The organism is Methylobacterium radiodurans (assembly GCF_003173735.1).
GTDB lineage: Bacteria > Pseudomonadota > Alphaproteobacteria > Rhizobiales > Beijerinckiaceae > Methylobacterium > Methylobacterium radiodurans.
Genome location: NZ_CP029551.1, coordinates 3,952,282 through 4,005,242, shown reverse-complemented (window position 1 = coordinate 4,005,242; position 52,961 = coordinate 3,952,282). Strand labels below are relative to the sequence as shown.

Here is a 52,961-nt window from a genome sequence, read left to right as displayed (position 1 = left end):
GCCGACGGCCCGATGCCGCAGACCCGCGAGCACATCCTGCTCGCCCGCCAGGTCGGCGTGCCGGCGCTGGTGGTGTTCCTCAACAAGGTCGACATGGTCGATGACGAGGAGCTCCTCGAGCTCGTCGAGCTGGAGGTGCGCGAGCTCCTCTCGAAGTACGACTTCCCCGGCGACGACATCCCGATCACCAAGGGCTCGGCCCTGATGGCGCTCGAGGACAAGGAGCCCAAGATCGGCCGCGACGCCGTGCTCAAGCTGATGGAGACGGTCGACGCCTACATCCCGCAGCCGGAGCGCCCGATCGACCTGCCGTTCCTGATGCCGATCGAGGACGTGTTCTCGATCTCGGGCCGCGGCACGGTGGTGACGGGTCGCGTCGAGCGCGGCATCGTGAAGGTGGGTGAGACGGTCGAGATCGTCGGCATCCGGGCGACCACGACGACGACGGTGACGGGCGTCGAGATGTTCCGCAAGCTGCTCGACCAGGGCCAGGCGGGCGACAACGTGGGCGTGCTGCTGCGCGGCACGAAGCGCGAGGACGTGGAGCGCGGCCAGGTCGTGTGCAAGCCGGGTTCGGTGAAGCCGCACACCAAGTTCAAGGCCGAGGCCTACATCCTGACGAAGGAGGAGGGCGGGCGCCACACGCCGTTCTTCACCAACTACCGGCCGCAATTCTACTTCCGCACCACCGACGTGACGGGCGTGTGCACCCTGCCGGAGGGCACCGAGATGGTGATGCCGGGCGACAACGTGACCATGGACGTCGCGCTGATCGTGCCGGTCGCCATGGAGGAGAAGCTGCGCTTCGCCATCCGCGAGGGCGGCCGCACCGTCGGCGCCGGCGTCGTCGCCGCCATCACCGAGTAAGCGAGAGCGCAATCCACAGAGGGAACGTGGCGGGGCGGGCCCTCGGCCCGCCCTTCCCCGTATCCCACTGAAGGCTTCAGGTCATGAACGGTCAGAACATCCGTATCCGCCTCAAGGCGTTCGATCACCGCATCCTGGATGCGTCGACCCGCGAGATCGTCTCCACCGCCAAGCGCACCGGCGCTCAGATCCGCGGCCCGATCCCGCTGCCGACCCACATCGAGCGGTTCACCGTCAACCGCTCGCCCCACATCGACAAGAAGTCGCGCGAGCAGTTCGAGATGCGCACCCACAAGCGCGTCCTCGATATCGTCGATCCGACCCCCCAGACCGTGGACGCGCTCATGAAGCTCGACCTCGCCGCTGGCGTGGACGTGGAGATCAAGCTCTGAGCCCCCGGGCTTAGGGCTTCACTGTCATCGCGCGAGGGAGAGACCTATGCGCTCAGGCGTCATCGCACAGAAGGTCGGCATGACCCGGGTCTTCACGGAGGCCGGCGAGCATGTGCCGGTTACCGTGCTCAAGATCGATCAATGCCAGGTGGTCGCGCACCGCACCACCGAGAAGGACGGCTACGTCGCGCTGCAGGTCGGCGTCGGCAAGGCCAAGGTAAAGAACGTCTCCGCCGCCGAGCGCGGCCGCTTCGCGGTCGCCAAGGTGGAGCCGAAGAAGAAGCTCGCCGAGTTCCGCGTCACCGAGGACGCGCTGATCCCGGTCGGTGCCGAGATCACCGCGGACCACTTCATCCCCGGCCAGTTCGTGGATGTCACCGGCACCACCACCGGTAAGGGCTTCGCGGGCGGCATGAAGCGCTGGAACTTCGGCGGTCTGCGCGCCACGCACGGCGTGTCGATCTCGCACCGCTCGATCGGTTCGACCGGCGGCCGTCAGGATCCGGGCAAGACCTTCAAGAACAAGAAGATGCCGGGTCACCTCGGCGTCGAGCGGGTCACCACGCAGAACCTGCGCGTCGTACGCACGGATCCCGAGCGTGGCCTGATCCTGGTCGAGGGCGCCGTCCCGGGCGTCGCCGGCGGCTGGATCCAGATCCGCGATTCGGTGAAGCGCAAGGCGCCCGCCGACCTGCCGCTGCCGGGCAAGTTCCGTGAGAACGGCTCCGCCCAGGCTCCCGAAGCCGCTCCCGCCGAGGAGAACGCGTGATGAAGCTTGATATCACCACGCTCGACGGTGCCGGAGCCGGCTCGGTCGAGTTGAACGACGACATCTTCGGCCTCGAGCCCCGCGCCGACCTGCTGCAGCGTATGGTGCGCTACCAGCTGGCCAAGCGCCGGGCCGGCACCCACGCCGTGCAGAACCGCTCGGACGTGAACCGGACCCGCAAGAAGGCCTACAAGCAGAAGGGCACCGGCAACGCCCGCCACGGCGCGGCCAGCGCCCCGCAGTTCCGCGGCGGCGGCCGGGCCTTCGGCCCGGTGGTGCGCGACCACGCCCACGACCTTCCCAAGAAGGTCCGGGCGCTCGCTCTGCGCCACGCCCTCTCGGCCAAGGCCAAGGCCTCGACGCTCATCGTCGTCGACGACATCAAGATCGACGACCACAAGACCAAGGGTCTGGTCGAGCGCTTCGGCAAGCTCGGTCTCGCCAACGCGCTGATCATCGGCGGTGCCGAGGTCGACGTGAACTTCGGCCGGGCCGCCCGCGCCATCCCGCAGATCGACGTGCTGCCGGTCCAGGGCATCAACGTCTACGACATCCTGCGCCGCGACACCCTCGTTCTGACGAAGGCGGCTGTCGACGCCCTCGAGGAGCGCTTCAAATGAGTCTCGATCCGCGCCACTACGACGTGATCGTCTCCCCGGTCATCACCGAGAAGGCGACGAACCTCACCGAGCAGAACAAGGTCGTCTTCCGGGTCGCTCCGAAGGCCACCAAGCCGCAGATCAAGGAAGCGGTGGAGAAGCTGTTCGACGTCAAGGTCACGGCGGTGAACACCCTCGTGACCAAGGGCAAGCAGAAATTCTTCCGCGGGCAGCGCGGACAGCGTTCGGACGTGAAGAAGGCGATCGTTACCCTCGCCGAGGGTGACTCGATCGACGTCACGACCGGGCTCTGAGGACGGGTTAAGGACCAAACCGATGGCCTTGAAGACATTCAAACCGGTCACGCCGAGCCTGCGCCAGCTCGTGCTGGTCGACCGCCGTGAGCTCTACAAGGGCAAGCCGGTGAAGGCGCTGACGGTCGGCAAGATCTCGACCGGCGGCCGCAACAACCTCGGCCGCGTGACCGTCCGCTTCCGCGGCGGCGGTCACAAGCGGTCGCTCCGCCTGGTCGATTTCAAGCGGCGCGAGCAGCTCAACGTGACGGCGACGGTCGAGCGGATCGAGTACGATCCGAACCGCACCGCCTTCATCGCGCTGATCAGCTTCCCCGACGGCAAGCAGAGCTACATCCTGGCTCCGCAGCGCCTCTCGGCGGGCGACAAGGTGGTGGCCGGCGAGAGCGTCGACATCAAGCCGGGCAATGCCGGCCCGATCGGCAACATGCCGGTGGGCACGATCGTGCACAACGTCGAGCTGAAGATCGGCAAGGGCGGCGCGATCGCGCGGTCTGCCGGCAACTACGCGCAGATCGTCGGGCGCGACCAGGGCTACGTGACCCTGCGTCTCAACTCCGGCGAGCAGCGCCTGGTCCACGGCCAATGCTTCGCCAGCGTCGGCGCGGTCTCGAACCCGGACCACATGAACATCTCGCTCGGCAAGGCCGGGCGCAACCGGTGGCTCGGCAAGCGCCCGCACAACCGCGGCGTGGCGATGAACCCGGTCGACCACCCGCACGGCGGCGGCGAGGGTCGCACCTCGGGCGGCCGTAACCCGGTCACGCCGTGGGGCGTGCCGACGAAGGGGAAGAAGACCCGTTCCAACAAGCGGACCGACGTCTTCATCCTGTCCAGCCGCCACAACCGCAAGAAGTAACCGCCATGGCACGTTCGATCTGGAAGGGGCCGTTCGTCGACGGCTACCTCTTCAAGAAGGCCGAGGCGGCTCGGGGCTCGAGCCGCAACGAGGTCATCAAGATCTGGAGCCGCCGCTCCACGATCCTCCCGCAGTTCGTCGGGCTCACCTTCGGTGTGCACAACGGGCAGAAGCACATCCCGGTCTACGTCACCGAGGAGATGGTCGGGCACAAGTTCGGCGAGTTCTCGCCGACCCGCACCTTCCCGGGCCACGCGGCCGACAAGAAGGCGAAGAGGCGCTGAGATGGGCAAGCAGGCCACCCCCCGCGCGCTCCCCGAGAACGAGGCGAAGGCGGTCGCGCGGATGATCCGCGTCTCCCCGCAGAAGCTCAACCTCGTGGCGCAGCTGATCCGCGGCAAGAAGGTGGAGTCGGCGCTGGCCGACCTCCAGTTCTCGCGCAAGCGCATCGCGACCGACGTCAAGAAGTGCCTCGAGAGCGCCATCGCCAACGCCGAGAACAACCACAACCTCGACGTGGACGACCTGATCGTCTCCGAGGCCTATGTGGGCAAGGCGCTGGTTCTCAAGCGCTTCCACGCCCGCGCCCGCGGCCGCGGCGCGCGCATCCTGAAGCCCTTCTCGAACCTCACCATCGTGGTTCGGGAAGTCCGGGCCGAAGCGGCCTGAGGAGGATCTGATGGGTCAGAAAGTCAACCCGATCGGTCTCCGGCTCGGCATCAACCGGACCTGGGACTCCCGCTGGTTCGCTCAGAAGGGCGAGTACGCCAAGCTCATGCACGAGGACGTCGCGATCCGCGCCGCCCTCATGAAGCAGCTCAAGCAGGCCGCGGTCTCCAAGATCGTGATCGAGCGCCCGCACCGGAAGTGCCGCGTCACCATCCACTCGGGCCGTCCGGGCGTGGTGATCGGCAAGAAGGGCGCGGACATCGAGAAGCTGCGCAAGCTCGTCGGCACGATGACCAAGGCCGACGTGACCATCAACATCGTCGAGGTGCGCAAGCCCGAGATCGACGCCACGCTCGTGGCCGACTCGATCGCCCAGCAGCTCGAGCGCCGCGTCGCCTTCCGTCGCGCCATGAAGCGTGCTGTGCAGTCGGCGATGCGTCTGGGTGCCGAGGGCATCCGCATCACCTGCTCGGGCCGCCTCGGCGGCGCCGAGATCGCGCGCACCGAGTGGTACCGCGAGGGCCGCGTTCCCCTGCACACCCTGCGGGCGGACGTGGACTACGGTACCGCCACGGCGTTCACCACCTACGGGACCTGCGGCATCAAGGTCTGGGTGTTCAAGGGCGAGATCCTCGAGCACGACCCGATGGCCCAGGACAAGAAGGCTCAGGAAGAGGGTGGTCGTTCCGGCGGCCGTCGTGAGCGTGACGGCGAAGGCCGCGGCGATCGGGGTGATCGCGGCGACCGCGGCCGTCGCGAGCCGGCCCACGCGTGAGCCGCCTGAGCGAGTAGAGAGGCTGCCATGCTGCAACCCAAGAAGACGAAGTTCCGCAAGCAGTTCAAGGGCCGCATCCACGGTGCGGCCAAGGGCGGCTTCGACCTGAACTTCGGGACCTTCGGCCTGAAGGCCATGGAGCCGGAGCGGGTCACCGCCCGGCAGATCGAGGCGGCCCGCCGCGCGATCACCCGCGAGATGAAGCGTCAGGGCCGCGTGTGGATCCGGGTGTTCCCGGACCTGCCCGTGACCTCGAAGCCGACCGAGGTCCGCATGGGCTCCGGTAAGGGCGCCCCGGACTACTGGGCCGCGCGCGTTCATCCCGGCCGCATCATGTTCGAGGTCGACGGCGTCGCCGAGGACATCGCCCGCGAGGCGCTCCGCCTCGGGGCCGCCAAGCTGTCGGTGCGCACGCGCATCGTCACCCGCATCGCCGACTAAGGGAGGGATCCGTGAAGTCGTCCAACCGACTGTCTGATCTGAAGGCCCTGTCGGCGGATCAGCTCAACGACGAGTTGCTCAACCTGAAGAAGGAGCAGTTCAACCTGCGCTTCCAGGGTGCCACGGGCCAGCTCGAGAACGTCGCCCGCGTCCGTGAGGTCCGCCGCGATATCGCCCGCGTGCGCACGCTCCAGCGTCAGAAGACGCTCGAGACCGCCAAGGGCTGAGGAGGGACTTATGCCGAAGCGCGTATTGCAGGGCGTCGTCGTCAGCGACAAGGGCGAGAAGACCATCGTCGTGAAGGTGGAGCGCCGCTTCACCCACCCGGTGATGAAGAAGACCGTCCGCCGCTCGAAGAACTACCACGCCCACGACGAGGCCAACACGGCCCATGTCGGCCAGACGGTGTTCATCGAGGAGTGCCGCCCCTACTCGAAGACCAAGACCTGGAAGCTGGTCGAGGACCAGGGTGCTGCGGTCGCCACCGCCGAAGCCTGACTTCGTCTCAGACCTTCCGACCTGCGAGAGGCGGGCGCCCCCGGGCGCCCGCCTCTCGCGCGTTTTGGGATGCGCCCTCAGGCGGACAGCGCCGCGCGACGCGGCCGGTGCCCGGTGAACACCTCGTCCAGGGTCGTCAGGCTGGAGGCCGCGCCGATCGCGTGGCCCCGCTCGGCGAGCCAGGCCTCGGCGGTCGCCCGGCCGAGATCGCGCAGCGCGCAGAGCGTCGACCAGCGCGTGTCGTACTTGTCGACGGAGCCGGAGGCGAGCTCGGCCGGCGCCTGCAGCAGGTGGATGTTGATGTCGAGGATCGGCCGCAGGCGCGGGGAGGGGGAGGCGGCCATCCGCACGGCGGATTGCAGGTCGGTCAGCGTCTTCAACTCGCGCATCAGGCCGGCGTTGAAGCTGATGTCGCTGGCCCGCTTCACCACCTCCTCGGGCCGCTCGCCGACCGCGTCGGTGACGAAGGGCGTGAGCTGGACCACGATGAGGTCGGTCGCGCCGTGGCCCCCGAAGACCAGCGGGTCGAGGGCCGGGTTGGCGACGTAGCCCCCGTCCCAGTAGCGCCGCCCGTCGATCTCGACGGCCGAGAACAGCTCCGGCAGGCAGCACGAGGCCATCAGCGCGTCCTCGTCGATCGCCTCGCCCGTGAAGAGGCGCGCCGCCCCCGTGAGCACGTCCGTCGCGGAGACGTAGAGCGGGATCGCGCGCGGCGCTGTCAGCGCCGCGAAATCCACGCTCTCCGCCACCGCCTCCCGCCACGCGCGCATCTCCCGGAAGGCCGGGAAGTAGCGGGTCACCTGACCGCCGTAGAGCCGGGTGAAGGCGAGGGCTTGGTCCACCCAGGGCTCGACCCAGGCGTCCACCCACGGCTCGAACCACGGCCCCATCCAGGAGGCGGCACCGGGCGGAAGGCTACCCGCCCAGTCCCAGGCCCGCAGGGGCGAGCGGTCGGCGGTCGCGCGCCAGAGGCGTTCCAGCGCCGTGCGCGCCCCGTCGTCGCTGCCGCTGGCGAGGCCGGAGACCAGGGCGGCCCCGTTGAGGGCGCCCGCGCTCGCCCCGCTCACCGCCGAGATCCAGATATGCTCCTCCAGGAGCCGGTCGATGACGCCCCAGCCGTAGGCGCCGTAGGCGCCGCCGCCCTGAAGACCAAGTGCGATCCGTGGCTTCATCCAATCTCCGTCTCCGTCCGCCACATATCCGCCCGCCGAACACCAGGCCGCCACGCATCCGCCCGCCGGCCCGCGCGTCAACAGCCAAGCAATTGGGGCGTTCCCGGTCAGCGATCTCCGCAGGCCCGCGGGCCGGCCGGCAAGATCCGCGCCGACGTCCGCGAAGCAGCGCCAGTCCACCTTCGTGCTTGTACTCTTGAGAGAACCGGTGTATCGGACCGGCCTTCGCGACAGTTTACGGGGTGCTCGCACCCCTCGTACGCGGTGACCGCGCCGGCCCCCGGGCCGATAGCGCGGTCTCTCTTATGAGCCGGGGACGTCATGTCCCCATCAGGCGTCGTCCGCCGGGCAATACCGCCCGCGTGCGGAAACCCGCCTGAAACCAGGAAAGGTCACTCCCGTGATCCAGATGCAGACGAATCTGGACGTCGCCGACAACTCGGGTGCACGCCGCGTGATGTGCATCAAGGTGCTCGGCGGGTCGAAGCGCAAGTACGCGGGCGTCGGCGACGTGATCGTCGTCTCCGTCAAGGAGGCGATCCCGCGCGGTCGCGTGAAGAAGGGCGACGTCATGAAGGCGGTCGTCGTGCGCACGGCCAAGGACGTGAAGCGCGCCGACGGCTCGGTCATCCGCTTCGACAAGAACGCCGCCGTTCTGATCAACAATCAGAAGGAGCCGATCGGCACCCGCATCTTCGGGCCCGTGCCGCGCGAGCTGCGCGCGCGCAACCACATGAAGATCATCTCGCTCGCTCCTGAGGTGCTGTGATGGCCGCCAAGATCAAGAAGGGCGACACGGTCGTCGTCCTCACCGGCCGCGACAAGGGTCGCTCCGGCGAGGTGATCCAGGTCCTGCCGAAGGAGGACAAGGCCCTCGTTCGCGGCATCAACTTGGTGAAGAAGCACCAGAAGCAGACGCAGAACCAGGAAGGCGGGATCATCTCCAAGGAGGCCGCCATCCAGCTCTCCAACATCGCGGTGGCTGACGCCAACGGCAAGCCGACCCGCGTGGGTTTCCGCATCCTCGAGGACGGCCGCAAGGTCCGGTTCGCCAAGAGCACGGGGGATCAGATCGATGGCTGAGGCCGACAAGAACGCTTACACCCCCCGTCTGCGCAAGCACTACGACGAGGTGGTCCGCCAGAAGCTCATCGAGCAGTTCGGCTACAAGAACCCCATGCAGGTGCCGCAGATCGAGAAGATCGTCATCAACATGGGCGTCGGCGAGTCCACCGCCGACTCGAAGAAGGCCACGGTCGCCGCGGGCGATCTGGCGCTCATCGCCGGCCAGAAGCCGGTGATCACCCGGGCCCGGAAGGCCATCGCGACCTTCAAGGTCCGCGAGGGCATGCCGATCGGCTGCAAGGTGACCCTGCGCAAGCAGCGCATGTACGAGTTCATGGACCGCCTGATCACCATCGCGCTGCCGCGCGTGCGTGACTTCCGCGGCCTGAACCCGCGCTCGTTCGACGGTCGCGGCAACTACGCCCTGGGTCTCAAGGAGCACCTCGTGTTCCCGGAGATCTCCTACGACAAGGCGGAGCAGATGTGGGGCATGGACATCGTCGTGGCGACCTCCGCCAAGACCGATGAAGAGGCCAAGGCCCTGCTCGCCGCCTTCAAGTTCCCGTTCCGGCAGTGAGGCCAGGCGCCTCAGACGCGGACACCGGAGAGAACAGACATGGCTAAGAAGAGCTCAGTCGAGAAGAACAACCGCCGCAAGGCCCTGGTCGCGCGCTTCGCCGAGAAGCGCAAGGCCCTCCTTGCCATCGCCAATAACGAGAGCCTCGAGATGGAGGAGCGCTTCGAGGCGCGCCTCAAGCTCGCGGAGCTGCCGCGCAACTCGTCGGCCGTGCGCATCCGCAACCGTTGCGAGATGACCGGACGCCCGCGCGCCGTCTACCGCAAGATGGGCATCTCGCGCGTGGCGCTGCGCGAGCTCGGCAACCGGGGCCTGATCCCGGGTCTCGTCAAGTCGAGCTGGTAAGGAGGCATACCCATGGTCAACGATCCCGTGGGCGATATGCTCACCCGCATCCGCAACGGCCAGCAGCGCCGTCGCAACGTCGTGCAGACCCCCGGCTCGCGCCTGCGCGCCTCGGTGCTCGACGTCCTGAAGTCCGAGGGCTACATCCGCGACTACGCGGTGTCGGACCTCGGCAACGGCCGCACCGAGTTCGCGATCGAGCTGAAGTACTACGACGGCAAGCCCGTCATCCGCTCGATCCAGCGCGTGTCGAAGCCCGGCCGCCGGGTCTACTCGTCGGTCGGCGAGCTGCCGCGCGTCGCCGACGGCCTCGGCGTCACCATCGTGTCCACCCCGCAGGGCGTCATGGCCGACCACGTTGCGCGCGAGCGCAACGTCGGCGGCGAGGTGCTCTGCAAGGTGTTCTGATCCGGCGAGAGAGGAGAGGCAGATGTCTCGCGTAGGCAAGAAGCCCGTCCCCGTCCCGTCCGGCGTGACGGCGACGGTCGACGGTCAGACCGTGAAGATGAAGGGGTCGAAGGGCGAGCTGCAGTTCGTCGTTCCGTCCCTGGTGGACGTGGAGTTCAAGGACGGCGCGGTCTCCGTGCAGCCCAAGAACCAGTCGAAGGAAGCCCGCTCGCTGTGGGGCACCTCGCGCGCCCAGGTGGCGAACCTCGTCGAGGGTGTCTCGAAGGGCTTCGAGAAGAAGCTGGAGATCACGGGCGTGGGCTACCGCGCCGCGATGGCCGGCAAGGCGCTCAAGCTGTCGCTCGGCTACAGCCACGACATCGAGTACGAGATCCCGGCCGGCATCACCATCGTGACGCCCAAGCCCACGGAGATCGTGGTCTCGGGCATCGATCGGCAGCGCGTCGGCCAGGTGGCCGCCGAGATCCGCGATTACCGCGGCCCCGAGCCCTACAAGGGCAAGGGCGTCAAGTACGCTGGCGAGTTCATCTTCCGCAAGGAAGGCAAGAAGAAGTAAGGAGGGCTTAAGATGTCGAACAAGCTTATCGCCCTCCAGCGGCGCAAGATCCGCGTCCGGAAGGCCCTGCGGGCCGCCGCCAACGGCCGTCCGCGGCTCTCGGTGTTCCGCTCGTCGAAGCAGATCTACGTCCAGGTCATCGACGATGCCCAGGGCAAGACCCTCGCCGCCGCCTCGTCGATCGACAAGGCGCTCAAGGGCGATCTGAAGACCGGCGCCGACGTCGCCGCCGCCACCGCCGTGGGCAAGCTCGTCGCCGAGCGCGCCAAGGCGGCCGGCGTCACCAAGGTGATCTTCGACCGCTCGGGCTACATCTACCACGGCCGCGTCAAGGCCCTGGCGGATGCTGCCCGCGAGGGCGGCCTGGAGTTCTGAGCCAGCCGCGCGATCGAGCTGCCGGACCCACGTCCGGCGGCTCGCCAGCGCGACTGCGCGCCGCCGCTGATGCGGCGGACGCTCCATCGCAAATGGAGCACCAAAGATGAGATTCGGCGGAGGGGAGCGGCACGCCGCTCCTCGATGACTTCGATCAAGCGAGCGGGCCCGCCGCCCGCGCCAGTGCGATGAACGGGTAGCAGAATGGCACGTGAACGTGAGGGCGGGGGCCGCGGCCGCCGCGAGGATCGCGAGGAGCGCGACAGCGAGTTCGTGGACAAGCTCGTCCACATCAACCGCGTCGCCAAGGTGGTGAAGGGCGGCCGTCGCTTCGGCTTCGCGGCCCTCGTCGTCGTCGGCGATCAGAAGGGCCGGGTCGGTTTCGGCCACGGCAAGGCGCGCGAGGTGCCCGAGGCCATCCGCAAGGCGACGGAAGCCGCCAAGCGCGGCCTGATCCGCGTCAGCTTGCGCGAGGGCCGGACCCTGCACCACGACGTCAACGGCCGTCACGGCGCCGGCAAGGTGATCCTCCGCGCGGCCCCGCAGGGCACCGGCATCATCGCGGGCGGCCCGATGCGCGCCGTCTTCGAGACGCTCGGCATGCAGGACGTGGTGGCCAAGAGCCTCGGCTCCTCGAACCCCTACAACCTCGTGCGCGCCACCTTCGAGGCGCTCAAGAACGAGGACAGCCCGCGCTCCGTCGCGGCCCGCCGCGGTCTCAAGGTGTCGGCCCTCCAGAGCCGCCGCCGCGATGCCGATCCGAACGATCAGTCCGAAGCGGCTGTGGCGTAAGGAGAGGTTGGCATGGCTGACAAGACCATCCGCGTCGAGCAGATCGGTTCGCCGATCCGCCGCGAGGCCTCCCAGCGCGCGACGCTGGTCGGCCTGAAGCTCAACAAGCTGCATCGGGTCGCCGAGCTGGAAGACACTCCGGCCGTGCGCGGCATGATCCGCAAGGTCGCGCACCTCGTGCGCGTCCTCGACGGCGCTGCGTGAGGAGGGCGCCACGATGAAACTCAACGAGATCCGCGACAACGAAGGCGCAACCAAGAACCGGATGCGCGTCGGCCGGGGCATCGGCTCCGGCAAGGGCAAGACCGCGGGACGCGGCGTGAAGGGTCAGAAGGCCCGCACCGGCGTGTCCATCAAGGGCTTCGAGGGCGGCCAGATGCCGCTGCATCGTCGCCTGCCGAAGCGCGGCTTCACCAACATCCACGCCCACGACCTGAACGAGGTGAACCTCGGCCGGGTGCAGGAGGCGGTGGATGCGGGCCGGCTCGACGCCTCGGCGCCCGTCACCGTCGAGGCGCTGGTCGCCGCCGGCATCCTCTCCCGTCCCCGCGACGGCGTGAAGCTGCTGGGCGTCGGCGAGCTGACCACGAAGCTCAGCTTCGAGGTCACCCGCGCGTCGAAGTCGGCGATCGAGGCCGTCGAGAAGGCCGGCGGCAGCGTCACCGTCGCCTACGCGGCTGGCGTCGCCCACCGCGGCACGGCATCCGCCGAGGCCTGAGGACTTCGGTCAAGATCGGTGCAACGCGTTGCACCGATCCGGCGAAGCGCTTAAGTCCAAGCCACCGAGCGGCGGCCCGTGCGACCTCGCACCGGCCGCCGTTCCTCGTTTCACCCGGACTTTTTCGTCCGGCGACAGGTCCCAGGATAGACCGCCATGGCCTCAGCCGCCGAGCAGCTTGCCGCCAACCTCAATTTCGGGGCGATCGCGAAGGCCGATGAGCTGAAGAAGCGCATCTGGTTCACGCTCGGCGCCCTCGTGGTGTTCCGGCTGGGCACGTACATCCCGATCCCCGGCATCGACCCGGAGCAGTTCGCCAGGAACTTCCAGCAGCAGGCGGGCGGCGTGCTCGGCCTGTTCAACATGTTCTCGGGCGGCGCCGTCGAGCGCATGGCGATCTTCGCCCTCAACATCATGCCCTACATCTCGGCCTCGATCATCATCCAGCTCCTCACCTCGGTGATCCCGAGCCTGGAGACGCTGAAGAAGGAGGGCGAGTCGGGCCGCAAGGTCATCAACCAGTACACCCGCTACCTCACGGTGGTGCTGGCGCTGGTCCAGTCCTGGGGCATCGCGGTCGGCCTGCAGAGTTCCTCCGCGGCGATCGATCCGGGCCCGTTCTTCCTGGCCTCGACCGTGATCACGCTGACCGGCGGCACGCTGTTCCTGATGTGGATCGGCGAGCAGATCACCTCGCGCGGCATCGGCAACGGGTCCTCGCTCATCATCTTCGCGGGCATCGTGGCCCACCTGCCGGTGGCGATCGCGGGCGCGCTGGAACTGAGCCGCACGGGCGCCATGTCGCTCGCCACGCTGCTCGGCTCGGCCGTCGGCGCCGTCGCGCTGATCTACTTCATCGTGTTCATGGAGCGCGCTCAGCGCCGGGTGCTGATCAACTACCCGAAGCGCCAGGTCGGCAACCGCATGTACGAGGGCCAGACCTCGTTCCTGCCGCTCAAGCTCAACACCTCGGGCGTGATCCCGCCGATCTTCGCCTCCTCGCTGCTGCTGCTGCCCGCGACGGTTGCGAGCTTCTCGGCGAACCAGGGCTCGTCGGGCTTCCTCGGGACGCTGACGACGCTGCTCGGCCACGGCCAGCCGGTCTACATGGCGCTCTACGCCGCCCTGATCATCTTCTTCACGTTCTTCTACACGGCCGTCGTCTTCAACCCGCAGGAGACGGCCGACAACCTGAAGAAGCATGGCGGCTTCATCCCGGGAATCCGGCCTGGCGAGCGGACCGCGGCCTTCATCGACAAGGTGCTCACCCGCATCACGGTGATCGGCGCGCTCTACCTCACCTTCGTCTGCCTCGCGCCGGAAATCCTGGCGATGGCGCTCTCCTCGCAGAGCCTCGCCTTCGGCGGCACCTCGCTCCTCATCGTGGTCTCGGTGACCATGGACACGGTGGCCCAGATCCACGGGCACCTGATGGCGCACCAGTACGAGGGCCTCGTGAAGAAGGCGAAGCTGCGCGGCGCCTCGACCACCCAGCGCCGACGCTGAGCCGAAGGGGCGTCGAGCCAAGGGACAAGGCGGGGAGAATGCACGCCCCCCGCCTTTGGTCCGGCTCCCCGCCGCGGTAGAACCCGGCTACAAACCCACCACCCAAGGCGATGCCGGGGAGGCTTCGCCATCGCCCCGGAAGCCGCTGCCAGAGCGGACAAGGACGAGGACCAAGCCATGCGCATCATTCTGCTCGGACCGCCCGGCGCGGGGAAGGGCACCCAGTCCGAGCGGATCGTGGCACGCTTCGGCATCCCGCAGCTCTCGACCGGCGACATGCTGCGCGCGGCGGTGGCCGCGGGCACGCCGGTCGGCCTGGAGGCCAAGGCCGTGATGGAGGCGGGCGGCCTCGTCTCCGACAAGATCGTCGTCGGCATCGTGGCTGACCGCATCGAGGAGCCGGACGCGCGGCGCGGCTTCATCCTCGACGGCTTCCCGCGGACCGTCGAGCAGGCCAAGTCGCTGGACGCGATGCTCGCCCAAAAGGGCATCGCGCTCTCGACGGTGGTCGAGCTGAAGGTGGACGAGGACGCGCTGGTCGGCCGCATCGCCAACCGCGCCGCCGAGACCGCCGCCCGGGGTCTGCCGGTGCGCAAGGACGACACCCCGGAGGTGTTCAAGTCGCGGCTGGAAGCCTACCGCGCCCAGACGGCGCCGCTCTCCGATTACTACGCCCAGGCCGGCAAGCTCGAGACGCTCGACGGCATGCAGCCCATCGACAGCGTGACGGGCGAGTTGATGAGGATCCTGGAGCCTCACGCCGAGACCGCCGGGGCCTAAGCGGAAGCCACGCCGCACGGCCGTCGGACGAGCCGCCATCCCGGGCCGCGCGCGGCCTCGGGATGGGCGGGCGGCCAACGCGTCCCGGGCGGACCTGGCAAAGCCGGAATCTGGCCAAGCCGGATATTCCTACCTAGTGTCGCGGTGCACGACGCGGCGGGGAGGCGGACGGACCGATGGCTTCCGGATCAGGAATGCGGGCAGGTCCGCTCTCGGGCACGCCGGCACCGCGCGTCGCGTCCGTCACCTTCGACACCCGGCTCGAGGGTCTGACCTGGCTGGCGCTGAAGGGCTTCCTGCTCTCGCTGGTGACCTTCGGCATCTACCGGTTCTGGTACGTCACGAACCTGCGCCGCTTCTTCTGGAGCCGCACCGCGCTCAACGGCTCGCCGGCCGAGTATACCGGCACCGGCAAGGAGCTATTCCTCGGCTTCCTCGTAGCGCTCGCGATCTTGGTGCCGATCTACCTCGGCCTGTTCGCGCTCTCGCTCGTCGCGCCCGCGCTCGCCCCCTTCTCGGTGGTGATCTCCTTCGTCTTCCTGTTCCTGCTCGGTCAGTTCGCGATCTTCCGCGGACGCCGCTACCGGGCGATGCGAACCCTGTGGCGCGGCATCCGCCTGGGCCAGGACGGCTCGGGCCTCGCCTACGCGGCGCGCGCCGGCGGCTGGTGGCTGCTCACGCTCTGGACGTTCGGGCTGACGGTCCCGTTCATGCGGGCAAGTCTGGAGCGCTACCGCATCAATCACACCCTGGTCGGCTCCAGCCGGATGACCTCGACCGCGCGGGGGCGCAGCGTGTTCGGGCCCTGGCTGCTGCTCTACGCGGTCGGGCTGGGGCCGCTGATCGGCCTCGGCCTCGCCCTCCTGGTCGCGGCGGATTTCTCGGTGCCCGCCGACCTCCTGGTGCCGAAGCCCGGCGGCAAAGCGGGCGAGACGGTGTTCAACCCCGCTTATGCGGGCTCGACCATCGGCCTCCTCGCGCAGGCGTTCGGCTACGTCGCCGTGTTCTGCGTACCCGCGGCCCTGCTGCTGATCCCCTACTACCGCGCCCGCGAGACCCGGGCCTTCACGAACGCGGTCGGCCTCGGCCCGACCCGCCTCGTCTCGTCCTTGCGGGCACGCCAGTACTACTGGCCCTACATCGTCTACATGCTGTCGGTGCTGGGCTTCCTGCTCGTGCTCGGCGCTCTCGGGGCGCTGCTGGTCCTCGCCGGCCAGGGTGCGGGCGGAATCAGCGCGCTCCACGGGCTCATCGTCCTCGCCTACCTCGTCGGCGCGCCGCTTCTCGCCGTGCTCCACGTCCGGGTGGTGCAAGCGAGGCTCTGGTCGGCGGTCGCGACGAGCACGGCGGTGACCGATCCGGACGCGCTCGACGCCGTCCTCGCCTCGGCGCGCGGCGCCGGCAGCGGGCTCCAGGAGGGCCTCGCCGACGCGCTCGACGTCGGCGGCGCGCTCCAGATCGGCATCTGAGGCTTGGCCGCCGATCCTATCCCGCGGGACACGTCCCCGGTCGAGGCCGAGGGGCGCTACTTCGACGGGCAGAGCGCGCGGCCCCACCCGGTCCGCCTGCGCCTCGACGACCGCTTCCGCGTTGCGGGACGCGATGTCGCCCGGGACTGGAACCTGCTCGACTTGCGCGCGGCCGATGCCCTGCCGCCGCTGACGCGGGTCGGCCCGGCAGGCGGGCCGGAGCGGGTCGAGTTCTCGGACGCCGCGCTCGCCCAGGCGCTCGCCGCGCGCTGCCCGGACCTCCGCCGCCGGGAGGAGGCGGAGGGCACCCTACGCCTCGTGCTCTGGTCGGTCGCGGCCGGGATCTCGGTGCTGCTCGTGGCCGTGTTCGGCGTGCCACGGGTCGCGGGCCTGCTCGCGCCGCTGGTGCCGGACAGCGCCGAGGCGCGGCTCGGCGCCGTGGTGGAGCCGCAGGTCCTGCGCTTCCTCGGCAGCCCACCGGCCTGCACCGAGCCGGCCGGACGCATGGCCCTCGACGGGCTGGTCGCCCGGCTGGTCGCGGCCGGCAAGGCCGAGGGCCCGCTACCCGCCGACCTCGCGGTGAGCGTGCGCCGTCACCGCGTGGCCAACGCCCTCGCGCTGCCGGGCGCCAGGGTGATCCTGCTCTCGGACCTGATCGCGCGGGCGCGCTCGGCGGACGAGGTTGCGGCGGTGCTGGCGCACGAGCTCGGCCATGTCGGCGCCCGCGATCCGACCCGCGCGCTGATCCGCGCCTCGGCCTCCTCGTTCCTGCTGAGCCTCGTCCTCGGGGACCTCACCGGCTCCACCATCATCGTCGCACTGGGCGACGCGGTGCTGTCGGCCGGCTACAGCCGCGAGGCGGAGCGGACGGCCGACGCCTACGCGGTCGACCTGATGGCCCGCGCGGGCGGCAACGGCGCGGCTCTGGCCGACATCCTCGAGCGCATCGCCGCGGACAAGAATGACGGCAAGGGGGGCAAGGAAGATGCGAAGGGCGCGGGAACCGACTTGCTGCGCAGTCACCCCTTCACCCGCGAGCGCGCCGCCGCGATCCGGGCGCGGGCCGGCCCCGACGCGCCCGGCCGCCGGATCCTGCCGGAGGAGGCGTGGGCGCAGCTCAAGGCCATCTGCGGGCCGGCGCCCGCGCGGCCGTCGCCGGAGCGCTGACGCGGCCGGATCAGCGCTCCCGGCGCGGAATCGAATCCTCGTCCTGGCGGACGAGGCCCGCGGCGAAGCGCCGGGCGTTGGCGACGTAGTGCTCGGCGAGACGCCGCAGGTCGGCGGCATCGTCGAGGGTGCGGACGGTTCGCGCCGGCATGCCGACGATCAGGCTGCCGTCCGGAAACTCCGCGCCCTCCTTCACGAGGGCGTTGGCCCCGACGATGCAGCCGCGGCCGATCCGCGCCCCGTTGAGCACGGTCGCGCCCATACCGATCAGCGTGTCGTCGCCGATGGTGCAGCCGTGCACGATCGCCCGATGCCCGACCGTCACGCCCGCACCGATCGTGAGAGGGAATCCGGGATCGGAGTGCAGCACCGCCCCGTCCTGGATGTTGGTGCCGGCCCCGATCCGCATCGGCTCGTTGTCGCCGCGCAGCACCGCGCCGAACCAGACGCTCGCGCCCGCGCCGAGATGCACCTGCCCGATCACGTGCGCGCCCGGCGCGACCCAGACGCTGTCGTCGGCGAGGACAGGAGCATGACCGTCGAGGGCGTAGAGGGACATCGGGTTCGTCTCGGGTGCTTTTCGGGGAGCGCGGATGGCCGCGCGGGCCAGCATCTCACGGGCCGCGCGCCTCGTCACGAGCGGGGCGGACACGGGCCCGTCTACAGCCCAGGTCCCTTGGCGGCCCCCCAGATCCGGCCCGGCTTGCCGTTGCCCGTCCCCTGCAGCACCACGACCCAGGCATCGGCGTCGCCGCGGCCCGCCGGCAGCGGTACCTCGTAATGGGCCGGCTGGCCGCTCCAGGGCCCGACCCGCTGCATGCCGCGCACGACGTTGAGGTAGGTCGCGGTGCGGCCCCGGTTCTCTCCTCGCTCGATCGCCACCGGGCGGCGGCGCAGGACCGAGAGGAGCCAGACCTCGCCGCGCTGGGCACCGGGTCCGACATCGATCACGATGCGGTCGCCGCGCTCCTCGCCGCGCACCGGCACCGGCAGGCCGCCGGGCTGGGCCGCCTCGCGGGCCAGGGCGTGCTCCATCTCGGCCCGGTCGGAGGCCACCACGGAGGCGGCGCCGTTGACGATGGCCTGCGGCGTGAAGACCTGCCGGATGCCCCGCACCCCCGCATAGGCGTGCTGACGCTCGGTGAAGGGCTTCTGCGCCAGCGTGTCCTTCCAGCCGAGATAGTCCCAGTAGGTCACCGGCAGGGTCAGGGCGAGGATACCCGGCCGCCCGGTGAGGTCGCGGAAGACCGGATCGGCGCCCCGGCAGGCGGCGCAGCCCTGGCTGGTGAACAGCTCGACCACCGCCCGCAACGGCTCGGCTCGGACGGTTTCGGCACGGGCAGGGTCCGCGCGGGCAAGCTCGGCGTGCGCCGGACCGGTGCCGGGCTGCGCCAGGGCGAGGAGCGCCGCGCCGAGCGGCGCGGCGTATCGGGGAGCCGGGAGCATCATCGCATCACAGCGCACGCGGTCGCGCCTTGGGAAATCACGTTGGCTTGACCCGCATCGCCCGGAGCACGTGGCCTTATCACGTGAGCTTGAGGGCCCGCGCGCGCGCCTGCGCGGCGGGCAGCATCGCCGGGCGCCAGCGCCGGTGCATCCAGAGCCACTGCCCGGGATTCTCACGCACCCAGCTCTCCACCACCGCCGTCATCGCCTGCATGGCACCCGGCACGTCGACGACGCCGTTGGCGTCGCGGGGCAGGTCGAGGGGCGGGGTGAGTTCGAGCCGGTAGCGGCCGCCCGGCAGCCGTACAACCCGCGCACCGTGGACCGGGCACTCGTAGTTCCGGGCGAGCTTGGCGAGAAGCGGATTGGCGAGGCAGGCTTGGCCGAAGAAGTCCACCACCACCCCGCGGGTGAAGTGCTGGTCGATGAGTTGGCCGAGATGGCCGCCGCGCTCCACCACGCCCTGCATCGCGAAGGCGGCGCCGGGGCCGGAGGCGGCCAGGCCCCCCATGGTCTTCTGCCGGACCGCGCTCACCAGCCGGGCCGCCGCCGGGTTGTTCGGCGCCCGGAACACGGCGGTCGCCTCCAGGTCGAACTTCGCCGCGGCGATGGCCGGCAGTTCCCAGTTGCCGAGATGGGCCGAGAAGATCAGGCCCGGCTTGCCGTCGTCACGCAGGGCGTAGAAGTGCTCAAGCCCCACCACCTCCATGCGCTGGGTCGCGGGATCGGCCGGATCGTAGTCAAACAGCGTGTCGAGATGGGCGTACTCGGCCCCCGTGCGGCCTAGATTCTCCCAGGCTTGGCGGGCGATCGCCCGGCGCTCCGCCTCCGTGCGGTCCGGGTAGGCGGCCTGGAGATTGGCCAGCATGGTCCGGTGCGCGGGCAGGAGCGGGCCGATCCGGCGCAGGAGCGCCGCCCCCCAGGCGCCGGCCCGCTCAGGGCCGAGCCCGCGGGCGAGCCGGAACAGGGCCGCGATCAGGGGCAGCATCGCGTAGCCCGCGAGCCGCGGGAAGGAGCGCTTCAGGACGAGGGCGAGACGCAGCAAGCGGTTCGGGCTCCGGCGGCGGATGGCGCAGGGCAGCGCACGGGATGCCGCGATCTGCGCCTTAGATCATTTCCGCGTGAGCAGGGGAAGATTCACAGGCTCACCAGGATCTTGCCGAAGACCTGGCGGGATTCGAGCCGCTCCAGCCCGGCCGCGAAGTCGCCGAGCGGGTAGACCGTGTCGATCACCGGTGTGATGCCGGCCGCCATCTTGTCGAGCGACTGCCGAATGTTCTCGATGCGGCAGCCGAAGGATCCCGTGATGCGGTACTGTTGCTGGAACAGCTGCATCAGGTTCATCGTCGTCGAGACGCCCGAGGTCGAGCCGCAGGTGACGAGCCGCCCGCCGCGCTTCAGGCAGAGCAGCGAGCCGTTCCAGGTGTCCGGCCCGACATGCTCGAACACCACGTCGACGCCCTTCCGCTTCGTCAGCCGCCGCACCTCGCCCTCGAAGCGCTCCTCCCGGTAGTTGATGACGTGGTCGGCGCCGAGTTCGGCCGCCATCGCACCCTTGCGGTCGTCGCCCACCGTGGTGAACACGGTGCACTGGAGCGCCTTGGCCATCTTGATCGCGCTGGTGCCGATCCCCGAGCCGCCCGCATGGACGAGGATGCTCTCGCCGGGTTCGAGCTTGGCGTTGTCGAACAGCATGTGCTGCACGGTGCCGAAGGCGATGCCCGCGCAGGCCGCGTCGGTGAAGCTCACGCCGTCGGGCGCCTTAACCACGAGCCGGGCCGGCATCGTCACGAACTCGCTGGCGAAGCCGTCGATGTGGAAGCCGTAGACGCCGCCGACATCCTCGCAGAGGTTGTCGCGGCCCTGTTCGCAGGCGCGGCAGTGACCGCAGGTCTTGGCGCCGTAGAGGGCGACGGAATCGCCCTCGCGCAGGCCGGTGACGCCCGCGCCGACCGCGGCGATCTCGCCCGCGGCCTCGGCGCCCACCGTCAGCGGGAGCCGGCGCTTGGCGAAGGCCATGCCGCGAAAACCCCAGACGTCGATGAAGTTGAGGCCGACCGCGCGGATCCGCACCCGCACCTCGCCGGGCCCGGGAGCGGGCGCATCCGCCACGTCGGTCAGGCGCAGGTCGCGGTCGCCGAAGAGTTGCAGGGCTCGCATCGATCGTTTCCGGGGGCGCGGACGGCCCGATAGGGTGGTACGGCCCCTCCTGAAGGGGGGTGCGTCGGCGCCTTAGGGACAGCCTATGTCCCGATCAAGGCACGCCTATTCCGGCGCGAGGTAGCGCCGCCGCGCCCAGCCGAGCGTGCGGCCGTCCTTGACCCGGCACCACGTGGTGCGGCTCGGCGTCTCGTTGGTGCAGCCGAAGACCAGCACCCGGCCGCGGATCTCGCCGACGAGTTCGGCCGAGGGGTCCGGCTCGGCCCGGACGCTCAGGGCCTCGCCGCGGGGCAGGCCGTCGACCCGGTAGGTCTGGGGCTCGGCCGCCGCGGGGGCGGCGAGGGTGCCGGCGAGCGCGGCGAGGAGGAGGGGGCGCATCGGGTGTCGTCTCAGGCGCGGTGCACGCCCATCATGGCGGTGAGGCCGCCGTCGACCGGCAGGACGGCGCCCGTGATGTAGCCGGCCGCGTCCTCCATCAGGAAGCGCACCAGCGCGGCCACCTCCGCCGGGTCGGCGAAGCGGCCGGCCGGGATCTGACGCTCCATCGTGGCGCGATGGGCCGCGTAGGGGGCCATCATTCGCGTATCGACGAAGCCCGGGGCGATCACGTTGACGGTGACGCCGCGCTTGGCCGACTCGATCGCCAGCGTGCGGCAATAGGCGATCAGCGCGCCCTTGGTGGCGGCGTAGGCCGCGTTGCCGGCATTCGCCCGCAGGGCCGCGACCGAGCCGATCGCCACGATCCGGCCCGTCCGCGCCCGGATCATGCCGCGGGTCAGCGCCTTGGCGAGCCGGGTCAGCGAGGTGAAGTTCACCTGCATGGCCGCCTCCAGCCTGTCCTGATCGAGCATCAGCGCGAGCGCGTCCGCCGACTGGCCGGCATTGTGGACGAGGCCGTAATAGACCCGCTCCTCTGCGCCCGCGCAGAAGGCGTCGAGCGCGGCCCGGTCGCCCAGATCGAGGGCGTGAGCCTCGAAAACACCGTCCGGATGGGCGGCGCGCAGCTCCGCCAGCAGCGCCTCGGCCTCGGAGGCAGAGGCCCGATAGGTGAAGTCGACCGCGTGGCCGGCCTGCGCCAGCGCCCGCACGATCGCGGCGCCGAGGCCCGCGGCGCCGCCCGTGACGAGGACGCGCTTGATCCCGGTGCTCATGCGGGCTCGGCCCCGAGGATCAGGCAGGTGTTCTGGCCGCCGAAGCCGAAGGAGTTCGACAGGACGCGGGAGACGGCGACGTCCCGGGCCTGTCCCACGATGTCGAGCGGGATCGCCGGATCGGGCAACGCGTGGTTGATGGTCGGCGGGATGCGCCCGTGCCGGATGGTGAGGAGCGAGAAAGCCGCCTCGATTGCCCCGGCCGCGGTCAGCGTGTGGCCGATCATCGACTTGTTGGACGTGACCGGCACCTGTCCCACCCGCTCGCCCAGCACGGCGGCGAGGCCGAGCGCCTCCATCTTGTCGTTCTCGGGCGTCGAGGTGCCGTGGGCGTTGACCGTGTCGATGTCCTGCGCCTCCAGGCCCGCATCCTCCAGGCTCGCCCGGATCGCCGCGACGATCGGCGCGCCGTCCGGGCTGGAGCGGGTGCGGTGGAAGCCGTCGCCCTTCTCGCCGCAGCCGAGCACGTAGCCCAGGATGGTGGCACCGCGCGCCACCGCCGCCTCCGCGTCCTCCAACACCAGGGCGGCGGCGCCCTCGCCCATGACGAAGCCGTCGCGGTTCTTCGAGAAGGGTTTGGAGGCGCCTTCGGGCGGGTCGTTCTGGGTCGAGAGCGCCGAGAGCAGCGAGAAGCGGATCAGCGATTCCGGGTTCACCGAACCGTCGGTGCCGATGCAGAGCGCGGCCTGGGTCTCGCCGCGCCGGATCGCCTCGACGCCGAGCTGGATCGCGGTGGCGCCCGACGAGCAGGCGGTCGAGAGCGAGATCGGCGAGCCCTTGGTGCCGAAGCGCTCGGCGATGCGCTCGGCCACGGTGCCGAAGATGAAGAGGTCGTGCCAGGGATCGAAGCGGCGGCTGGCGGCGGCCGTCTGGAGCCCCGCGTAGCTGACCTCGCCGTTCTGGCCGGAGGCCTCGGCGAGCGCCTGCCGCTGCGGCCACTCCATCTCGACCGGCGGCACGGCGATGAACAGGGCACCGGGGAAGTCGCCCCGCCGGCCGATGCCGGCCTGCGCCACCGCCTCCTCGGCGGCCTCGGCGGCGAAGCGCTCGGACAGCAGCGGGGCGACGAGCGGCTCGGTGTCGAGGAAGTCGACGGTGCCGGCGATGCGGGTGCGCAGGGTGTCGGTGGGGAAGCGCCGGATCGCGTGGATCCCCGAGCGCCCGGCGGTGAGCGCCGCCCAGTTGTCAGCCTGTCCCTGGCCGAGGGAGGTGACGAGGCCGATGCCGGTGACGGCGACGCGGGCCCGGCCCTTACCGTCCCGAAAGACTCTGGCGTCGCGGTTCGAATGCGCAGTCATGGCGGCCGTCTTACACGATCGGGTCGGGGAGGGGAGGGATTTCGGAGACCGCGCCCCTCACCGCCCGGTCCGCACCCGCGTCCAGAGCCGGGTGATGAAGCGCTGGGTGCGGTCGTCCCAGGCAGTGTTGACGGAGAGGCGCTGCATCGTCGCCTCGTCCGGGTAGATGCCAGGGTTGTTGAGGATCTCCGGCTTCACCAGGGCCTTGGCCGGCAGCACGCCGCTGGCGTAGGAGACGAAGTTGCTGTTGGCGGCCGCCACGTCGGCGCGCAGCATGTAGTCGATGAAGGCGTGGGCCTCGGCTACGTGCGGCGCGTCCTTCGGGATCGCGAAGGCGTCGAACCACATGATCGAGCCCTCCTTCGGGACGACGTAGCCGATCTCGACGCCGTTCTTGGCCTCGTCCGCGCGCTTCTTGGCCTGCATCACGTCGCCCGAGTAGCCGACCGCGACGCAGAGATCGCCGTTGGCGAGCGCCTGGATGTACTCGGAGGAGTGGAATTTCCGCACCGTGCCGCGGACCTTGTAGAGCGCGTCCGTGACCTGGGTCATGTCGTCCCAGCGCTTGGTGTCGCTCTTCAGCCCGTAGAAGGGCAGCATCGCCGGGATCAGATCCTCGGGGCTGTCGAGCATCATGATCCCGCACTCCTTCAGCTTGTTGGCCGAGGTCGGGTTGAGCACGGTGCTCCACGAGTTGAGGACGGCGTTGGCGCCGAGGCGCTCACGCACGGCGCCCAGATTGTAGCCGATTCCGGTCGTGCCCCACATGTAGTCGACGGCGTACGCGTTGCCGGGGTCGTAGGCCGCGAGCCGGCCCGCGATCTCGGGCCAGACGTTGCCGAGGTTCTTCAGCCGCGCCTTGTCGAGGGGGCGGAAGGCGCCGGCCCGGATCAGCCGCTGCAGGAAGGGCCCGGAGGGCACCACCACGTCGTAGCCGGAGCGGCCGGCGAGCAGCTTCGTCTCCAGGATCTCGTTGTTGTCGTAGGTGTCGTACACAACCTTGATCCCGGTCTCCCGGGTGAAGGCCTCCAGCACCTTCGGGTCGATGTAGTCCGACCAGTTGTAGATGTTGACGACGCGCTCCTCCGCCCGGGCCCCGCCCAAGAGACCCACCATGGGGCCCACCATGAGGCCGAACGCGGCGAGTGCCGCGCCCAGCAGGGCGCGGCGGAGGAGGCCGCCGCTCACCGGGAGCGCGCCGCGACGACGACGATCTCGACGAGATATTCGGGTCCCGCGAGCTTCGCCTCGACGGTGGCGCGGGCCGGCGGGTTCTCCTTCGAGACCCAGGCGTCCCAGGCGGCGTTCATCTCGGCGAAGGTCGCGATGTCGGCGAGGTAGACGGTGGCCGAGAGGATGCGCTCCTTGTCGCTGCCGGCCGCTTGCAGCAGGCGGTCGATCTGCCCGAGAATCTGCTGGGTCTGCGCGGTGACGCCGGTGCCCACCGTGTCGGCCGCGACCTGCCCGGCGAGATAGACCGTGTCTCCGTAAGCCACCGCCTGCGCCATGCGCTTGCCCGGCTCGATCCGCTCGATCGTCATGTCCATCCTCGATCACGGCGCGGCGCATGCCACGCCCAGGGCGCCGGTTCTGCGGTGCCGCGGCGGCCCCGTAAAGGCCGAGCGGGCGGCCCCACGAAGGTTCCGCGCGAAATTTCTCTCCGCCCAAGCTTTCCGCGGCAACCTGCCGCCCCGCTGGCGCGTTCAGTGGGCATTCGCAGTTCACGCGCAGGGGTTTGGCATGGGTATTCTCTGGACCATCATCATCGGCTTCCTGGCCGGCGTCATCGCCAAGTTCATCATGCCGGGCGACAACGAGCCGTCGGGCTTCATCCTCACCACGATCCTCGGCATCGTCGGCGCCTTCGTGGCGACCTTCATCGGTCAGGCGGTGGGCTGGTATGGCCCGAACCAGGGCGCGGGCTTCATCGGCGCCATCGTGGGCGCGGTTGTCGTGCTCGCCATCTACGGCTTCTTCGCCAGCCGCAGCCGCACCACCACGCTCTGACATCCACGCCCGGCATCGCCGAGCGGATACGCGAAGGGCGCCCCACGGGGCGCCCTTTTCTCGTTCCGGAGAAACGTCGTTCCGGCGCCTCGCGGATCCCGGCGCCGGGATCCGCGGGGACGGCAGCGTCAGAGGCGCTGCGAGGCGGCCTTCATGGCGCAGTGGCCGGTGGCGCCGCGGAGCGCGAGACCGACGCCGACCATCAGGGCAGCGAGGCTGAGAAGCTTGTTCGGGCGCGGCTGGGCGGCGGCGGCCGCGATGCCGAGACCGAGGGCGACCGAGACGGCCCGCTCCGTGGTGGTGAGGTTCGGCTGGCCGCTGAAGATGTCGTGGGCCAGCTCGTTGATCGTCTGGGACGCCATGGGGCTTCCTATCTCCGTGAAGTGGTATTGCCGGGCGAACGCGGGGCGCGGGGCCGCGTTCCCGGCCGCCGTGCCGCGGCGCACCACGGCGCCGCGCTTCAGGCGGAGGCCCGCCCCTGATCGGCGAGGAGCGCGTCGTCGATCACCCGCGCCCGCACGGCGGCGGGGCGTTCGGTGAGGCGGGCCGTGTAGGCCTCGAAGGCGGGCCGCCGCTCGATCGTGCCGAAGCCCATGCCCCAGGCGAGATGCGAGCCGACATAGAGGTCGGCCGCCGAGAAGGTTTCGCCCGCGAGATATTCGGTCGTGCCGACCGCCTGTTCCAGCGCGTCCAGCACCTCCGGCAGCGAGCCGTAGCCGACCATGCCGCGCATGCGCGGATCGCCCGGCACGGTGACGCCCAGGACCCTGTTGGTCACCGCCGCCTCGACGGGGCCCGCCGCGAAGAACAGCCAGCGATAGTAGGCCGCCCGCGCCCGGCTGCCCGTGGGCGGGGCCAGCCCGGCCTCGGGAAAAGCATCGGCGAGGTAGGCGCAGATCGCCGCCGTCTCGGTCACGACCGCGTCACCGTGGCGGAGTGCCGGCACCTTGCCCATCGGGTTGATCGCCCGGAAGGCGGCGTCCTTCATGCCGGGGCCGAAGCTGACGATCTCGGCGCGGTAGGGCGCACCGACCTCCTCCAGCATCCAGCGGGCGATCCGCCCGCGCGACATCGGCGTGGTGTAGAGGACGAGGTCGTCGGTCATGTCGGGCCTCCCTGCCGGCGATTCGCCTCCGGCGGGAGCGTTCAAGCAGATCCGGGGAAGGCCGGGAAGCGTCCGTCAGGGATCCGGGGGCGCGACCGGGATGTCGAAGTGCAGCACCTCTTCCCGGGTGCCGAGCTTGCCGTAGAGCGCGATGGCCGGATCGTCGCCGTGATCGGCCTGGACGAACACCACCCAGGCCCCGCACGCCGCCGCGATCCCGCGCAGATGCGCGATGAGGTCGGTCGCGACGCCCCGGCGCCTGTGCGCCTCCGCCACGGCGAGGTCGTAGATGTAGATCTCGCGGCGCATCCGCTCGACCTTGTCGAAGGTGTAGGCCACGAGTCCGCCGACGACCTCCCCCGCGCGCTCCGCCGCCAGAACGACGATGTGCTCCTTGGCGAGAAGGCCGGCGAGCCACGCGTCCGCGGGTGGAGCGCCCGCATAGGTCTCGCGGTCGCCGAAGGCGTCGGCGAAGAGCGCGTTCAGGGCGCGCAACGCGGCGATGTCGGCGGGGCCGAGGCGGCGGACGGATCTCGACATGCGGACAGCATAGCGCCTATCGCAGGGTGCGGCCCAAACGAAAAGCGCGGCCCCGAGGGGCCGCGCTTCGTGATCGGTCGGACGTGGGAGTGGCTTACTCGCCCGCGTCGCGGCGGCGCTCGCCGCGGTGGGAGCGGCCGCCCTCGCGGCCCTCGCGGGGCTCACGACCCTCGCGCGGCTCGTCGCCGCGCTCGGCCCGCTCGGCATCGCGCTGGGCCTTCAGCTTCTCGGTGATGTCCTCGCCGGTCTGCTGGTCGACGACCTTCATGGAGAGGCGGATCTTGCCGCGGTCGTCCTGACCGAGGAACTTCACCTTCACCTTGTCGCCTTCCTTGACGACGTCCGTCACCTTGGCGACCCGCTGGGCGGCGAGTTCCGAGATGTGGACGAGACCGTCCTTGGCGCCGAAGAAGTTCACGAAGGCGCCGAACTCCATCGTCTTCACCACGGTGCCGTCGTAGATCACGCCGACCTCGGCCTCGGCCACGATCGAGCGGATCCAGTTGTAGGCCGCCTTGATCGCCTTGCCGTCGGCGGAGGCGATCTTCACGATGCCGGTGTCCTCGATGTTGATCTTGGCGCCGGTCTTCTCGACGATCTCGCGGATCACCTTGCCGCCCGTGCCGATGACCTCGCGGATCTTGTCGGTCGGGATCTGCATCGTCTCGATGCGCGGCGCGTACTCGCCGAGTTCGGGGCGGGCCGCGGTCAGCGCCTTGGCCATCTCGGCCAGGATGTGGGCGCGGCCGTCCTTCGCCTGGGCGAGGGCGATCTTCATGATCTCCTCGGTGATGCCGGCGATCTTGATGTCCATCTGGAGCGAGGTGATGCCCTCGTCCGTGCCGGCCACCTTGAAGTCCATGTCGCCGAGGTGATCCTCGTCGCCGAGGATGTCGGAGAGCACCGCGAAGCGCTCGCCCTCGAGGATGAGGCCCATGGCGATGCCGGCGACGGGACGGCGCAGCGGCACGCCCGCATCCATCAGCGACAGCGAGCCGCCGCAGACCGAGGCCATCGAGGACGAGCCGTTCGACTCGGTGATCTCGGACACGACGCGGATCGTGTACGGGAACTCGTGGGCCGGGGGCAGGACCGGGTGGATCGCCCGCCAGGCGAGCTTGCCGTGGCCGATCTCGCGGCGGCCGGGCGAGCCCATGCGGCCGGTCTCGCCGACCGAATAGGGCGGGAAGTTGTAGTGCAGCAGGAAGGTCTCCTTGTAGGTACCTTCCAGCGCGTCGATGAACTGCTCGTCCTCGCCGGTGCCGAGGGTGGCGACCACGAGGGCCTGCGTCTCGCCGCGGGTGAACAGGGCCGAGCCGTGGGCGCGGGGCAGCACGCCGACCTCGGAGAGGATCGAGCGGACCGTCTTCACGTCGCGGCCGTCGATGCGCGAGCCGGTGTCGAGGATGTTCCAGCGGACCACCTTCGACTGGGCCTCCTTGAAGGCAGCCTTGACCTTCTCAGGCGAGAACTTCTGCTCGCCGTCCGCCGGGCAGAGGGCGGCGACCACCTTCGCCTTCACGGCGTCGACGGCCGCGTAGCGGTCCTGCTTGACGGTGATCTTGTAGGCGTCGCGCAGCTCCGACTCGCAGATCTCCAGCACCGCCGTCTCGACGTCGGCGTTCTCCGGGGGCGAGAAGTTGCGCGGCTCCTTGGCGGCCTTCTCGGCCAGCCGGATGATCGCCTCGATGACCGGCTGGAAGTGCTTGTGGCCGAACATCACGGCCCCGAGCATCACGTCCTCGGAGAGCTCCTTCGCCTCGGACTCGACCATCAGGACGGCGTCCTGGGTGCCGGCCACGACGAGGTCGAGGGTCGAGTCGTCCTTGGTCTCGGTGACCAGCGGGTTCAGCTTGTAGCCGCCGTTGACGTAGCCGACGCGGGCCGCTCCGATCGGGCCCATGAAGGGCACACCCGACAGCGTCAGCGCCGCGGAGGCCGCCACCATCGAGACGATGTCGGGATCGTTCTCGAGGTCGTGGGTCAGCACGGTGACGACGACCTGGGTGTCGTTGCGCCAGCCCTCGACGAAGAGGGGGCGGATCGGCCGGTCGATCAGACGGGAGACCAGCGTCTCCTTCTCGCTAGGACGGCCCTCGCGCTTGAAGTAGCCGCCCGGGATGCGGCCGGCGGCGTAGGCGCGCTCCTGGTAGTTCACGGTGAGCGGCAGGAAGTCGATGCCGGCCTTCGGCTCCTTGGCCGAGACGACGGTGGCGAGCACCGAGGTCTCGCCGTAGGTGGCGATCACGGCGCCGTCCGCCTGGCGGGCGACCTTGCCGGTCTCGAGGACGAGCTTGCGGTCGCCCCAGATCAGCTCTTCGCGTTGAACGTCGAACATGCGTGTCTCTCTCATCCTTGGCATATCCCGCGGACGGGCCTTCCCGGCCGCGGGTGGGCGAACCCGGCGCCGCCAGGGGCAAGACGGCAGGTCCCTCCATCGAAGAGGCCTGCGATCCTGTCCCCGGCACATGGCGCCTCGAAGTCGCCCCGGGTGGTGTCTCTTCTGTTGCCCGCGAGGCCTGCGGCATCGCGGGCATCCACCGCATCGGCGGCGGCGCGCGGTCGCGCTTGCGACGGCCTCAGGGCCGTCAAGGCCGGGGCGCAGGCTGCCAGCGAGCAGGTGCGCCCCGATCCGGTCGTTAGCGGCGGATGCCGAGGCGCTCGATCAGCGAGCGGTAGCGGGCCTCGTCCTTGCGCTTGACGTAGTCGAGCAGCGAGCGGCGCGAGGAGACCAGCTTCAGGAGGCCGCGGCGGGAATGGTTGTCCTTGCCGTGGGTCTTGAAGTGCTGGGTCAGGTTCGAGATCCGCTCGGTGAGGATCGCCACCTGGACCTCCGGCGAGCCGGTGTCCTTGGGATCGACGCGGTATTCCTTGATGAGCGCGGTCTTGCGCTCTGCCGTGATCGACATCGCATCTGCCTTTCTGGGATGTGCGGGAGGCGGCTGCCTCACGCAGCGCGCCTTCGTGAGCCTGGGGCAAGGCCGGTGCCGGGATGTCGTCCAGCACGGTCGTCGAGCCCAAGCGGCTTCAGGCCCCGCCCGTCGCCGGGCTTAAGGCCGCGCGCACCATACACGAAAGCGCCTCCAGCGCCAGTCCCCGGACGCGCGCAGCCGGACCGGCGGCGCCCGACCGCAGCGCACGGCCTCGCGATCCCAGGGCGATCCCGGGCGGGCGAGGGGGCAAAATATCGCCTTGCCTTTATTCTGCCGGCTAACCATAGCCGGAACCGCGCAGGTGGGCCCCGGTTGGCCCCGTGCGGCGGGGGGCGATCGATGACACGGAACGCCTCTTCGGGGGTGCGCGGCCTGCGCGCTCACCCGTGCCGCGCGCGGGCCGGGGCGCGACCGCACCGGGCCCGATGGGCTTCCGGCCCGCGGCCCGATGGGCCACGCTGCGGCCGGCCACATCCCAGCGGCCCCCATCTCGGATCGAGGATGCCTCGTGTCGGCCAAGGGTAAGAAGGGCAAGCGCCACGCCTACCTCGTCGCGGTGGCGCAGCGGCGCGAGACGGCCCGGATCTACGCCGTTCTGGCCGCCACCGAGGTCGAGGCGCTCGCCGCGCTGGGCGACCACGCGGCGGAGAACGTCCGGCTCCAGGTGGTGGGCAGCCTGTCGCGGGACATGGTGCGCCGGCTCAAGCTCAAGCCGGGGGAGCTGCGGCTCGTGTGAGGTCCCGCGCCGCCGCGGCCGCGAGGCCGGCGAGCAGCAGCACCGGCAGGAGCGCGCACCAGAAGGCCCCGTAGGCGACCCCAAAGGCGCCCGCGAGCGCGCCGCAGGCGAAGGCGAGCACGGCCGGCGCGATCCGCCGCAGCCGGGCCCGGGCCCCCGCATCGGCCGCGCGCCCGAGGGCGAGGTCGACCGCGTCGATCACCGCCTGGGTGACGTTCACGGTCATCACCGTGGTGGCGGCGAGGTTCGGCAGGCAGAGCCGCCCGAGGGCGTTCTGCACCCCCATCGCGGCGACCGCCTGCATGCCGACGAGGAGGGCACCTAAGCTGTCCGCGCCGGCAAAGGGGGCGAGCGCCGCCCCGGTGCCGCCGAACCCCGCGAGCAGCAGCGCCTCCGCGGCGAGCAGCCAGGGCAGGGGCCGCCGCCCGGCCCTCTCCAGCCCGAGGGCGAGGAGGCGCGCGCCCGCGACCGCGAGCACGAAGACGGGCAGCGCCAGGAGCTTGGCCACGAGCCCCACCGCATCCCCGACGAGCGCCGCGCCGATCAGCACGAAGTTGCCGGTGACGTGGGCCGCGAACAGCCCGGCGAGCGCCACGAAGCCGGCCGCGTCCACGAAGCCCGCCACGAAGCCGAGCACGACGGCGTAGCCCTGCAATCCCGCGGTTCCGGCCGGCGCCGTCTCCCGCCCGCGTGTCCCGTTCATCCTGCGCCCGTCCCCGTTCCTACCCCCCTGTCCGCCGCGATTGCCCGGCGGGTCGCGGCCGTCAAGGCGCTCCTCGGCCCGCCCGCTCGCCCCTTGGCCGGCGCCGTCTCGGATGCCATGCTTCCGCGGAGGCCGCCCCCGAGGCGGCCCGGAAGGGGACGATGCGCTCGCTCAAGGTCCGTTTCGCGCTGCTGCTCGGCGCGACAGCCCTGCTGGTCGTGCTGGCGGCGCTCGGCGTGCTCGCCTCGATCGCGGCCGCCGAGCGCACGATCGAGCGCACGCTCGCGGCGCAGGCGCGCCTAGAGCTTCTGGCCGAACTCTCCGGCCGGCTGACCCAGTTCGGCCTCGCGGCGATCGAGACGGTGGGGAGCCCCGACACGCAGCCGGAATCCATGGCGATCGCCCGCACCAACGCCGACAAGGCGCTCGCCGCGGTCGACGAGGCGCTGGCGCGGAGCATCCAGGTCAGCGACGATCCCCAGGACCGGATGGCCTACGCCGCCCGCACCCGGCCGATGGCGCAGTTGCGCGCCGCGCGCTCGATCCTCGACCGGCAGGTCCAGCAGATCACCCGCCACGCCGCCGAGCCGGAGCAGCGGCAGAACGCCATCAAGGGCGCGCTCAACGGCTTCGGGGCGATGACCGGCCAGCCGCTCTCCTTCCTGATCGAGGCGGAGCGACGCAGCATGGTGCTGGGCTCCGAGGAGGCCCGCGCGCTCGCCGACCGGCTGCGGCTGGCCGCCGCCCTCGCGGTGGGGGCGGCGCTCGCGATCCTGCTGGTGCTCTACCGCAGCCTGATCCGGCCGACGCTCGCCCGGATCGAGGCGGTGCGCCGCGCCGCGATCGCCGTCGGACGGGGCGAGCTCGACATCCGGCTCTCGGTCGCGGTCCGGGACGAGCTCGGCCTGCTGGTGGCGAGCTTCAACCGGATGGCCGCGCGGCTCCGCCGCCGCGAGGATCGGGTGGCGGCGGACCGGGCGGCGCTGGAGGAGACGATCCAGGCCCGCACCGCCGACCTGCGGGCGGCCAACGCCCGGCTCGAGGCGGTCGACCGCTCGCGCCGCCGCTTCTTCGCCGATGTCAGCCACGAGCTGCGGACGCCGCTCACGGTGATCCTCGGCGAGTGCGACCTCGCGGCCCGCGCCGCGGCCAAGGCCGCCGACCAGCCCGGGGACCGCGCCGTCGATCATGGCCCGGCCTTCGCCACCATCCGCAAGCGGGCGCAGCGCCTGAAGCTGCGAGTAGAGGACCTCCTGCGCGTCGCCCGCTCGGAATCGGGCGAGATCGAGCTCGACCGGCGGCCGCTGGGAGCGGCTTCCGTGCTCGCCGAGGCCGTCGACAACGCCGCCTCCGAGGCCGCGCGCCGCCGCGTCGCCCTCGTGTTCGAGCCGGGCCGCGAGGACGTCGAGATCTCCGCCGACCGGGAGTGGCTGCGGCAGGTGGTGGAGAGCCTGATCGACAACGCCCTCCGGCACGGGACGGGGCTCGGCCGCGTCACCGTCGCGCTGGAGGCGGGCGGGACCGAGGAGGCGCCCGCCGCCATCGTCACCGTCACGGATGACGGGCCGGGCTTCGGCACGGCGCAGGAGGCGCTCTTCGAGCGCTTCCGCCGCGGCGCGCGGCCGGGGGAGGGCGGCTTCGGCATCGGGCTGGCGCTCGCCCGCTGGGTGGTGGAGCAGCACGACGGCACGATCCGCCTCGGCACCGGCCCGGACGGGCGCGGCGCCCGGGTGCGGCTCGAACTGCCGGCCCTCGACGCCGCGCGGGCTCACCCCGAATCTCACGCACAGAAGGATGACGCCGCATGACCCGGGTCCTGATCGTCGAGGACGACGTCGATATCCGGGGCATGCTCGCCCGCGGGCTGGAGGCGGAGGGATTCGAGGTCGGCACCGCCGCCTGCGTGGACGACGCGCTCACCGCCGCCCGGGCCGAGACGCCCGGCGCGGTCGTGCTCGACATCACCCTGCCGGACGGCTCGGGCCACGACGTCTGCCGCTCGCTGCGGGCGGGGGGCTATCCCGGCCCGATCCTGTTCCTCTCCGCCCGCGACGAGGTGCGCGACCGGGTCGAGGGGCTGGCGCTCGGCGCCGACGACTACATCGTGAAGCCCTTCGTGTTCGACGAGCTGGTGGCGCGCCTGCGCACCCACCTGATGCGCCGCCAGAACGCAGAAGCGCCGCGCCGGACCGTGAGCGCCGGCAAGCTGGTGCTGGACCTGGAGACTCGGCAGGCCTCCTGCGGCGAGGCCGCGGTCCGTCTGACCCCGCGCGAGGCGGAGCTGCTCGCCATGCTGATGGAGGGCGCCAACCGGCCCGTGTCGCGCGCCGACATCTTCGAGAAGCTCTGGGCGAGCCAGGGCGGCCTCTCGCTCAACGTGGTGGACGTCTATATCGGCTACCTGCGCTCGAAGATGGCCGACTTCGTCCGCTACGGCGGCCCGGTGCTCACCACGGTGCGCGGACGCGGCTTCATGCTGGAGCTGAAGGGGCAGGAATTCCGGCACTGAGGGCTCGCCGGACAGGCCATCTGAATATCAAGCGCGCTTTTATATTGCGCGCGACGCAATCACGAAAAATTTGGGACGATCCGGCAATTTAGTGCTTGAAGCGGAGGCCGGATTGGCCGATACCTGCCCGGCGCCCGAAAACAGGTGCGCCATCAACGTCTTAGGGTTCCCTTAAGGTTGCCCTGGCCTGGTGAAGCGAAGTCTCAGGAGAAACACCATGAAGTGGGCTGCTCCCGTCGTTTCCGAGATCTGCGTCGGCATGGAAGTCACCTCGTACGAGTCCGCCGAGATCGACACCTTCAACTAAGGTGCGCGTGCCGGGCCGGGGATTGCAGGCTGCGAGGGTGAGCCCATGCGCGTCGTGATCCTCGGTTCGGCCGCCGGCGGCGGCCTTCCGCAGTGGAACTGCCGCTGCCCCAACTGCACCCTTGCGCGGACCGAGCCGAACCGCGTCCGCCCGCGCACCCAGTCGAGCATCGCCGTCTCCGCGAACGGGACGGACTGGCTCCTGGTGAACGCCTCGCCGGACATCCGGCAGCAACTCTTCGACAATCCGGCGATGCATCCGCAGGAAGGCCTGCGCCACGCACCGATCAAGGCCGTGCTCCTCACCAACGGCGACGTCGATCACGTGGCCGGCCTGCTGACGCTCCGCGAGGGCCAGCCCTTCACCCTCTACGGCACCGCCGGCATCCTCGATTCGGTCAACGCCAACCGCGTCTTCGACGTGATGGCGGCGGGCGTGGTCGCGCGCGAGCCGATCGCGATGGAGCGGACGTTCGCGCCGTTGCCGGGCCTCTCCGTCACCCTGTTCCCGGTCCCCGGCAAGGTGCCGCTCTGGCTGGAGGACGAGACGATGGAGATCGGCGCCGAGACCGAGACCACGGTCGGCGCGATGATCGAGGCGAACGGCCGCAGGCTCGCCTACATCCCGGGCTGCGCCCGGGTGACAGACAGGCTGAAGGGGCGGGTCGCGGGCGCCGACGCACTACTGTTCGACGGCACCGTCTACTACGACGACGACATGATCCGCGCGGGCGTGGGCACCAAGACCGGCTGGCGCATGGGCCATGTACCGATGCGGGGCGAGGGCGGCTCGATCGCGGCGCTCGCCGACGCGGCGCTCGGCCGCCGCATCTTCGTGCACATCAACAACACCAACCCGGTGCTGGTCGAGGATTCGCCCGAGCGGGCCGAGGTCGAGGCGGCGGGCTGGACCGTCGCGCATGACGGGCTGGAACTCAGCCTCTGAGGCATGCGGCCCAAACGGTCAGGGTTTCGAAAGGCCTCGGGCCTTTCGCGGGTGCAGGGCAGAGCTCTGCTGTCGGCTTCCTCGCCCTGGCAAAGCCAGGGCGAGGAAGCCGAATCTCGGGACTGCGCGTCCCGAACCCCGCCTGCAGAGCCCTTAGGCGCCGAAAGGGGCTCGCCCCTTCGGGATCCCCGTGACCGGGTGGTATTCGGACGGGGTCGGTCCTATCTCTCATCCCACACGCCGGCCGTGTTCGGGCACCGGCGATAGAACAATAATGCAACGCGCAAACGGACGTCCGGAAACGCCATGAACGCTGCCTTCCCCACCCCCGGAGCCGACGAGACCCAGCGGCTCCTCAGCCCCGAGGAGCTGGAGGCGGCGCTCCGCGACATCGGCGCGCGGCGCTACCACAACCTGCACCCGTTCCACCGGCTGCTGCACGACGGCAAGCTGAGCAAGGACCAAGTTCGGGCCTGGGCGCTGAACCGCTACTACTACCAGGCGATGATCCCGGTGAAGGACGCCGCGCTGCTGGCCCGCCTGCCGGACGCCGCGCTCCGCCGGGTCTGGCGCCAGCGCATCGTCGACCACGACGGCGACCACGAGGGCGACGGCGGCATCGAGCGCTGGCTGAAGCTCGCGGAAGGGGTGGGATTCGCGCGGGACTACGTGCTCTCCACGAAGGGCATCCTCTCGGCAACCCGCTTCTCGGTCGATGCCTACGTGCACTTCGTCTCGGAGCGGAGCCTCTTGGAGGCCATCGCCTCTTCGCTCACCGAGATGTTCTCGCCGACCATCATCTCGGAGCGCGTCGCCGGGATGCTGAAGAACTACGACTTCATCACGAAGGAGACGCTGGCCTATTTCGACAAGCGCCTGACCCAGGCCCCGCGCGACGCCGACTTCGCCCTCGACTACGTCAAGCGCCACGCCACCACCCCGGAGCTGCAGCGGGCCGCGATGGGCGCGCTGACCTTCAAGTGCAACGTGCTCTGGACCCAGCTCGATGCCCTGTACTTCGCCTACGTCGCTCCCGGCATGATCCCGCCGGACGCGTGGCAGCCGGGCGAGGGACTGGTGCAGGACGCGGCGCCCGCGAGCGCGCCCGGTGGCGTCAAGCTCGTCGCGGCGGACGTTCCGCGCCTGCCCCGCGGCGTGCGGATGCGCTTCGACCAGGCCCGCGACAAGCACGTGCTGCTCGCCCCCGAGCGCACCTTCGACCTCGACGACAACGCGGTGGCGGTGCTCCAGCTGGTCGACGGCCAGCGCAGCGTCACGCAGATCGCCGAGCAGCTGGCCCAGACCTACGCGGCCGACGCGCGGGTCATCGAGGCCGACATCCTCGTCATGCTGAACGACCTGGCCGAGAAGAGGGTTCTGGAGCGATGAACGTCGTCACGCCGCAGCGGGCGGCCGCCCCGGCCCCCGTCGGGCTGCTGGCGGAACTGACGCACCGCTGCCCCCTGCGCTGCCCCTACTGCTCAAACCCGCTGGAACTCGACCGGCGCTCGCGCGAGCTCGACACCGCGACCTGGCAGCGCGTGCTGACCGAGGCTTCGGAACTCGGCGTGCTCCACGTCCACCTCTCGGGCGGGGAGCCGACCGCGCGCCAGGACATCGTCGAGATCACCCAGACCTGCGCCAAGCTCGGTCTCTACTCGAACCTGATCACCTCGGGCGTCGGCGGCGCGCTCGACAAGCTCCAGGCGCTCTACGACGTCGGCCTCGACCACGTGCAGCTCTCGGTGCAGGGCGTCGACGCGGCCAATGCCGAGAAGATCGGCGGCCTGAAGAACGCCCAGCCGCAGAAGATGGCCTTCGCCGAGAAGGTGGTCGAACTCGGCCTGCCGCTGACGCTGAATTCAGTGATCCACCGCGGCAACATCCACGAGGTCGAGGGCTTCATCGACCTCGCGGTGAAGATGGGTGCCAAGCGCCTGGAGGTGGCCCACACCCAGTATTACGGCTGGGCCTACGTCAACCGTGCCGCGCTGATGCCGAACAAGGCCCAGGTGGACCAGTCGATCCGCATCGTCGAGGCGGCGCGCGAGCGGCTGAAGGGCCGGCTCGTCATCGACCTCGTGGTGCCGGACTACTACGCCAAGTACCCGAAGGCCTGCGCGGGCGGCTGGGGCCGCAAGCTGATGAACGTGACGCCCCAGGGCAAGGTGCTGCCCTGCCACGCCGCCGAGACGATTCCGAACCTTGAGTTCTGGTACGTCACCGACCATTCGCTGGCCGAGATCTGGACCGACTCGCCGGCCTTCACGGCCTATCGCGGCACCGACTGGATGCAGGAGCCCTGCCGCTCCTGCGACAGGCGCGAGAAAGATTGGGGTGGCTGCCGCTGCCAGGCGCTCGCGCTCGCGGGCGACGCGGCGGCCACCGACCCGGCCTGCTCGCTCTCGCCGCTCCACGCCAAGGTGCGTGCGCTGGCGGTCGAGGAAGCGGCGGAGAACCCGCCCGACTACGTCTACCGGACGATCGGCAGCAACGTCCGATCGCCGCTCAAGGAGGAAGCCTCGCTGTGAAGCGTTTCGCGATGTCCGCCCTGGCTCTCGCGCTCGTCGCGGCACCGTCCCTGTCCGCGCCGGCCTTTGCCGAGGGCACCCCGGCGCCCACGCGAGCGAACGCCGCCGCGCCGCCGAGTGCCGCCGACCTGCTGTTCGAGCAGCCGCAGATGAAGAACGCGGCCCCGGGCTCGACTATCACCTACGACTACCTGCGCCGCTCAGGGATCTCCAAGGGGCCGTTCGGGCCTCCGCTCAACGACACCATCACCTTCCGGATCGAGGCGGCCAACGACCCGAAGGACGCGGCGGCCCGCAATATCCGCGTCGAGATGTTCTCCGGCCTGAACCGGGTGCCCGCCGGCCCCTTCGAGGACATGCCGGGCAACCCCGTGATCTCGCTGTTCCTCGAGAACCACCTGCGCGGCCTCGCCCGCGTGCTCGAGGCCAACCCGCGCTACCTGAAGAACGCCATCCGCAAGGGCCTGCGCGACAAGGCCACGGTGACGGCGACCAAGGTCACCGTCGGGGGCCGCGAGGTCGATGGCTGGCGGGTCGTGACCAAGCCCTTCGAGGGCGATGCGATGACCGAGCGCATGCGCGGCATGGCCGACATGACCTACACCTTCGTCACGGCACCCAATGTGCCCGGCGAGATCGTCTCGATCGAGGCGCAGTCCAAGAACGCCGAGGGCGGCGAGCTGCTGGAAGAGAAGCTGAGCTATGATCAGAAGGCAGGTTGAGGGCGCGGCCCTCGCGGTTCTGGCGCTGGCGGGGCTGACCCTCGCGGCGCGCGCCGAGGAGAACGATTATCCGACCGACGCGCGCGTCGACTACGTCTTCGCCTGCATGGCGGCCAACGGCCAGACCCGCGAGAACCTGCAGAAATGCTCGTGCTCGCTCGACCAACTCGCCGCCATCCTGCCCTACGACAAGTACGTGCAGGCGAGCACGATCCTGTCGATGCGCCAGGGCATCGGCCAGCGCTCGAACGAGTTCCGCTCCACCAAGGTCTTCGACGACCGGGTCGCGGACCTGCGCCGTGCCCAGGCCGAGGCGGAGATCCGCTGCTACCGGGGCTGAGCCCGTTGTCCGGCCGAACGGCTCGGTCCGGACCTCACGGCCGCCGTCCCGGGATCGCGTATCCGATCAGCGCGCCGGCCCTGCCCAGGGATCGACGACGACGATCCCGCGATCGGCGAAATCCCGGACGTTGCGCGTGGCCAGACGCGCGCTGCGGGAGGCCACGATGGCCTTCGCTTCCGCTCAGCGCGGCTTGTCGAGCTGCCAGGTCAGGTGGGCGCGCACCGTGGGCCATTCGGGTGCCGTGACGCTGTAGACGCAGGTGTCGCGCAAGGTGCCGTCGGCCATGCGCTGGTGGTGGCGCAGCACACCGTCGAGCTTGGCGCCCAGGCGCTCGATGGCCCGCCGGCTGGCGTGGTTCATGTAATGCGTGCGGAACTCGACCGCGAGGCAGCCGAGGTCGTCGAAGGCGTGCGCCAGCAACAGGCGCTTGGCCTCGGTGTTGAGCGGCGTGCGCTGGACGCTGGCGGCGTACCAGGTCGAGCCGATCTCCAGGCGCGGCCCCGCGGGCTCGATGTTCATGTAGGTGGTCATGCCGACCGGCCTGCCGCCGGGACCGTCCAGCACCGTGAAGGGCAGCATGGAGCCCGCCGCCTGGAGGCCGAGACGGCGGTCGATCTCGGCCGCCATCCGCTCCGGCGCGGGGACGATGGTGTACCAGAGCTGCCAGAGCGCCCCGTCCCGCACCGCCTCGGCGAGGGCGTCGGCATGCGCGTGCGACAGCGGGACCAGTTCGACTTGCCGCCCGGACAGGGTGACGGGATCGAATGTCATCGCTGCAACCTCACACGTTTCCAGCATCGGCATCCGCCGGACGCATCGCCGGACACATGGCCGGACACATGGCCGGACACATGGCACAGGCCGGCCCGGTGCCCAACCGGATCCCCGGCCGATCCCGCAGCGAAATCCGGGCCCAGGCGTTGACGGACGATCCTGTCCGGAGCCCCCGATGCCCGCGCCCCGCCGCCTCCTGCTCGCCCTCGCGCTGACCGCCCTGCCTCTCACGACGGCCGAGGCCGCGCCGCGCGACCGGGGCGACACCCGCTTCAAGACAACCTATTGCCGGCCGCCGCTGAAATACGCGGCCGGCGCCTGCGTCGCCCGCTGCCCGGCGGGCTTTGCTGATACCGGCCGGGTCTGCCGCTTCCGCACCATGAACCGCTGAGAACCGCTGAGAACCGCTGAACCGATCCTGTTGCGCGCGCCTCGGGCCTCTGACAAACCCGGGCTCTCGTTAGCCAGGACGCGATTCAGGACTGCCGCGCGTGAGCCAGACGCCCTCCGCCCTCGCCCGCCTGCTGCCCGGAATCGGGCGGCGCACGCTGGTGATGGGCATCCTCAACGTCACCCCGGATTCCTTCTCGGACGGCGGCCTGTTCGCGGGGGAGGCGGCGGCCCGCGGCCAGGCCGAGCGGCTCGCGGGGGAGGGCGCCGCGATCCTCGACATCGGCGGCGAGTCGACCCGGCCCGGCCACACGCCGGTCCCGGCCGCGGAGGAGCAGGCCCGCGTCCTGCCGGTGATCCGGGCGCTCGCCCCGACGCTCGCCGTGCCGATCTCGATCGACACCTACAAGGCCTCGACCGCCCGAGTGGCGCTGGAGGCGGGCGCGGCCATCGTCAACGACGTCTGGGGCCTGCAGCGCGAGCCCGACATCGCCCGGGTCGCGGCCGATCACGGCGCGCCCGTGATCGTGATGCACAACCGCGAGACGATCGATCCGGAGATCGACATCGTCGCCGACATGCTGCGCTTCTTCGAACGCTCGCTCGGCATCGCGCGGGCCGCCGGCATCCCGGACGCCGACATCGTGCTCGATCCCGGCATCGGCTTCGGCAAGAGCTGGGAGCAGCACCTCGAATCCCTGCGCCGGCTGCCCGAGATCCGCGCCCTGGGCTTCCCGCTGCTGGTCGGCGTCTCGCGCAAGTCGCTCCTCGGGCGCCTGCACGACCGCGAGACCCGGCCCGCCGACCGGATGCACGGCTCGCTCGCGGCCCACGCGCTGGCAGCGACCCTCGGGGCCGACATCGTGCGGGTCCACGACGTCGCCGCCCACGTCGACGCGATGCGCGTGGTCGACGCGGTGATGCGGCCGGAGACGCGCGCGTGAGCGATCATATCCGGGTGAGCCGGATCGCCGTCTACGGCCGCCACGGGGTGCTGCCCGAGGAGGCGCGGCTCGGCCAGCGCTTCTACATCTCGCTGGACGTTGAACTCGACCTCGTCGCGGCGGGCCGGAGCGACGACGTCGCCGAGACGGTCAGCTACGCCGACCTCGCGGCGATCGTCGTCGCGGTCGCGACCGAGCGGCGCTTCGCTCTGATCGAGGCGCTCGCCGAGACGGTCGCCGCCGAGATCCTGGCGGGGTTCCCGCGGATCCGGGCGGTCACGGTGGCGGTCGACAAGCCGAGCGCGCCGGTGCCGGCGATCCTCGACAGCGTCGGCGTCAGCATCACCCGCCAGCGGGAGGCGCGCCCGTGACGCAGGCCTATCTGGGGATCGGCAGCAATATCGGCGACAAGGCCGCGATGCTCGACGCCGCTGTGGCGGGCCTCGAAGCGCGCCCCGGCATCCGCGTCACCGCGCGCTCGGCCGATTACCGCACGCCCCCCTGGGGCGACACCGACCAGGACTGGTTCCTCAACGGGGCGCTCGGGGTCGAGACCGATCTCGACCCGCACGCGCTCCTCGACGCCTGTCTCGATGTCGAGCGCGCGCTCGGCCGGGTGCGCGAGCGCCGCTGGGGCCCGCGGGTGATCGACATCGACGTGCTCTCCTACGCGGGCGCGACGGTCGCCGACGAGCGCCTGATCCTGCCGCACCGCTTCGTCCGGGAGCGCGCCTTCGTGCTGGTGCCGCTCGCCGAGATCGCCCCCGACCTCGTCATCGGCGGCGAGAGCGTGACGGCGGCCCTGGCCAAGCTCGACCGCAGCGGCATCGAGCCGGTGCCGCGCGGCTGAGGACCGTCTCGCCCGCGTCGCGGGATGGGTCTATCCTGCCGCCTTCGAGCAGAGGGGGCAGGCATGAGCGAGAGCGACAACACCTTCAAGCGCGCGCCCAAGCGCAAGCCGCTGAAGGGCAAGTCGGTGGCGGTGTCGCCGGAGATGCGGCAGGCCTACGCCGACCTGATCAAGCAGCACGAGACCAAGCAGGAGACCTACGGCCGCCACCTGCCGCAGGAGGAGCCGCGGCGGCGCTGAGTCCCGCGCCTTGCCGGCTGCCGGCCCGGCGTTACAACCGACGCGCGAGAGCGGCGGGAGACAGCGCATGACGGGCGGCGGCATGACGGAGCGGGCCACTGGCCGACGCGGTTCGGTCTCGCCGGAATCCGGCGCGCGGCGCGAGAGCGTGCCGGGCCGGCCGTTCCGGATCTCGGCCGCCGCGCTTCTTCTCGCCCTCGGCCTCAGCACGGGCGCGGCCGCCCAGAGCGGTGCCCAGGCACCGGACGCGCCCCAGCAGGGCCGGGAGCTGACGGCGCACCGGCCGGAGGTCCCCTACGTCCACGGGCTGGTCGTGGCGGGCCACCCGCTCGCCTCGATGGCCGGCCTGCGGATGCTGATGCAGGGGGGGCTCGCCGCGGACGCGGCGGTCGCCACCATGGCGACGCTCGCCGTGGTCGAGCCCTGGGCCTCGGGCCCGGGCGGCAACGGCTTCCTCACCTATTTCGACAAGGCGACGGGCAAGGTCGAGAACCTCTCCTTCACCGGCGCGGCGCCCCTGTCCCTGCGGCCGGAGGCGATGACGCCCCGGGACCTCGACACTGGCATCAAGGCCTCGGTCGTGCCCGGCGCGTTCGGCGGCTGGATCGCGGCTCTGAAGCGCTCCGGCACGCTCAGCCTGCGCGAGGTGCTGGCGCCCGCCATCGACTACGCCCGGAACGGGCACCCGCTCGATGCGGGAATCGCCCGGACCATCGCGCGCTACAAGGCCGTCGAGGAGCATCCGACCTCCGCGGAGATCTTCCGGCCGGGCGGCAAGGCACCGGCCGGCGGGGACATCTTCCGCGACCTCCCGCTGGCGGAGACCTACCAGCGCCTGGTCGATGCCGAGCAGGCGGCGCTCGCCGCGGGCCGGAGCCGGGAGGAGGCGCTGCAGGCGGCCGACGACCTGTTCTACCGGGGCGCGATCGCCCGGGAGATCGCCGACTTCCACGCCGCCCACGGCGGCTATCTCGGCCTGGAGGATCTCGCCGCCTACCGGCCCCGCTGGGACGCGCCGCTGCACGTCAGCTACCGCGGCTACGACATCTACTCCTCGCCCCCGTCCTCCCGGGGCGGCGTCGAGACCCTGATGCAGCTGAAGCTCATCGAGGGCCTGCCCATCGGGCAGCTCGGGCACAACAGCCCCGAGGCCATCCACGCGCTGGCCCAGGCGATCCGGATCGCGAAATCCGACATCTACCACTACGTCGGCGACCCCCGGGAATTCGGCGACACCGCGACGCCCCTCCTGTCGGACGGCTACATCGCCGCGCGGCGCGCGCTGATCGCCAGCGGCGACGTCGCCACCGTGCCGGCCTTCGGGGACGTCGCGGCCCTGCGCGAGGGCGCGGCGCGCACGGCGCCCGGCGGCGAGGCGGTCGATCCGGACGGCCACACCACGAGCCTGTCGGTCATCGACCGGGCCGGCAACGTGCTGGTGGCGACGCCGACGCTCGGGGGCGGCTTCGGGACGGGCGTGGTGATCGGCCGGACCGGCCTGCTGCTCAACAACGGCCTCCGGCTCGGCTCCACGTCGCCGTACCGGGAGGATCGCGCCTACGTGAAGCCGGGTCGACCGGGCCTCCTGAACAATGCCCCGACCTTGGTTCTGAAGAACGGCGCCTACTACATGACGATGGGCTCGCCGGGCGGCGAGACGATCGGGCAGACGCAGTTCCAGGCCCTCGTCAACGTGCTCGATTTCGGCATGCCGATCCAGGACGCGGTCGAGGCACCCCGCTTCGCGCTCGCGGCGAAGCCGAACTTCTACAAGACGGGTTCGGAGATCACGCTGCAGTACGAGGGCCGGCTGCCGGCCGCGACTGTCGAGGCGCTGGCCGGCAAGGGCTACCGCCTGAAGGCGGTGCCGAGCTGGTCGATCGGCAGCAACCAGGGCACGCTGCTCAACGCGGCCTCCGGGAGCATCATGGCCGGCGCGGACCCGCGCCGGCAGCAATACGCGGTCGGCTGGTAGGGCAGGGCGCGTATTGGGCGGCGCCTAGCGCTTGCGCACGAACTCGGTGCGCAGGACGAGGCCCTTGATCGTCTCGTGCCGGCAGTCGATCTCCTCTGGGTCGTCGGTCAGGCGGATCGAGCGGATCACCGTGCCCTGCTTCAGGGTCTGGCCGGCGCCCTTGACCTTCAGGTCCTTGATCAGCGTGACAGCGTCGCCGTCGGCCAGCAGGTTGCCGGAGGCGTCGCGGACTTCCGGGCGCTGCGGGGACGCGGCGACCTCGCCGGGCGGGCGCCACTCGCCGGTCGCCTCATCGTACACGTAAGCGTCGTCGTCGCCGGCCAAGCTCAGGATCCTCGCTGCAGGGTGCGCCGCCTTGTCGCACCCGGGCGGTGCGGCGGCAAGCGGCCGGCGGGTATGACGGCTGCGTGGGGGTTGAGACCGCGCCTGTCGCACGGACCCGCAACCTTCGTTCTCGACGTCGGTCCTGCCGCACCGGCTGGCGCCGCCCTCGCCGGGGCCCCGATGCTGTTCGCAGCCAGTTCGATCAGCCCCGGACGCGGAAAGGCCCCCGCCTCGGGAGAAGCAGGGGCCCTTGGTCGTCAGAACCGGCGCGCCGGTCTCAGCGCTTGAGCGGCCCGGCCTCGATCACGTCCTCGACCGTGCGGAGCCCGGCGCGTGGGGAGTTGACGAGGCAGGCCATGTTGCCCGGCGGGTGCTGGTTCTTCCACATCTTGGTGTGGGCATGAGGGATCTTGTCCCAGGGAAAGACCTCGCTCATGCAGGGGTCGATGCGCTGGTCGAGCACGAACTGGTTGGCGGCCGACGCCTGCTTCAGGTGGGCGAAGTGCGAGCCCTGGATGCGCTTCTGCCGCATCCAGACGTAGCGGGCGTCGAAGGTGATGTTGAAGCCGGTGGTGCCGGCGCAGAACACCACCATGCCGCCGCGCTTCACCACCAGTGCCGAGACCGGGAAGGTCGCCTCGCCCGGGTGCTCGAAGACGATGTCGACGTCCTGCTTGCCGGTGATGTCCCAGATCGCCTTGCCGAACTTGCGGGCTTCCTTGGTCCAGGCGTGGTGCTCGGGGCTGTTGACCTTCGGCAGCTGGCCCCAGCAATCGAAGTCCTTGCGGTTGATGACGCCCTTGGCGCCCAGGCTCATCACGTAGTCGCGCTTCGACTCGTCCGAGATCACCGCGATCGCGTTGGCGCCGGAGGCCGCGCAGAGCTGCACGCCGAACACGCCGAGGCCGCCCGACGCGCCCCAGATCAGCACGTTCTGGCCCGGGCGCACCGTGTGGGGCGCGTGGCCGAACAGCATGCGGTAGGCGGTGGCGAGCGTCAGCGTGTAGCAGGCCGCCTCCTCCCAGGTGAGGTGCTTCGGGCGCACCATGAGCTGGCGCGACTGCACCCGGCAGAACTGCGCGAAGGAGCCGTCGCCGGTCTCGTAGCCCCAGATGCGCTGGGTCGGCGAGAACATCGGGTCGCCGCCGTTGCACTCCTCGTCGTCGCCGTCATCCTGGTTGCAGTGGATGATGACCTCGTCACCGACCTTCCAGCGCTTCACCTTGGCGCCGACCTTCCAGACGATGCCGGAGGCGTCCGAGCCCGCGATGTGGTACTCGCCCTTGTGCACGTCGAAGGGCGAGATCGGCTCGCCGAGCCCCGCCCAGACGCCGTTGTAGTTGATGCCCGCGGCCATGACGTAGACCAGCACCTCGTCGTCGCCGATCTCCCAGACCGGCAGGACCTCGAGCTGGTGCGACTGCTCCGGCGGCCCGTGGCGCTCGCGCCGGATCGCCCAGGCGTACATCTTGGCCGGCACGTGCCCGAGCGGCGGGATCTCGCCCATCTCGTAGAGGTCCTTGACCTCGGTACCCGTCTGCACCGCCGCGCTGGCTGCCATGGTCGTACTCCTCGTCGGTCCGGCGCGGTTCCTCTTGAAGAAGGCCGCGCTCTCGCTCCCCTGCGCTATAGCTGCGATGCGGTAGGCCTCCAAGTGGGCCTAAAGGCCAAGAGGGCAGGATAAATCACGTTTTCGGGCCGCGGCCGCTGTGCGCGCGGAGGGGAATCAAATCGAATTTGCCGAGCGCGGAAGAATTATTCCGACGATCGGCGCTATTCGGCGTCCGCCATGCGTGCCCGGTCCTGCCGCGTCGGCCCGAAATCTTGGTAGACCTTATACCAGAGACGGATCATCCGAGAGGACGCCCGGAGGAGGCTCCGGACACCGTCCGGGCGCCCGCGTAGGACCAATGTTGAAGAAAACGCGCGGGACCGGGCAAGGAAAGTCGATTCCGTCCCGGTTGAATCCGCTCTAGGCTGCGCCCCAAAGACGTGTCGGCCCCTCGCCCGCAGGCGAGGGATGGCCGCGCGACCAAGATCGGGAGCGGACGAGAATGAGCGGGCAGGCAGCCGTCGCCGAGACCAAGCCGGAGACCAAGCGCGACAAGCCGTGGATCATCCGCACCTATGCGGGCCACTCGACGGCGGCGGAGTCGAACAAGCTCTACCGGGGCAACCTCGCCAAGGGCCAGACCGGCCTCTCGGTCGCCTTCGACCTGCCGACCCAGACGGGCTACGACCCGGACCACGAGCTCTCCCGCGGCGAGGTCGGCAAGGTCGGCGTCTCGATCGCGCATCTGGGCGACATGCGGGCGCTGTTCGACCAGATCCCGCTCGCCCAGATGAACACCTCGATGACGATCAACGCCACGGCGCCGTGGCTGCTGTCGCTCTATCTCGCGGTGGCCGAGGAGCAGGGCGCGCCGCTCGCCGCCCTCCAGGGCACGACGCAGAACGACATCATCAAGGAGTACCTGTCGCGGGGGACCTACGTGTTCCCGCCGGCACCGAGCCTCCGGCTCACCAAGGACGTGATCCTGTTCACGACCAGGAACGTGCCGAAGTGGAACCCGATGAACGTCTGCTCCTACCACCTGCAGGAGGCGGGGGCGACACCGGTCCAGGAACTCTCCTACGCCCTCGCCATCGCGATCGCGGTGCTCGATACGGTGCGGGACGATCCCGATTTCGACCCCGAGACCTTCCCGGAGGTGTTCGGCCGGATCTCGTTCTTCGTGAACGCCGGCCTGCGCTTCGTCACCGAGATCTGCAAGATGCGGGCGTTCTCGGAACTCTGGGACGAGATCGCCCAGGAGCGCTACGGCATCGACGACCCGAAGCGGCGCATCTTCCGCTACGGCGTGCAGGTCAACAGCCTCGGACTGACGGAACAGCAACCCGAGAACAACGTCCACCGCATCCTCATCGAGATGCTGGCGGTGACGCTCTCCAAGCGCGCCCGGGCGCGGGCCGTGCAGCTGCCGGCCTGGAACGAGGCGCTGGGCCTCCCCCGGCCCTGGGACCAGCAATGGTCGATGCGGATGCAGCAGATCCTCGCCTTCGAGACGGATCTGCTGGAATACGACGACATCTTCGACGGCAGCCACGTGATCGAGGCGCGTGTCGAGGCGCTGAAGGCCGAGACCCGGGCCGAGCTGGAGCGGATCGGCGGCATCGGCGGCGCGGTGGCGGCGGTCGAGACCGGGCTCCTCAAGCAGGCGCTGGTCGAGTCGAACGCCCGGCGCATCGCGGCGATCGAGCGCGGCGAGCAGATCGTGGTCGGCGTCAACAAGTGGCAGCAGGGCGAGCCCTCGCCGCTGACGGCGGGCGAGGGGGCGATCTTCACCGTCTCCGAGACCGTCGAGATGGAGGCCGAGACGCGCGTGCGCGCCTGGCGGGCCGAGCGCGACGACCGGGCGGTCGGCCGGGCGCTGGAGGCGCTGGAACAGGCGGCGCGCTCGGGGGCCAACATCATGCCGCCCTCGATTGAGGCCGCCAAGGCGGGCGTGACGACGGGCGAGTGGGGGAGCCGGCTCCGCGAGGTCTTCGGCGAGTACCGCGCGCCCACCGGCGTGACGCTCCAGACCGTCTCGTCGGGCGCGGCCGAGGAGGCCAAGCTCCTGATCGCCGATCTCGGCGAGCGCCTGGGCGAGACGCCCAGGCTCGTCGTCGGCAAGCCCGGCCTCGACGGCCACTCGAACGGCGCCGAGCAGATCGCGCTGCGCGCCCGGGACGTGGGCTTCGACGTCACCTACGACGGCATCCGCCAGACGCCCTCCGAGATCGTCGCCAAGGCGAAGGAGACGGGGGCGCACGTCGTCGGCCTGTCGATCCTCTCGGGGAGCCACGTGCCGCTGGTGCGCGAGGTGCGGGCCAAGATGCGCGAGGCCGGCCTCGACCACGTGCCGGTCGTCGTGGGCGGCATCATCTCGCCGGACGACGAGCTGGTCCTGAAGAACATGGGCGTGCGCGCCGTCTACACCCCGAAGGACTACGCCATCGATCAGATCATGGTCGGGCTGGCCCGGGTGGTGGAGAAGTCGCTGGACGGGCGCCCGAAGGGCGAGGGCGCGCAGGCGGCGGGGCCGGTCTACTGAGGGCCGCTCGCGAAACGCCCGATCGCCGGGAGCCCGCCCGCCGCGCATGACGGCGCGGCGGGCGTCGTGCGCCCCGACCCCGTCCCCGCCCTTCACAGCCGCGCGGGAGTGTTACCACCCGCCCGGTAGCGGCCAGATTCGAAACGTTCTATACGGGCGCCAGGCTGCGCCGCGCGATCCCGGGTCGTCCAATTCGACCCTCGCGCACCTCCTGCTCGGGCACACCCGAGGCGGCGCGCGCTCCCGGGAGCGCAGTCCGGCCGAACACAGTCTTCGTGGCGCAGGATATGCCTGCGCGTGTTCGACAATCGCCAGCGAGGAAGACTCTAGCCGTGGCATCACTCGACAGCTTCAAGTCCCGCCAGACCCTGGAGGCCGGGGGCAAGACCTACACCTACTACTCGATTCCCGAAGCCCAGAAGAACGGCCTCGCGGACGCGGCCTCGCTGCCCTTCTCGATGAAGGTGCTGCTGGAGAACCTGCTGCGCTTCGAGGACGACCGTTCGGTCCGCAAGGCGGATGTCGAGGCGGCCGTGGCCTGGCTCGGCAACCGCGGCAAGACCGAGACCGAGATCGCCTTCCGCCCCTCGCGCGTGCTGATGCAGGACTTCACCGGCGTGCCCGCCGTGGTGGATCTGGCCGCCATGCGCGACGCCATGGTGGCGCTCGGCGGCGACCCGCAGAAGATCAACCCGCTGGTGCCGGTCGATCTGGTGATCGATCACTCGGTGATCGTGGACGAGTTCGGCACCCCGAAGGCGCTCGACGAGAACGTCGCGCTCGAATACGCCCGCAACGGCGAGCGCTACACCTTCCTGAAGTGGGGTCAGTCGGCCTTCGACAACTTCTCTGTGGTGCCCCCGGGCACCGGCATCTGCCATCAGGTCAATCTCGAATACCTGTCGCAGACCGTGTGGACGCGCAGCGAGGACGGCGCTGAGATCGCCTATCCGGACAGCCTCGTCGGCACCGATTCGCACACCACGATGGTCAACGGCCTGGCCGTGCTGGGCTGGGGCGTCGGCGGCATCGAGGCCGAGGCCGCCATGCTCGGCCAGCCGCTCTCGATGCTGATCCCCGAGGTCGTCGGCTTCAAGCTCTCCGGCAAGCTGCCAGAGGGCACCACCGCGACGGACCTCGTGCTCACCGTGACGCAGATGCTGCGCAAGAAGGGCGTGGTCGGCAAGTTCGTGGAGTTCTACGGCCCCGGCCTCGACGACATGCCGGTCGCCGACCGCGCCACGATCTCCAACATGGCGCCCGAGTACGGCGCGACCTGCGGCTTCTTCCCCGTCGACCAGAAGACCATCGACTTCCTGAAGGTCACCGGCCGCGCCGACGACCGTATCGCGCTGGTCGAGGCCTACGCCAAGGCGCAGGGCATGTGGCGCGACGCGGCCACGCCCGATCCGGTCTTCACCGACACGCTCGAACTCGACATGGGCGACGTGCAGCCCTCGCTCGCCGGCCCGAAGCGCCCGCAGGACCGGGTGCTGCTCGCCGACGCCAAGACGGGCTTTGCCGCCTCGATGGAGAGCGAGTTCAAGCGCGCCGCCGACATCGCCTCGCGCTACGCCGTCGAGGGCACGAACTACGACATCGGCCACGGCGACGTGGTGATCGCCGCGATCACGAGCTGCACCAACACCTCGAACCCGAGCGTGATGATCGGCGCGGGGCTTCTCGCCCGCAACGCGGTCGCCAAGGGCCTGACCTCGAAGCCCTGGGTGAAGACCTCGCTGGCGCCCGGATCCCAGGTGGTCGCCGAGTACCTTGAGAAGGCCGGCCTGCAGAAGCCGCTCGACGCGCTCGGCTTCAACCTCGTCGGCTTCGGCTGCACCACCTGCATCGGCAATTCGGGGCCCCTGCCTGCCCCGATCTCGAAGGCGATCAACGACAACGACGTGGTCGCGGCGGCCGTGCTCTCGGGCAACCGCAACTTCGAGGGCCGCGTGAACCCGGACGTGCGCGCGAACTACCTCGCCTCGCCGCCGCTGGTGGTGGCCTACGCGCTCGCCGGCTCGCTCCAGGTGGACCTCACCAAGGAGCCGCTCGGCAAGGGCAGCGACGGCCAGCCCGTCTACCTCAAGGACATCTGGCCCTCCTCGGCCGAGGTCGCCGCGTTCATCGAGGAGAACATCACCTCGGAGCTGTTCAAGAGCCGCTACGCCGACGTGTTCGGCGGCGACCAGAACTGGAAGGGCGTCGAGGTCACCGAGGCCGAGACCTTCGCGTGGAACGGCGGCTCGACCTACGTGCAGAACCCGCCCTACTTCGTCGGGATGGAGAAGGAACCCAAGCCCGTCACCGACATCGAGGGCGCCCGGATCCTCGGCCTCTTCCTCGACTCGATCACCACCGACCACATCTCCCCCGCGGGCAACATCCGCGCGGCCTCGCCGGCCGGCGAGTACCTGCAGTCGCATCAGGTGCGCGTGCAGGACTTCAACCAGTACGGCACGCGGCGCGGCAACCACGAGGTGATGATGCGGGGCACCTTCGCCAACATCCGCATCAAGAACCAGATGGTGAAGGACGCGGCCGGCAACGTGGTCGAGGGCGGGTGGACGCACTTCCAGCCGACCGGCGAGAAGATGTTCATCTACGACGCGGCGCAGAAATACGCCGAGTCCGGCACGCCGCTGGTGATCTTCGCCGGCAAGGAGTACGGCACGGGCTCGTCGCGCGACTGGGCGGCCAAGGGCACGAAGCTCTTGGGCGTGCGCGCCGTGGTGGCCGAGAGCTTCGAGCGCATCCACCGCTCGAACCTCGTCGGCATGGGCGTGGTGCCGCTGGTCTTCCAGGGTGACACGAGCTGGCAGTCGCTCGGCCTGAAGGGCGACGAGACCGTCACGATCAAGGGACTGGCCGGCGAGCTGAAGCCGCGTCAGACGCTGACCGCCGAGATCACGTCCGCCGACGGCTCGGTCAGGCAAGTCCCGCTGACCTGCCGGATCGATACGCTCGACGAGCTCGAGTACTTCCGCAACGGCGGCATCCTGCCTTACGTGCTGCGCTCGCTCGCGGCGTAAGGCGGACATAGGCCAAGCCGATGTGACGAGGGCCGCGCCGGGTCATCCGGCGCGGCCCTCGCGCGTTCAGGGGAGTGCGGTCGAGAAGGGAAGTCCGTAACGCCCTTGCTTCGGCGCCTTCACGCGGCGCGGTGGCAGAACGCGCGCGCTCTCCCTCCCCCCTCTGCGGGGGAGGGAGAGCGTCGTGGGGGCGCACGCCTCGTGGTCCCGGTCCCCTCTGACGGGCCGGGCTCCTCTCCGTCAGTCGATGTCCTCGACCGCCTCACCGCCACCGTAGACCCGCTGGGCGAGCGAGGCCTCCATGAACGGGTCGAGGTCGCCGTCGAGTACCTCGTCAGGGTCGGTCGACTGCGTGCCGGTGCGCAAGTCCTTCACCAGCTGATAGGGCTGCAGCACGTAGGAGCGGATCTGGTGGCCCCAGCCGATATCCGTCTTGGCGGCGGCCTCGGCGTTGGCCTTCTCCTCGCGCTTCTTCAGCTCGGCCTCGTAGAGGCGGGCGCGCAGCATGTTCCAGGCGGTTGCCCGGTTCTTGTGCTGCGAGCGCTCCTGCTGACAGGCCACCACGATGCCGGTCGGGTTGTGCGTGATGCGCACGGCCGAGTCGGTGGTGTTGACGTGCTGCCCGCCCGCACCGGACGAGCGGTAGGTGTCGATGCGGCAGTCCGATTCCTTGATCTCGATCTCGATCCGATCGTCGATGACCGGGTAGACCCAGACGGATGCGAAGCTGGTGTGGCGGCGCGCGTTGGAATCGTAGGGCGATATGCGGACCAGCCGGTGCACGCCCGACTCGGTCTTGAGCCAGCCATAGGCATTGTGGCCCTTGATCAGGAGCGTGGCGCCCTTGATCCCGGCCTCGTCGCCGTCAGTCATCTCGACCACGTCGACCTTGAACTTCCGGCGCTCGGCCCAGCGGGCGTACATGCGCTGGAGCATGTTGGCCCAGTCCTGGCTCTCGGTGCCGCCCGCGCCCGCATGGACTTCGAGGTAGGTGTCGAAGCCGTCGGCCTCGCCCGAGAGCAGGGTCTCGACCTGCCGGCTCGCGGCCTCCTTCTCGACGGCCCGGATGGCGGCCTCGCCCTCGCGGATCGAGGCCTCGTCGCCCTCCATCTCGCCGAGCTCGATCAGCGTGGCGCCGTCCTCGAGGTCGCGCTCCAGCTTCTTGATCGCGGTGACGGCCTCGTCGAGCTGCTGGCGCTCGCGCATGACCTTCTGGGCGGCCTCCGGATCGTTCCAGAGGTCAGGGTTCTCGGAAGCGGCGTTCAGCTCCGCGAGGCGTTTATCGACGGTGTCCCAGTCAAAGATGCCTCCTCAGCAGCCCTATAGACTGCTTGGCGGCATCCGAGGCTTGCTCGATCTCGGCGCGCATCTTGTGTTTCGCTTTTCGTGGCGGCGGTCCCCGCACGGGGCCGGTCCGGGGTGATACCGGCCACTGCCCCCGCCGTAAAGGATCGAGGCCGCGCCACCTCGGATCCCGGCTCCGGATCCCGTCCCTGCGTCGCCGCACCGCACGGATGATCGCGGCGCGGGGCCGGACGGGCAGGGCTGTGCGGCGTTGATCGCCCGACACACGCGCACGAGGAGACGCCCGATGGCCGAGACCGATCACGCCGAGACCTGGAAGGCGTTCAACGAGGCCGTGAACATGACGCCGGCCGCGCTGAGGAAGCACCTCGACAGCGAGGCGAGCCGCGAGGTCGGCCAGAAGACCGACGGGGACGAGTCGACCGGCCACGCGATGGGACGGCGCATCCTGGAGATCAAGGACAAGAAGAAGGCCGACCTC

Annotated in this window: 65 protein-coding genes (2 of these 65 only partly in view); 45 read left to right on the top strand and 20 right to left on the bottom strand. The window is 70.4% G+C overall.

Going from position 1 to position 52,961, the window contains the following annotated elements:
- From tuf to rpsQ, 12 genes are all read left to right on the top strand, one after another.
- Positions 1–867: the 3' portion of an elongation factor Tu gene (gene tuf, locus DK427_RS18835; RefSeq protein WP_066923801.1), read on the top strand. 324 nt of this gene lie to the left of the window's left edge; only the last 867 of its 1,191 coding nucleotides appear in the window; its start codon lies off the left edge, out of view; its stop codon occupies positions 865–867.
- A gap of 83 nt (positions 868–950) precedes the next feature.
- A complete protein-coding gene (gene rpsJ, locus DK427_RS18830) occupies positions 951–1,259 on the top strand; it encodes a 30S ribosomal protein S10 (protein ID WP_066927377.1) in 309 nt (102 codons plus the stop codon).
- A gap of 46 nt (positions 1,260–1,305) precedes the next feature.
- A complete protein-coding gene (gene rplC / locus DK427_RS18825; protein WP_109952599.1) occupies positions 1,306–2,028 on the top strand; it encodes a 50S ribosomal protein L3 in 723 nt (240 codons plus the stop codon).
- Positions 2,028–2,648, top strand: a complete 621-nt coding sequence (gene rplD / locus DK427_RS18820) for a 50S ribosomal protein L4 (RefSeq protein WP_109952598.1) — start codon at positions 2,028–2,030, stop codon at positions 2,646–2,648. The genes rplC and rplD overlap by 1 nt, the downstream gene beginning before the upstream one ends.
- Positions 2,645–2,941: a 50S ribosomal protein L23 gene (locus DK427_RS18815; protein WP_109952597.1), complete on the top strand. Its 297-nt coding sequence runs from the start codon at positions 2,645–2,647 to the stop codon at positions 2,939–2,941. The genes rplD and DK427_RS18815 overlap by 4 nt, the downstream gene beginning before the upstream one ends.
- A 22-nt stretch (positions 2,942–2,963) precedes the next feature.
- Positions 2,964–3,800, top strand: a complete 837-nt coding sequence (gene rplB, locus DK427_RS18810; protein ID WP_109952596.1) for a 50S ribosomal protein L2 — start codon at positions 2,964–2,966, stop codon at positions 3,798–3,800.
- Between the two features lie 5 nt (positions 3,801–3,805).
- Complete coding sequence (rpsS, locus tag DK427_RS18805; protein WP_109952595.1) at positions 3,806–4,084, top strand: 30S ribosomal protein S19; 279 nt, start codon at positions 3,806–3,808, stop codon at positions 4,082–4,084.
- Position 4,085: 1 nt separating this feature from the next.
- On the top strand, positions 4,086–4,469 hold the full coding sequence (gene rplV, locus DK427_RS18800) for a 50S ribosomal protein L22 (RefSeq protein WP_109952594.1): 384 nt from the start codon (positions 4,086–4,088) through the stop codon (positions 4,467–4,469).
- Between the two features lie 10 nt (positions 4,470–4,479).
- The gene (gene rpsC, locus DK427_RS18795) at positions 4,480–5,244 is read left to right on the top strand and encodes a 30S ribosomal protein S3 (RefSeq protein ID WP_109952593.1); all 765 of its coding nucleotides are present in this window, start codon (positions 4,480–4,482) and stop codon (positions 5,242–5,244) included.
- A gap of 27 nt (positions 5,245–5,271) precedes the next feature.
- The gene (rplP, locus tag DK427_RS18790; RefSeq protein WP_109952592.1) at positions 5,272–5,685 is read left to right on the top strand and encodes a 50S ribosomal protein L16; all 414 of its coding nucleotides are present in this window, start codon (positions 5,272–5,274) and stop codon (positions 5,683–5,685) included.
- Positions 5,686–5,696: 11 nt separating this feature from the next.
- Positions 5,697–5,912: a 50S ribosomal protein L29 gene (gene rpmC, locus DK427_RS18785; RefSeq protein WP_109952591.1), complete on the top strand. Its 216-nt coding sequence runs from the start codon at positions 5,697–5,699 to the stop codon at positions 5,910–5,912.
- Positions 5,913–5,922: 10 nt separating this feature from the next.
- On the top strand, positions 5,923–6,183 hold the full coding sequence (gene rpsQ / locus DK427_RS18780; protein WP_109952590.1) for a 30S ribosomal protein S17: 261 nt from the start codon (positions 5,923–5,925) through the stop codon (positions 6,181–6,183).
- A gap of 77 nt (positions 6,184–6,260) precedes the next feature.
- Here the strand turns inward: rpsQ and DK427_RS18775 are convergent, their stop codons facing one another.
- On the bottom strand, positions 6,261–7,355 hold the full coding sequence (locus DK427_RS18775) for a patatin-like phospholipase family protein (protein ID WP_109952589.1): 1,095 nt from the start codon (positions 7,353–7,355) through the stop codon (positions 6,261–6,263).
- Between the two features lie 400 nt (positions 7,356–7,755).
- Here DK427_RS18775 and rplN point away from each other — a divergent pair, with 400 nt between their 5' ends.
- The 14 genes from rplN (at position 7,756) to DK427_RS18705 (ending at position 17,113) form a co-directional block, all read left to right on the top strand.
- On the top strand, positions 7,756–8,124 hold the full coding sequence (gene rplN, locus DK427_RS18770; protein WP_010686182.1) for a 50S ribosomal protein L14: 369 nt from the start codon (positions 7,756–7,758) through the stop codon (positions 8,122–8,124).
- Complete coding sequence (gene rplX / locus DK427_RS18765; RefSeq protein WP_109952588.1) at positions 8,124–8,438, top strand: 50S ribosomal protein L24; 315 nt, start codon at positions 8,124–8,126, stop codon at positions 8,436–8,438. Before rplN ends, rplX begins: the two co-directional genes overlap by 1 nt.
- Positions 8,431–8,997: a 50S ribosomal protein L5 gene (gene rplE / locus DK427_RS18760; RefSeq protein ID WP_109952587.1), complete on the top strand. Its 567-nt coding sequence runs from the start codon at positions 8,431–8,433 to the stop codon at positions 8,995–8,997. Before rplX ends, rplE begins: the two co-directional genes overlap by 8 nt.
- A gap of 39 nt (positions 8,998–9,036) precedes the next feature.
- Complete coding sequence (gene rpsN / locus DK427_RS18755; protein ID WP_109952586.1) at positions 9,037–9,342, top strand: 30S ribosomal protein S14; 306 nt, start codon at positions 9,037–9,039, stop codon at positions 9,340–9,342.
- A 12-nt stretch (positions 9,343–9,354) separates the two neighbouring features.
- Positions 9,355–9,750, top strand: a complete 396-nt coding sequence (rpsH, locus tag DK427_RS18750) for a 30S ribosomal protein S8 (protein WP_109952585.1) — start codon at positions 9,355–9,357, stop codon at positions 9,748–9,750.
- A gap of 22 nt (positions 9,751–9,772) precedes the next feature.
- Entirely contained in the window at positions 9,773–10,306 is a 534-nt protein-coding gene (gene rplF, locus DK427_RS18745) for a 50S ribosomal protein L6 (protein WP_109952584.1), read from the top strand.
- A gap of 12 nt (positions 10,307–10,318) precedes the next feature.
- The gene (gene rplR / locus DK427_RS18740) at positions 10,319–10,681 is read left to right on the top strand and encodes a 50S ribosomal protein L18 (protein ID WP_109952583.1); all 363 of its coding nucleotides are present in this window, start codon (positions 10,319–10,321) and stop codon (positions 10,679–10,681) included.
- A 204-nt stretch (positions 10,682–10,885) separates the two neighbouring features.
- Positions 10,886–11,473 (top strand): 30S ribosomal protein S5, encoded by a 588-nt coding sequence (rpsE, locus tag DK427_RS18735; RefSeq protein ID WP_066927412.1) that lies wholly within the window; start codon positions 10,886–10,888, stop codon positions 11,471–11,473.
- Positions 11,474–11,485: 12 nt separating this feature from the next.
- Positions 11,486–11,677, top strand: a complete 192-nt coding sequence (rpmD, locus tag DK427_RS18730; RefSeq protein ID WP_109952582.1) for a 50S ribosomal protein L30 — start codon at positions 11,486–11,488, stop codon at positions 11,675–11,677.
- A 13-nt stretch (positions 11,678–11,690) separates the two neighbouring features.
- Positions 11,691–12,191, top strand: a complete 501-nt coding sequence (rplO, locus tag DK427_RS18725; protein WP_109952581.1) for a 50S ribosomal protein L15 — start codon at positions 11,691–11,693, stop codon at positions 12,189–12,191.
- A 156-nt stretch (positions 12,192–12,347) separates the two neighbouring features.
- Positions 12,348–13,697, top strand: a complete 1,350-nt coding sequence (gene secY / locus DK427_RS18720; RefSeq protein WP_109952580.1) for a preprotein translocase subunit SecY — start codon at positions 12,348–12,350, stop codon at positions 13,695–13,697.
- Positions 13,698–13,874: 177 nt separating this feature from the next.
- Entirely contained in the window at positions 13,875–14,477 is a 603-nt protein-coding gene (locus tag DK427_RS18715) for an adenylate kinase (RefSeq protein ID WP_109952579.1), read from the top strand.
- A gap of 194 nt (positions 14,478–14,671) precedes the next feature.
- On the top strand, positions 14,672–15,946 hold the full coding sequence (locus DK427_RS18710; protein WP_109952578.1) for a YjgN family protein: 1,275 nt from the start codon (positions 14,672–14,674) through the stop codon (positions 15,944–15,946).
- A gap of 3 nt (positions 15,947–15,949) precedes the next feature.
- Positions 15,950–17,113: a M48 family metallopeptidase gene (locus DK427_RS18705; RefSeq protein ID WP_245930630.1), complete on the top strand. Its 1,164-nt coding sequence runs from the start codon at positions 15,950–15,952 to the stop codon at positions 17,111–17,113.
- 10 nt (positions 17,114–17,123) lie between these two features.
- Here DK427_RS18705 and DK427_RS18700 read toward each other — a convergent pair whose 3' ends face one another.
- The 9 genes from DK427_RS18700 to DK427_RS18660 form a co-directional block, all read right to left on the bottom strand.
- Complete coding sequence (locus tag DK427_RS18700) at positions 17,124–17,672, bottom strand: gamma carbonic anhydrase family protein (RefSeq protein WP_109952577.1); 549 nt, start codon at positions 17,670–17,672, stop codon at positions 17,124–17,126.
- A gap of 101 nt (positions 17,673–17,773) precedes the next feature.
- A complete protein-coding gene (locus tag DK427_RS18695; RefSeq protein WP_245930629.1) occupies positions 17,774–18,562 on the bottom strand; it encodes a DUF1223 domain-containing protein in 789 nt (262 codons plus the stop codon).
- Between the two features lie 76 nt (positions 18,563–18,638).
- Positions 18,639–19,604 (bottom strand): lipid A biosynthesis lauroyl acyltransferase, encoded by a 966-nt coding sequence (locus tag DK427_RS18690; protein ID WP_109952576.1) that lies wholly within the window; start codon positions 19,602–19,604, stop codon positions 18,639–18,641.
- A 92-nt stretch (positions 19,605–19,696) separates the two neighbouring features.
- Positions 19,697–20,719 carry a zinc-binding dehydrogenase gene (locus DK427_RS18685; RefSeq protein WP_109952575.1) on the bottom strand — a complete coding sequence of 341 codons (1,023 nt, stop codon included), beginning with the start codon at positions 20,717–20,719 and terminating at the stop codon, positions 19,697–19,699.
- Positions 20,720–20,824: 105 nt separating this feature from the next.
- On the bottom strand, positions 20,825–21,097 hold the full coding sequence (locus tag DK427_RS18680) for an SH3 domain-containing protein (protein ID WP_109952574.1): 273 nt from the start codon (positions 21,095–21,097) through the stop codon (positions 20,825–20,827).
- Between the two features lie 11 nt (positions 21,098–21,108).
- Positions 21,109–21,870, bottom strand: coding sequence for an SDR family NAD(P)-dependent oxidoreductase (locus tag DK427_RS18675; RefSeq protein WP_109952573.1), 762 nt, complete (start codon positions 21,868–21,870; stop codon positions 21,109–21,111).
- Positions 21,867–23,168, bottom strand: coding sequence for a beta-ketoacyl-ACP synthase (locus DK427_RS18670; RefSeq protein WP_109952572.1), 1,302 nt, complete (start codon positions 23,166–23,168; stop codon positions 21,867–21,869). The genes DK427_RS18675 and DK427_RS18670 overlap by 4 nt, the downstream gene beginning before the upstream one ends.
- A gap of 57 nt (positions 23,169–23,225) precedes the next feature.
- Positions 23,226–24,296: a polyamine ABC transporter substrate-binding protein gene (locus tag DK427_RS18665; RefSeq protein WP_109954262.1), complete on the bottom strand. Its 1,071-nt coding sequence runs from the start codon at positions 24,294–24,296 to the stop codon at positions 23,226–23,228.
- Positions 24,297–24,352: 56 nt separating this feature from the next.
- A complete protein-coding gene (locus DK427_RS18660) occupies positions 24,353–24,709 on the bottom strand; it encodes a RidA family protein (RefSeq protein ID WP_109952571.1) in 357 nt (118 codons plus the stop codon).
- 199 nt (positions 24,710–24,908) lie between these two features.
- Here DK427_RS18660 and DK427_RS18655 point away from each other — a divergent pair, with 199 nt between their 5' ends.
- Positions 24,909–25,175 carry a GlsB/YeaQ/YmgE family stress response membrane protein gene (locus DK427_RS18655; RefSeq protein ID WP_109952570.1) on the top strand — a complete coding sequence of 89 codons (267 nt, stop codon included), beginning with the start codon at positions 24,909–24,911 and terminating at the stop codon, positions 25,173–25,175.
- A gap of 128 nt (positions 25,176–25,303) precedes the next feature.
- On the opposite strand, the gene DK427_RS18650 is transcribed toward DK427_RS18655, so the two are convergent.
- The 5 genes from DK427_RS18650 to rpsO form a co-directional block, all read right to left on the bottom strand.
- Entirely contained in the window at positions 25,304–25,537 is a 234-nt protein-coding gene (locus DK427_RS18650; protein ID WP_204165190.1) for a YgaP-like transmembrane domain, read from the bottom strand.
- Positions 25,538–25,635: 98 nt separating this feature from the next.
- Complete coding sequence (locus DK427_RS18645) at positions 25,636–26,280, bottom strand: glutathione S-transferase family protein (RefSeq protein WP_109952569.1); 645 nt, start codon at positions 26,278–26,280, stop codon at positions 25,636–25,638.
- A 75-nt stretch (positions 26,281–26,355) separates the two neighbouring features.
- Positions 26,356–26,820, bottom strand: a complete 465-nt coding sequence (locus DK427_RS18640) for an AAC(3)-I family aminoglycoside N-acetyltransferase (protein WP_109952568.1) — start codon at positions 26,818–26,820, stop codon at positions 26,356–26,358.
- Positions 26,821–26,914: 94 nt separating this feature from the next.
- Positions 26,915–29,158, bottom strand: coding sequence for a polyribonucleotide nucleotidyltransferase (gene pnp, locus DK427_RS18635; protein ID WP_109952567.1), 2,244 nt, complete (start codon positions 29,156–29,158; stop codon positions 26,915–26,917).
- 301 nt (positions 29,159–29,459) lie between these two features.
- A complete protein-coding gene (gene rpsO, locus DK427_RS18630; protein ID WP_066920265.1) occupies positions 29,460–29,729 on the bottom strand; it encodes a 30S ribosomal protein S15 in 270 nt (89 codons plus the stop codon).
- Positions 29,730–30,261: 532 nt separating this feature from the next.
- On the opposite strand from rpsO, the gene DK427_RS18625 reads away from it, so the two are divergent.
- Positions 30,262–30,489 (top strand): hypothetical protein, encoded by a 228-nt coding sequence (locus DK427_RS18625; RefSeq protein WP_109952566.1) that lies wholly within the window; start codon positions 30,262–30,264, stop codon positions 30,487–30,489.
- Here the strand turns inward: DK427_RS18625 and DK427_RS18620 are convergent.
- Positions 30,461–31,192, bottom strand: coding sequence for a YoaK family protein (locus tag DK427_RS18620; RefSeq protein ID WP_109952565.1), 732 nt, complete (start codon positions 31,190–31,192; stop codon positions 30,461–30,463). The two genes, DK427_RS18625 and DK427_RS18620, sit on opposite strands and share 29 nt — an antisense overlap.
- Before the next feature lie 161 nt (positions 31,193–31,353).
- Here DK427_RS18620 and DK427_RS18615 point away from each other — a divergent pair, with 161 nt between their 5' ends.
- The 8 genes from DK427_RS18615 (at position 31,354) to DK427_RS18580 (ending at position 38,546) form a co-directional block, all read left to right on the top strand.
- Positions 31,354–33,000, top strand: coding sequence for a sensor histidine kinase (locus tag DK427_RS18615; RefSeq protein WP_109952564.1), 1,647 nt, complete (start codon positions 31,354–31,356; stop codon positions 32,998–33,000).
- The gene (locus DK427_RS18610) at positions 32,997–33,701 is read left to right on the top strand and encodes a response regulator transcription factor (RefSeq protein ID WP_109952563.1); all 705 of its coding nucleotides are present in this window, start codon (positions 32,997–32,999) and stop codon (positions 33,699–33,701) included. The genes DK427_RS18615 and DK427_RS18610 overlap by 4 nt, the downstream gene beginning before the upstream one ends.
- Positions 33,702–33,918: 217 nt before the next feature.
- The gene (gene pqqA, locus DK427_RS18605) at positions 33,919–34,008 is read left to right on the top strand and encodes a pyrroloquinoline quinone precursor peptide PqqA (RefSeq protein WP_007564431.1); all 90 of its coding nucleotides are present in this window, start codon (positions 33,919–33,921) and stop codon (positions 34,006–34,008) included.
- Positions 34,009–34,053: 45 nt separating this feature from the next.
- Positions 34,054–34,953: a pyrroloquinoline quinone biosynthesis protein PqqB gene (gene pqqB / locus DK427_RS18600; protein WP_109952562.1), complete on the top strand. Its 900-nt coding sequence runs from the start codon at positions 34,054–34,056 to the stop codon at positions 34,951–34,953.
- 306 nt (positions 34,954–35,259) lie between these two features.
- Positions 35,260–36,342, top strand: a complete 1,083-nt coding sequence (pqqC, locus tag DK427_RS18595) for a pyrroloquinoline-quinone synthase PqqC (protein ID WP_109952561.1) — start codon at positions 35,260–35,262, stop codon at positions 36,340–36,342.
- A complete protein-coding gene (gene pqqE, locus DK427_RS18590) occupies positions 36,339–37,484 on the top strand; it encodes a pyrroloquinoline quinone biosynthesis protein PqqE (RefSeq protein ID WP_109952560.1) in 1,146 nt (381 codons plus the stop codon). The genes pqqC and pqqE overlap by 4 nt, the downstream gene beginning before the upstream one ends.
- 11 nt (positions 37,485–37,495) lie before the next feature.
- Positions 37,496–38,206 carry a hypothetical protein gene (locus tag DK427_RS18585; protein ID WP_109954260.1) on the top strand — a complete coding sequence of 237 codons (711 nt, stop codon included), beginning with the start codon at positions 37,496–37,498 and terminating at the stop codon, positions 38,204–38,206.
- Positions 38,187–38,546, top strand: a complete 360-nt coding sequence (locus tag DK427_RS18580) for a hypothetical protein (RefSeq protein WP_109952559.1) — start codon at positions 38,187–38,189, stop codon at positions 38,544–38,546. Before DK427_RS18585 ends, DK427_RS18580 begins: the two co-directional genes overlap by 20 nt.
- A 183-nt stretch (positions 38,547–38,729) precedes the next feature.
- Here DK427_RS18580 and DK427_RS18570 read toward each other — a convergent pair whose 3' ends face one another.
- A complete protein-coding gene (locus tag DK427_RS18570) occupies positions 38,730–39,320 on the bottom strand; it encodes a GNAT family N-acetyltransferase (protein ID WP_109952558.1) in 591 nt (196 codons plus the stop codon).
- Positions 39,321–39,498: 178 nt separating this feature from the next.
- Between DK427_RS18570 and DK427_RS18565 the strand changes: the two genes are divergently transcribed.
- From DK427_RS18565 to DK427_RS18545, 6 genes are all read left to right on the top strand, one after another.
- Entirely contained in the window at positions 39,499–39,714 is a 216-nt protein-coding gene (locus tag DK427_RS18565) for a hypothetical protein (RefSeq protein WP_109952557.1), read from the top strand.
- 163 nt (positions 39,715–39,877) lie between these two features.
- Positions 39,878–40,657: a dihydropteroate synthase gene (gene folP, locus DK427_RS18560; protein WP_109954259.1), complete on the top strand. Its 780-nt coding sequence runs from the start codon at positions 39,878–39,880 to the stop codon at positions 40,655–40,657.
- Entirely contained in the window at positions 40,654–41,028 is a 375-nt protein-coding gene (folB, locus tag DK427_RS18555; RefSeq protein ID WP_109952556.1) for a dihydroneopterin aldolase, read from the top strand. The genes folP and folB overlap by 4 nt, the downstream gene beginning before the upstream one ends.
- Positions 41,025–41,507: a 2-amino-4-hydroxy-6-hydroxymethyldihydropteridine diphosphokinase gene (gene folK, locus DK427_RS18550; protein ID WP_109952555.1), complete on the top strand. Its 483-nt coding sequence runs from the start codon at positions 41,025–41,027 to the stop codon at positions 41,505–41,507. The genes folB and folK overlap by 4 nt, the downstream gene beginning before the upstream one ends.
- 63 nt (positions 41,508–41,570) lie before the next feature.
- Complete coding sequence (locus DK427_RS26760) at positions 41,571–41,747, top strand: hypothetical protein (RefSeq protein WP_204165189.1); 177 nt, start codon at positions 41,571–41,573, stop codon at positions 41,745–41,747.
- Positions 41,748–41,814: 67 nt separating this feature from the next.
- Positions 41,815–43,722 (top strand): gamma-glutamyltransferase family protein, encoded by a 1,908-nt coding sequence (locus DK427_RS18545; RefSeq protein WP_109952554.1) that lies wholly within the window; start codon positions 41,815–41,817, stop codon positions 43,720–43,722.
- A 24-nt stretch (positions 43,723–43,746) separates the two neighbouring features.
- Here the strand turns inward: DK427_RS18545 and DK427_RS18540 are convergent, their stop codons facing one another.
- Positions 43,747–44,046: an alkylphosphonate utilization protein gene (locus tag DK427_RS18540; RefSeq protein WP_109952553.1), complete on the bottom strand. Its 300-nt coding sequence runs from the start codon at positions 44,044–44,046 to the stop codon at positions 43,747–43,749.
- A 277-nt stretch (positions 44,047–44,323) separates the two neighbouring features.
- Positions 44,324–45,607, bottom strand: a complete 1,284-nt coding sequence (gene ccrA, locus DK427_RS18535) for a crotonyl-CoA carboxylase/reductase (RefSeq protein WP_109952552.1) — start codon at positions 45,605–45,607, stop codon at positions 44,324–44,326.
- A gap of 493 nt (positions 45,608–46,100) precedes the next feature.
- On the opposite strand from ccrA, the gene DK427_RS18530 reads away from it, so the two are divergent.
- Both DK427_RS18530 and acnA read left to right on the top strand, forming a co-directional pair.
- Entirely contained in the window at positions 46,101–48,143 is a 2,043-nt protein-coding gene (locus tag DK427_RS18530) for a protein meaA (protein WP_109952551.1), read from the top strand.
- 332 nt (positions 48,144–48,475) lie between these two features.
- Entirely contained in the window at positions 48,476–51,175 is a 2,700-nt protein-coding gene (gene acnA, locus DK427_RS18525; protein ID WP_109952550.1) for an aconitate hydratase AcnA, read from the top strand.
- 240 nt (positions 51,176–51,415) lie between these two features.
- Here acnA and prfB read toward each other — a convergent pair.
- Positions 51,416–52,544 (bottom strand): peptide chain release factor 2 gene (prfB, locus tag DK427_RS18520; protein WP_109952549.1). Its coding sequence is split into 2 segments (ribosomal slippage): positions 51,416–52,474 and positions 52,476–52,544, totalling 1,128 coding nucleotides; the frame shifts between segments, so codons are not numbered across the junction.
- A gap of 222 nt (positions 52,545–52,766) precedes the next feature.
- Between prfB and DK427_RS18515 the strand changes: the two genes are divergently transcribed.
- A protein-coding gene (locus tag DK427_RS18515; protein ID WP_109952548.1) for a DUF3140 domain-containing protein crosses the window boundary here: on the top strand, positions 52,767–52,961 show its 5' portion. The gene runs 144 nt beyond the window's last position; the window shows 195 of its 339 coding nt (coding positions 1–195); its start codon is at positions 52,767–52,769; its stop codon lies beyond the right edge, outside the window.

What these genes read in the sequence shown, in the direction of transcription:
- rpsJ (WP_066927377.1), top strand. Translation starts at nt 951, where the DNA reads ATGAACGGTCAGAACATCCGTATCCGCCTCAAGGCGTTCGATCACCGC.
- rplC (WP_109952599.1), top strand. Translation starts at nt 1,306, where the DNA reads ATGCGCTCAGGCGTCATCGCACAGAAGGTCGGCATGACCCGGGTCTTC.
- rplD (WP_109952598.1), top strand. Translation starts at nt 2,028, where the DNA reads ATGAAGCTTGATATCACCACGCTCGACGGTGCCGGAGCCGGCTCGGTC.
- DK427_RS18815 (WP_109952597.1), top strand. Translation starts at nt 2,645, where the DNA reads ATGAGTCTCGATCCGCGCCACTACGACGTGATCGTCTCCCCGGTCATC.
- rplB (WP_109952596.1), top strand. Translation starts at nt 2,964, where the DNA reads ATGGCCTTGAAGACATTCAAACCGGTCACGCCGAGCCTGCGCCAGCTC.
- rpsS (WP_109952595.1), top strand. Translation starts at nt 3,806, where the DNA reads ATGGCACGTTCGATCTGGAAGGGGCCGTTCGTCGACGGCTACCTCTTC.
- rplV (WP_109952594.1), top strand. Translation starts at nt 4,086, where the DNA reads ATGGGCAAGCAGGCCACCCCCCGCGCGCTCCCCGAGAACGAGGCGAAG.
- rpsC (WP_109952593.1), top strand. Translation starts at nt 4,480, where the DNA reads ATGGGTCAGAAAGTCAACCCGATCGGTCTCCGGCTCGGCATCAACCGG.
- rplP (WP_109952592.1), top strand. Translation starts at nt 5,272, where the DNA reads ATGCTGCAACCCAAGAAGACGAAGTTCCGCAAGCAGTTCAAGGGCCGC.
- rpsQ (WP_109952590.1), top strand. Translation starts at nt 5,923, where the DNA reads ATGCCGAAGCGCGTATTGCAGGGCGTCGTCGTCAGCGACAAGGGCGAG.
- DK427_RS18775 (WP_109952589.1), bottom strand. Translation starts at nt 7,355, where the DNA reads ATGAAGCCACGGATCGCACTTGGTCTTCAGGGCGGCGGCGCCTACGGC.
- rplX (WP_109952588.1), top strand. Translation starts at nt 8,124, where the DNA reads ATGGCCGCCAAGATCAAGAAGGGCGACACGGTCGTCGTCCTCACCGGC.
- rplE (WP_109952587.1), top strand. Translation starts at nt 8,431, where the DNA reads ATGGCTGAGGCCGACAAGAACGCTTACACCCCCCGTCTGCGCAAGCAC.
- rpsN (WP_109952586.1), top strand. Translation starts at nt 9,037, where the DNA reads ATGGCTAAGAAGAGCTCAGTCGAGAAGAACAACCGCCGCAAGGCCCTG.
- rpsH (WP_109952585.1), top strand. Translation starts at nt 9,355, where the DNA reads ATGGTCAACGATCCCGTGGGCGATATGCTCACCCGCATCCGCAACGGC.
- rplF (WP_109952584.1), top strand. Translation starts at nt 9,773, where the DNA reads ATGTCTCGCGTAGGCAAGAAGCCCGTCCCCGTCCCGTCCGGCGTGACG.
- rplR (WP_109952583.1), top strand. Translation starts at nt 10,319, where the DNA reads ATGTCGAACAAGCTTATCGCCCTCCAGCGGCGCAAGATCCGCGTCCGG.
- rpsE (WP_066927412.1), top strand. Translation starts at nt 10,886, where the DNA reads ATGGCACGTGAACGTGAGGGCGGGGGCCGCGGCCGCCGCGAGGATCGC.
- rpmD (WP_109952582.1), top strand. Translation starts at nt 11,486, where the DNA reads ATGGCTGACAAGACCATCCGCGTCGAGCAGATCGGTTCGCCGATCCGC.
- rplO (WP_109952581.1), top strand. Translation starts at nt 11,691, where the DNA reads ATGAAACTCAACGAGATCCGCGACAACGAAGGCGCAACCAAGAACCGG.
- secY (WP_109952580.1), top strand. Translation starts at nt 12,348, where the DNA reads ATGGCCTCAGCCGCCGAGCAGCTTGCCGCCAACCTCAATTTCGGGGCG.
- DK427_RS18715 (WP_109952579.1), top strand. Translation starts at nt 13,875, where the DNA reads ATGCGCATCATTCTGCTCGGACCGCCCGGCGCGGGGAAGGGCACCCAG.
- DK427_RS18710 (WP_109952578.1), top strand. Translation starts at nt 14,672, where the DNA reads ATGCGGGCAGGTCCGCTCTCGGGCACGCCGGCACCGCGCGTCGCGTCC.
- DK427_RS18700 (WP_109952577.1), bottom strand. Translation starts at nt 17,672, where the DNA reads ATGTCCCTCTACGCCCTCGACGGTCATGCTCCTGTCCTCGCCGACGAC.
- DK427_RS18695 (WP_245930629.1), bottom strand. Translation starts at nt 18,562, where the DNA reads ATGATGCTCCCGGCTCCCCGATACGCCGCGCCGCTCGGCGCGGCGCTC.
- DK427_RS18685 (WP_109952575.1), bottom strand. Translation starts at nt 20,719, where the DNA reads ATGCGAGCCCTGCAACTCTTCGGCGACCGCGACCTGCGCCTGACCGAC.
- DK427_RS18680 (WP_109952574.1), bottom strand. Translation starts at nt 21,097, where the DNA reads ATGCGCCCCCTCCTCCTCGCCGCGCTCGCCGGCACCCTCGCCGCCCCC.
- DK427_RS18675 (WP_109952573.1), bottom strand. Translation starts at nt 21,870, where the DNA reads ATGAGCACCGGGATCAAGCGCGTCCTCGTCACGGGCGGCGCCGCGGGC.
- DK427_RS18670 (WP_109952572.1), bottom strand. Translation starts at nt 23,168, where the DNA reads ATGACTGCGCATTCGAACCGCGACGCCAGAGTCTTTCGGGACGGTAAG.
- DK427_RS18665 (WP_109954262.1), bottom strand. Translation starts at nt 24,296, where the DNA reads ATGGTGGGCCCCATGGTGGGTCTCTTGGGCGGGGCCCGGGCGGAGGAG.
- DK427_RS18660 (WP_109952571.1), bottom strand. Translation starts at nt 24,709, where the DNA reads ATGACGATCGAGCGGATCGAGCCGGGCAAGCGCATGGCGCAGGCGGTG.
- DK427_RS18655 (WP_109952570.1), top strand. Translation starts at nt 24,909, where the DNA reads ATGGGTATTCTCTGGACCATCATCATCGGCTTCCTGGCCGGCGTCATC.
- DK427_RS18650 (WP_204165190.1), bottom strand. Translation starts at nt 25,537, where the DNA reads ATGGCGTCCCAGACGATCAACGAGCTGGCCCACGACATCTTCAGCGGC.
- DK427_RS18645 (WP_109952569.1), bottom strand. Translation starts at nt 26,280, where the DNA reads ATGACCGACGACCTCGTCCTCTACACCACGCCGATGTCGCGCGGGCGG.
- DK427_RS18640 (WP_109952568.1), bottom strand. Translation starts at nt 26,820, where the DNA reads ATGTCGAGATCCGTCCGCCGCCTCGGCCCCGCCGACATCGCCGCGTTG.
- pnp (WP_109952567.1), bottom strand. Translation starts at nt 29,158, where the DNA reads ATGTTCGACGTTCAACGCGAAGAGCTGATCTGGGGCGACCGCAAGCTC.
- rpsO (WP_066920265.1), bottom strand. Translation starts at nt 29,729, where the DNA reads ATGTCGATCACGGCAGAGCGCAAGACCGCGCTCATCAAGGAATACCGC.
- DK427_RS18620 (WP_109952565.1), bottom strand. Translation starts at nt 31,192, where the DNA reads ATGAACGGGACACGCGGGCGGGAGACGGCGCCGGCCGGAACCGCGGGA.
- DK427_RS18615 (WP_109952564.1), top strand. Translation starts at nt 31,354, where the DNA reads ATGCGCTCGCTCAAGGTCCGTTTCGCGCTGCTGCTCGGCGCGACAGCC.
- DK427_RS18610 (WP_109952563.1), top strand. Translation starts at nt 32,997, where the DNA reads ATGACCCGGGTCCTGATCGTCGAGGACGACGTCGATATCCGGGGCATG.
- pqqA (WP_007564431.1), top strand. Translation starts at nt 33,919, where the DNA reads ATGAAGTGGGCTGCTCCCGTCGTTTCCGAGATCTGCGTCGGCATGGAA.
- pqqB (WP_109952562.1), top strand. Translation starts at nt 34,054, where the DNA reads ATGCGCGTCGTGATCCTCGGTTCGGCCGCCGGCGGCGGCCTTCCGCAG.
- pqqC (WP_109952561.1), top strand. Translation starts at nt 35,260, where the DNA reads ATGAACGCTGCCTTCCCCACCCCCGGAGCCGACGAGACCCAGCGGCTC.
- pqqE (WP_109952560.1), top strand. Translation starts at nt 36,339, where the DNA reads ATGAACGTCGTCACGCCGCAGCGGGCGGCCGCCCCGGCCCCCGTCGGG.
- DK427_RS18585 (WP_109954260.1), top strand. Translation starts at nt 37,496, where the DNA reads ATGTCCGCCCTGGCTCTCGCGCTCGTCGCGGCACCGTCCCTGTCCGCG.
- DK427_RS18580 (WP_109952559.1), top strand. Translation starts at nt 38,187, where the DNA reads ATGATCAGAAGGCAGGTTGAGGGCGCGGCCCTCGCGGTTCTGGCGCTG.
- DK427_RS18570 (WP_109952558.1), bottom strand. Translation starts at nt 39,320, where the DNA reads ATGACATTCGATCCCGTCACCCTGTCCGGGCGGCAAGTCGAACTGGTC.
- DK427_RS18565 (WP_109952557.1), top strand. Translation starts at nt 39,499, where the DNA reads ATGCCCGCGCCCCGCCGCCTCCTGCTCGCCCTCGCGCTGACCGCCCTG.
- folP (WP_109954259.1), top strand. Translation starts at nt 39,878, where the DNA reads ATGGGCATCCTCAACGTCACCCCGGATTCCTTCTCGGACGGCGGCCTG.
- DK427_RS26760 (WP_204165189.1), top strand. Translation starts at nt 41,571, where the DNA reads ATGAGCGAGAGCGACAACACCTTCAAGCGCGCGCCCAAGCGCAAGCCG.
- DK427_RS18545 (WP_109952554.1), top strand. Translation starts at nt 41,815, where the DNA reads ATGACGGGCGGCGGCATGACGGAGCGGGCCACTGGCCGACGCGGTTCG.
- ccrA (WP_109952552.1), bottom strand. Translation starts at nt 45,607, where the DNA reads ATGGCAGCCAGCGCGGCGGTGCAGACGGGTACCGAGGTCAAGGACCTC.
- DK427_RS18530 (WP_109952551.1), top strand. Translation starts at nt 46,101, where the DNA reads ATGAGCGGGCAGGCAGCCGTCGCCGAGACCAAGCCGGAGACCAAGCGC.